Source organism: Proteus hauseri ATCC 700826, from assembly GCF_001654965.1.
GTDB classification, from domain to species: Bacteria; Pseudomonadota; Gammaproteobacteria; order Enterobacterales; family Enterobacteriaceae; genus Proteus; species Proteus hauseri.
Window position 1 is genome coordinate 1 of the sequence record NZ_LXEV01000036.1, and the last position, 57671, is coordinate 57671.

A 57671-nucleotide genomic window follows, 5' to 3' on the forward strand; every position below is an offset into this window, starting at 1 on the left:
CTTTTTCTTTTTCTTTTTCTTTTTCTTTTTCTTTCAACATTTGAATACTTTTTTATTTCACTACTTAAGTTTTTTGTACTTTCTTTTATACCTCCTATATCTCTTTTCCTAATTTGGGCATTTTTTATAAATATGATAATGTCATTGTCACTTTTTCAAGTTCATTCTTTTTTATCATCGCTTGAGTATTATAATATCTTTTTGTTGCCTGAATATGAGTTCCATACATATTAATAATCTTGTTTATTCCATATACTGTACCCACTAGTTTCCGTGAAAAAGTGTTGCCATGATATACTTTCATATTTAAAAAATATAATTTTTTGCGGTTGGCATTCATTGTGAGTTAACGGATTTTGAAAAATCATATCAATATGGCTTATCGTTGCTTTGGCTATTTTAATTTGAAAATAAAGAGTAAAACAACCATTACATCTGTCTTATATAAATTAAAAATACAATCTAATTCCTCATTGTCAGAAATAGCTATTCCTAATAATGGGGTAGATTTATCTCATATTTTTTTATCGTTATAGGGAAATCACTGACATTTGGTTCTCTTGAAAGCGAATGACTTAGTTTATAAATATATTTTTCTATAGGAGTATATTTATATTTCATCTTAATCAATCAAAGTAATAAGGACGCTTTACTCTTTAATTTCTTCAAATAATCTAATGATTTAACAATTTAAACACGCTATCCTATTAAGCTAAAACTAGCGGATATTATTTATTATAACAGGACAAATACAAATGGAATTTCCTAAAGACCGAGTTTTTCACTCCCTTATCTGTGTATTTGCTTTTATAATCTATTATTTTTCACCTTTTATTATTCTATTTATTCCTAACGTAAAAGATTTTTTACAATCAAATTATTCAATTACATTAGTAACTTTTCTTATCTACCTTCCCTTTAGCCTTATCATTTGGTTTGCTTATCAGAAAAATATCAAATTAATGCCACTAGGTAGCGTTCATTGGCGAAAATTAATAGCACCATTATTAGCACTTATCGCCTTAATCTTTATTAATGGTTTTTTAGGCACAGAAGAAAAAGAATGGATAGAGTTAACTAATAATATTACTGGGTTTGCTTTTTTTCTCTTTGTTCTCTCCATTATATTTATTGCACCAATTACGGAAGAGATAATCTTCAGAGGCTTTCTACTCAATGCCGGTATGTGGTATGGCAATACAGGAAAGTGGATTGCCATAATCACTTCGTCTCTACTATTTTCTACCATACATACGCAATACCACTCTCTTAGCACATTTACACTTATTTTTATTATGGGTATTATCTTCTGTCAGGTAAGAATAAGTACTCACTCTCTTATTGCTCCAATAGTACTGCACAGTCTGTACAATACACTGGTAATTACCTTTTCTATAATTTAGCGTTTTATACATAATAAAAAGATTAATATTTATATAAAATACTTATCAGCACGCAATTTATGGATAAATAATAGTTAAATATTTTGTCTTTAACCTTTAGGGAATGATCCGATATTATAAAAGATAATAAGTAATATTATTCAACCACAACGAAATAACTTATATTAAAGTTTATCGACCATAAAAATAGGCTAATAAACATAGAATATAGAGATAACCACATGCTTTATAAGTGATTTAAAGTATGATAAATATTATTAATGTGATAGTGAAATCGCCACTTTTTAATTAAGGGAACTGCTTATATGAATTTATTTTTCCAAAACAGCCTAACCTTTCCGTGCATTATTTTTAGTGCACTACTTATTATTATTCTTTTCTACTGGCTATGCGCTGCATTTGGATTATTAGATATCGACTTATTCAATATTGATAGTGAATTTGATATAAACGCAGATGCTACCGGATTTGCAGGTTGGCTAACTAAATTAGGCTTAGCCGGTATCCCTATTACCATTATATTAACCTTCTTTACGCTTTTTGGTTGGTTTATCAGTTATTTTAGCGTTCATTGGTTTATTCGCTATATTGATACCGCTTTACTGCATTATTTTGTTGGTTTTATTCTATTTATTGTTATTGCCTTTATTTCACTTCAACTTACGGCATTATGTTTAAAACCAATCCGTAAAAAATTAATAATGAAAAATAAGCCAAAATCAGTACACCAACTGGCAGGAAAATTAGCGACCGTTCGCTCGGATAAAGTGACTGAAATTAAAGGTGAAGCCATTTTAGAAGACGGTGGCGCAGGTTTAATCTTACAAATCAGAGCACCTGCAACAGAAAATATTAAACGAGGTGATAGCGTTATTATTATCAGTTATGACGCAGCAACTCATAGTTATCAAGTCGTTACGGAAGATGAATTTCGTCGCTAACCCTTTATATCGATGAAAATACATTTAGCTAACAGACAATATTTAACACGACGACATCGTTGAACTTATGGAGAAAGAATATGGACTTGGCTTTTATAATGCCTTTTTTGACCATTATTGGCTGTGTGATCCTAATAATTTTAGGATTATTTGGACTGTTTAAGGCATTTTATATCAAGGTTCCACAGGGTACTGCATTAATCGTCAATGATATGACCTCGCAGCCAAAAGTACATTTTACGGGCGCATTGGTCTATCCCGTCATCTATAAAAAAGAATTTATGCGTATCTCTCTTCTGACATTAGAGGTAGATCGTCGCGGTAAAGATGGCCTTATCTGTCAGGATAATTTACGTGCTGATATCACCGTAGCATTCTATTTACGGGTTAATGAAACGACTGAAGACGTATTAAAAGTTGCCAAAGCCATTGGGGTTGAGCGCGCTTCAGATCACCAAGCTGTAAGCACCCTCTTTAGCGCAAAATTTTCTGAAGCATTAAAAACTGTAGGTAAACAGTTTGATTTAGCCAAGCTTTTTGAAGACAGACAAAACTTTCGTGATCGCATTGTTGATGTTATTGGTAAAGATCTCAACGGCTACGCATTAGAAGACGTTGCTATCGACTACTTAGAACAAACACCAAAATCAGCTCTTGATCCGAATAATATTTTTGACTCTGAAGGTATTCGTAAAATAACTGAAATCACAGCTATTCATAATATTGAAACTAACCAAAAAGAGCGTGATCAAGAATTAGCTATTCAGAAAAAAAATGTTGAAACACGTGAAGCGAGCCTAGCATTAGAACGCCAACAGGCTGACGCAGAAGCGCGCCAAAAACGTGAAATCGATAATATTCGTGCTCGTGAAACCTCAGAAACATTGCGGGTGCAAGAAGAAGAACGTTTAAAATCAGAACAAGCGAGAATTCAAACTCAGCAAGAAATTGAAATTCGTGAAGAAAATCGTATGCGTGAAGTTGAAGTTGCACAACAAAATCGCACACGAGCTGTTGCTATTGAAGAAGAACGAGTCAGTCGTGCGCGTGAATTAGAGATAGTTGCTCGCGAGCGTGAAGTAGAGCTACAACGCATTGAAAAAGAAAAAGCCTTAGAAGAAGAGCGTAAAAATATTTCAAGCGTGATCCGTGAACGTGTTGCGGTTGAAAAAACGGTTGCTCAAGAAGAAGAACGCATTAAAGAAGTACGTGAAATATCAGAAGCTGAACGTATGAAGCAAGTCACAGTGATTAATGCGCAAGCTGAAGCAGAAGAATCGTTAGTGCGCCAGGTAAAAAAAGCCGAAGCCGATGAAGTCAGCGCCAAACATAAAGCCGAAGAAATAAGCACAATGGCAAAAGCTGAACTAGAAGCTTCTGCCAAACAAGCCGAAGCGAAAAAACGCCTTGCTGAAGGTATAGAAGCTGAACATGCTGCATTAGGTTTAGCCGAAGCACGCGTTCGTCAAGCCACCGCTGAGGCCGAAGAAAAAGAAGGTTTAGTCTTAGCCAATATCACAGCAGAAAAACTGTTAGCAGAAGCCCGTGGCTTAAAAGAAAAAGGCTTAACAGAAGCACAAGTGATGGAAGCTAAAGCACAAGCTGAGCAACAACAAGGTTTTGCTGAAGCCAAAATTTTAGAAGAAAAATTGATGGCTCAAGCACGTGGTGAAGAACAACAAGCCAATGCTAAAGAGAAATTAGGTTTAGCGGATGCGAAAATTCTTGAAGAAAAACTAGCAGCGCAAGCACGAGGTGAAGGACAACTAGGTGCCGCACAAGCTGAAGTCATTCGCCAACGCTTGAAAGCAGAAGCTGATGGTTTAACGGATAAATTCAAATCAATGGATCACCTCAGTGATACTGCGCGTTCTCATGAAGAGTTCCGTATGCGTCTTGAGAAAGAATTTGAACAAGCTATGGCATCAATTGACGCCAATAAAGAAATTGCTCGCGAACAAGCTGATGTATTGGCCGCAGCGCTGAGCAAAACCAATATTGAAATTGTTGGTGGTGATGGCAGCTTCTTTAATACCTTCTCTAAAGCACTGAGCTTAGGTAAAGCCGTTGATGGTTTTATGGATAAGAGCAGCTTTGCCAAAGAGAACGTTGAAAAACTAATTAATCGCACCAAACAAGATAAAAAAATGGATATTGCTTCCTTATTAAATAACCCAGAAGTCCAAGATTTAATTAATGGATTTATGGCAACCAAAGGATCAAGTCAACTTGCTAAAAATGTGACGGAAAAACCAGAACCATCAGCAGATGACTCATTTTAAATAAAGGAATACAAAAGGCATATAACTTAGTTATATGCCTTTTAATAATATTTATCGATTAAGCCAAGGAAATCCGTTATACCATGTCTGATATTCAGGATACGAACCGCGAACAGGAAATACTCGACAGCGCTGTTGCACAAGGTGGCGCGTATGAAATATTACGCAAACGTCTAACAGAACAAGGTCAGCAACTTCATCAACAGGCAGCGTTATTAAACCAACATCGCTTAGATGAATTTGGTCAAAGCCAAATGGATATCATTGGGCGCATTCGTATTCGTACTGAAAATAATTGCCAAGCAAGAGATATTGTTCGCGTTGGTGATTGGCTTCTTTTTGGCTATAACGTATTTCTTGGGCTCAAACGAGAAACGCATATTGAAGATGTCTTTTCGCTCTATCGGTTAACAGAAACTGAAGGTGAATTTGATGTTGAAGCTGTCGCTTATGAAGACACATTTTTAAGTGACTATCGCTTTGTTCAGGATTTCACTGAACTTTATACCTACTATAAAGATACGCAATTACTCCAATTAGTTGAACGTGATGGTAAATTACTTGCCAGCTTTCAAATAGGTGCACGTATTACTGATGTTCGTGTTTTTCGTTGGGCCATTTCCAGTGATAAGCAACGAATTGAATATATTGATAATCGCGGCGAGCGCGATATCGCCCTTCCCCCTGCTTACGATTTTACTTGGGTAAGAACACAAAGAGAAAACACCGTTAATGGTCGTTTTCCTCATATTAATATTCTCGATACTGTTTTTGTTGAAACTACAGGTGGCGATCTCACCATTAAATGTGAAAATAACACCGAAGATGGCTTAGGTATTTATCGCGAAGCGGTACTAGATAAAAACCAATCTCTTGATGATGCACTTATTGAATATGCACAAACAGGCAGCTTAATTTTATTAAAAATCCTGCCTTATCGCGAAGAGAACTGGCGTTATCTGGTCTATAACACCTTAACTCAAAGCGTGCAGCGCATAGATGCTATCGGGCAAGCTTGTGTGCAACTACCAGAAGATCATGGAATTATTTTCCCTGGTGGCTATTACCTACAAAATGGTGAATATAAAACCTTCGATCAACCTATGGAAGGCATGTATTTTCGCCGTTTGCGCCGCTCACCTAATGGCGAAGATGTACTATATGTTTTCTATTCACCAACACAAGGCCGCCTAGCTCTATTTAATTACAATATGATTGAACGTAAGTTAGCTGTGCCTTTAGTTGGGCATGGTTACGCGATGTTTGAAGATGGAAAAATGGTGTTATTTGAAGGTGAAAGCGAAGAAGCAACTCGCGTTCACCCAATGCAAGTTTGGCAAACACCGTTTTATTCTGAAGAATTTGCTGATAAACAGCCTCCTCGTAATGGCTTTTATGGTCGTATAGGTAATGCGGATTTAGTGCGAGGTATTTCTGAAATATTGCATGTGGCAAAAGAAATAGAGGGTAATCAAGTCTCTATTAGTCGCTATGAGCAACTTAGCCAACAAGCTAAAAATCTACTCGATCTTTATTACTGGTTTAACGACGAACATTGTTTAGGTATTGGAAAATTACTAAAAGAAATCACCCAAACCAGCGAATTAGTGCTTGATGAATATGAAAAAGTTGAAAGTATTCGCCAACAATCTGCTAAAGCAATAAATGAAGCCATTAGTCGGCAAAAATCGCTAATTTCTTTAACTCATCCAGATAGTTGGAACGATATTCAGCAATTTGTTGATGGATTAAATCAATTAAATGCACATCGTGGCCATTTGATTTCGTTACGTGAATTCCGTTATATGGATTTAACGAAGCTCAGTGAGATGGAACAAGAAATCACCGATGCACAGCAACGTGTTTCACAAGCTACAGCCGTTTTTCTTGCTAGCGAAAAAGCCTTACAACCTTTTAAAACACAGCTTATCGCTTTTGAAGAGTTAATAGAGAAAGCACAAAACAGCGCCCAGTTAGATATTCCAATGAATGACATGGAACAAATGTCCTCAGATTTGGATATGTTATCTAACTTAATGGCCTCGCTAACATTTAGTGATATTACTCAGCAAACTCAAATTATCGATGCGATTTCACAAATTTATGCGCAATTAAACCAGTCACGAGCGCGCTTACAACAAAAAAGAAAATCACAAAGCAGCGTTGAAACGGTCGCACAATTTGGTGCGCAATTTCGCCTATTTAGCCAAGGGATCACCAATGCGCTCTCTCTTGCGACTGATCCTGAGCGTTGTGACGATCAACTCTCTCGCTTACTGGTTCAATTAGAAGAACTTGAGAGCCAGTTTAGTAGCTACGATGAATTTTTAGATGATATTCTGACTAAACGTGAAGAACTTGTAGAAACCTTTGAATCACATAAACAAACGTTGATCGACGAACGTCAGCGCAGAGCACAAAATCTATTAACAGCGGCTGATCGCCTATTAGAAAACTTACAGCGCAGAACCGCAAGGCTTCAATCTCAAGATGAATTAAATGCCTTTTTTGCTTCAGATCCTTTAGCATCAAAGACAAGAGAGATCATTGAAAAACTAAGAGAAATCAATGATAACGTAAAAGCAGATGATATTGATGCGCGACTAAAATCCTCTCGTGATCAAGCTATTCGCATATTACGTGATAAAACCGATATTTTTGAAGATAACGGTAACATTATTAAATTGGGACCTCGTCATCGTTTTAGTGTTAATACACAAGAGCTTGATCTGACGATTTTACCTAAAGACGAAAAACTGTGGTTATATCTCACAGGAACAGACTTCCAAGAACCGATAGAAAATGCGGAACTTGAACAGCTTAAACCCTATTGGGATGCATCACTTGAATCGGAATCCGATACCGTTTACCGAGCAGAATATCTCGCTTATTCAATTATTTATGCCGCAGCAAAGCGTCAAGATAATCTGACTTATGATATTTTAAAAAATGCGCTGACTGTACCAGATAAACTTGAAAAGCTAGTACGTGATTTTGCAACGCCACGCTATAAAGAAGGGTATGAAAAAGGGATCCACGATCACGATGCTATCGCTATCTTAAAACAATTGATCCCGACAGGAGAAAGTGCCGATCTTCTGCGTTATAACCCAACAGCTCGCGCAATTGCCGCTATTTTCTGGGAAAATACACAACATAATGAATATCCTGCACTTTGGCCTGAACGTGCGAGAACAGCGCTAAATATTCAACAGCTTTTTCATAATGACGATGCATTAATTGACCTACAAGCAGAAATTGAGGCAGATATTCGCTTATTCTTAATTGATAATCCGATTTCATGCCAAAGTTATACGCCAATACAAGCAGCTGAATATCTTAGTTTTATTTTGGCAAGAACCCCTATTGAGCTTGTTTATAGTAAATATGCCAAACAGCTAGTTGTTGCACTACAAAGTCGATTAGAAGAAGCACATATGTGGATCGATTTTAATCGTTCACAACAAAATTTAGGTACTCGTTATGCTCAGCGCTGGGCATTAATCCAAAATTGGTTACAAGGACTATGTTCTATTGAGCAATATGCCTCTCTCACTCCTTACATTCCGGGTGCTATTGCTATTATTATTCTGGATAAAGTCGCTTCAGCACGTTATAGCGAAGCTTGCCTCTACTTTACGGTAAATGGATTATTGGGCGAACACCCAACAATTAAAAACCAATCACTATCATTAAGTTTAGATGACTACTTTAGCCGTATGCGAGGGCAGCGAAAAACCTTTATTCCTGCATTTCGTCAATATCAAACCTTACGCCAAAAAATCGTGATCGACCAACGCGCGCGTTTAAAACTTCATGAATTTAAAGCTAAACCGTTAAGCTCTTTTGTGCGTAACAAACTGATTAATGATGTTTATTTGCCTATTATTGGTGACAATATGGCAAAACAAATTGGGGCATTAGGCGAAGGTAAACGCACCGATTTAATGGGATTATTGCTGATGATATCCCCGCCGGGTTACGGTAAAACCACATTAATGGAATATGCGGCGGCACGTTTAGGGCTAATTTTTATGAAGATAAACGGCCCTGCATTAGGACACAACGTACTATCACTAGATCCTGAACAAGCCCCCAATGCAACCGCCAGACAAGAGCTAGAAAAACTCAATCTCGCTCTTGAAATGGGAAATAACGTGATGCTGTATGTAGATGATATTCAGCACACTCACCCTGAATTTTTGCAAAAATTTATCTCATTGTGTGATGGAACAAGACGTATTGAAGGTGTTTGGCGCGGAAAAACCAAAACCTATGATATGCGTGGAAAAAAATTCTGTGTGGTCATGGCAGGCAACCCCTATACCGAATCAGGAGAAATATTCCGCATCCCTGACATGCTAGCAAACCGTGCTGATATCTATAATTTAGGTGAAGTATTAGGTGGAATGGATGACGCATTTGCGTTGAGTTATATCGAAAATAGCCTAACGTCTAATCCCGTTTTGGCGCCATTAGCGCTACGTGATTTAAACGACCTCTATCTTTTTGTTGATAAAGCGATGGGAAAATCCGTCTCTACTAACGCACTAAGTTACCCCTATTCAGATGCAGAAATTAGTGAAATCGTTTTAGTACTTAAACACTTAATCACATTACGCAATGTTATCTTAAAAGTGAATCAACAATATATTGCCAGTGCAGCGCAATCCGATAAATATCGCACAGAGCCGGCATTTCGCTTACAGGGTAGTTACCGTAATATGAATAAGCTTAGTGAAAAAGTCTCTTCAGTGATGAATGAAGACGAACTAGAAAGACTACTTGATGATCATTATCTTGGTGAAGCACAATTACTAACAACAGGTGCCGAAGAAAACCTATTAAAACTCGCTGAACTGCGCGGAAAATTGTCAGAAAAAGAGTCGATACGCTGGCAACAAATTAAAAAAGACTTTATGCGTAATAAAGCGTTGGGTGGTGATAATGCGGATATTGGCGACCGCGTTGTTAGCCAATTAGCCAATTTAGTTGAGAGCGTACAAGAACTTGGAAAGTTAGCTTAACTAAATGAAGTAAAGTTATTGAGTAAACCTACTATTAATTTATTTTAGTAGGTTTACTCAGAAAAATAGTGTTTATTAAAATATTTCACTTTACTTTACCCTATTAACAATCATTATTTTAATAATGAATTAACTATTTAATAATCATCCTATTATTATTTTAAAGCATATTAGTTATATAGTATAATAAAAGAATACATCTACTGCATTAACGATAAAAAACCATTTAGTTAACAAACCACAATCTTAATTACATAATTTATATATTTAATCATTCAATGAAAAGAATAAAATAAAAGAATTTTTAATAAGAATAAATATAAATAGTTTTATGAGATCTCTCTCTAAAGATAAGAAATTAACTTAGGATTAATCATCATAGAAATGATAGCATCAAAAGTGCTATAAACTAACTTTATAATTTATAATAATTTTATTTTAATAGTTGAAGTTCAAGAAAATATATTAGCTTCAATTTATTAACAATCCAGACAATATAAATAAACGTTAATACTAATATCAACGTATTATTTCAAATAAGATTATTATGAAAAATTATTCTATTTTTATCTGGATTAATCCAGGTTTTATGCCAGATAAGTAGCAACACAACAAAAATACTTTCAATAAAAGTGGGCGTACTATGAAAAGCATGTTTACGACTAGGGAAGTCCCTGACGTAGATCGGTTTTCCGTATTCAGGGATACTATAAAAGACCGCTTTTTATCTTCTTATGAATGCAATGAGGTCGAATTACCGCCTAACTCTCGATTCTATGCCAATATCGTCGAGCAGCAGGTGACAAATATTCGTTTTATTCAGCTAGAATCCAACGGGCACTGGGCGAGTAGCCGTCCTTTATCTCATAAACTCAGCCTTGAGGAGCATTTCCAAATAGAGCTACAGCGTTCAGGTACTAGCCATCTTACTCAAGATGGTAGAACTGCATTTTTACGCCAAGGTGACTTTTGTATTTTTGATATGGCAAGACCGGTTTCTTGGTCTTTTGATAACGACTATTCGCTATTTAAAATTTTAATTCCAAGAGAAAAACTGGCTTCACGTTTAGGAAATACGCAAAACCTAACCGCGAGGGCTATCCGAGGCAACAGCATTACCGGCTCTTTAGTATATAGCTTTGTTATGCGCTATATCCCTTTTTTAGATTCAATGCCGCCACAACATGCGCAACAACTTGCTGATATTTTGCTGAATTTAATTACCTCGGCATTTAGTGAATACAGTATCGCAACACCACCACAAAGCCTTGGGCGCTCTACCTTATTTTATTTTGCTCAGCATTATCTTGAGCAGCGGCTTTCTGATCCTGAATTAAGCGTCAATGAATGTGCTAATGCATGTGGGATCTCTGTGCGCTATTTGCAAATGCTCTTTAAAGAACAAAATACTTCTGTTCATCGTTGGATACACCAAAAACGTCTTGATAATTATAAAGCCGCATTAGTTAATCCATTATTAGCAGAAAAAAATATTACCCAACTTGCTTATGAATGTGGATTTAGTGATATTTCAAATTTAAGTCGTAAATTTAAATCTGAATTTTTCATGACACCATCGGAATATCGTAAAATACATTCTTTAAGATAACTAATTATATTATTTGTTCTTTACTCTTGTTTTATCGCACCCTTTATATTATTTCTGGCAGGTTATATTAAAGGGTGCAATACTATGTCATTATTAGCCGTAACGAAATTCAATACCTAATGTGCCACAAGGATATTCCCATTTAGCTAATACAGTATCGCCACATAATACCCGGCAAGTGCCGCATTCTAAACAGCCAGCATAATCAAAAAGATACTGCCCTTTTTCATCTCGTTTATATAATCCAGCGGGGCATGCCTTCATTAGTATTTCAAATTGAACTGGGTCGATATTTTCATTTAATACAATATGTGGATTTTCTTCATCTACATTAAATTTATTAACCCCTAATTTAACATCTACGTTTACCTTACTCATAAAGATCGTACTCCCTTAAATCCGTCTTTAATTAAATTCATTACTCCGACTTTTTTAACTTGAGACAGTATTTTCTTACGAACAGGTTTTTCAGGCCCATTAATCACAAATAAGTCATGCATGACATTCGCAGCCATTTGTGGGTAATCAGTAAAGAATCTTGTATTATCCAAGAAAGAAGGTAAGTCTTTATACAGCTTCATATCTTTCATCACAAAGCTGTCATTTAATAAAGATTGATAACAACTTAGCTCTTTTTGGCTATAGCTGTTTTGCTCTTTCGCCAGTAATACCGCTTTTGCTGCTGCTTCTCCCGATGCTATCGCTAAATCCATCCCTCTTACGGTATAGCCAACATTCAGACAAAATCCAGCGGCATCACCCGCAACTAGCACACCATCTTTGACTAATTCAGAAACCATATTCATGCCGCCTTCTGGCACCATATGTGCTGAATATTCTAATAGTTTTCCATCTTTAATTAATGGCGCAACAATGGGGTGTTGTTTAAAATCTTCCAACATTTGAGGTACTGTTTTTTCGAATTTATCGACATTATGTAGCCCCAGAACCAGTCCTAATGAAACCGTATTTTTATTGGTATATAAAAAACCACCACCTAAATATCCACCTGATGGAGCACCCGCAAAGAGCCATGCTAAACCATCATCATTAGTACAACCAAATCGGTCTTCCATTTGTTGTGGCGTGAATTCTAATAATTCTTTTACACCAACAGCTACGGTGTGAGGATTAACTTTTTGTGTCATGCCTAGCTGTTTTGCCAATAATGAGTTCACACCATCAGCCAAAATAACCACATTGGCTTCAATCTCATCATCACCGGCTTTAACACCACAGACTTTTCCCTCTTTTACTAAAACTTCATCAACACGAACCCCGGTTATCACCTGAGCACCAGCATCTTCAGCCTTTTCCATTAACCATTGGTCAAATGAAGAGCGTAATACCGTGTAAGAGCGTGCAGAAGCCTCTTCTTCTTGGGTATGTTGATAATCGAGTGTCACGCCATCTGTCGGCGTTAACATAGAAATTTTTTCGCGGGTAACCACGCGTTCTACTGGGGCTTCTTTTGCAAAATCGGGGATAATTTTTTCTAAGCTATGTGCATATAATCGTCCACCCGTCATATTTTTGCTGCCAGCAAAATTACCACGTTCTACGACTAAAACATCACAACCAGCTTGCGCCAGTACATAAGCCGCCGTACCACCTGCAAGGCCACCACCCACAATAATGGCGTCAAAAATATCGTCTGACATACTTTTATATCCTTTTATTATGTTTGGTCACTTGGCAACAAAATACCAAGTGACCGATGGCAATTAACCACCAAGCTTCGCGGTTAATGCAGGTAATACTTTGTAGAGATCGCCAACAATACCGTAGTCTACGACATTAAAAATTGGTGCATTTTTATCTTTGTTGATCGCAATAATGGTCTTAGTACGATCAACACCCACCATATGCTGGATTTGCCCTGAAATACCGACAGCAATATAAACATCAGCCCCTAATGTCACACCCGATACGCCAATGTAACGATCATGTTCCATCCAACCTTCGCCTTCAGCGATAGGACGCGAACAACCAACTTCACCTTGTAATGCTTTTGCTAAAGCCGTTGCTAAGGCGATATCATCAGCCTTAGCAAAACCACGCCCCACACCAACAACACAATGCGATTTACCTAAGTCAACACTACTACCTTGTTTTGGTTTACGTGCTAATACTTTTAATGCATGGGCTGGTGCAACAAAGGCACTTTGCACAACTTGTGCATTGGGTGCGCCAGTTATTGCTTCAACATCCAACGCACTCCCAACAGTCACCACCGCATAAGAAGAACGAATTTCAGCCGTTGCATGTGCTAAACCACCGTAAACCTGATGTGTTGCCAGTAGAGTATTGTTTTCAACACGTAAACTTAATGCATCACTAACAACACCCGCCTTCAGTGCAACACCAAGACGCGCCGCAATTGCTTTAGCGCGTTTTGATGCTGACAATAACACCAATGAATTAGCCCCTGCTTCTTGAATAATTTGAGCAAAAGAAGCGGCATAATCTTCAGTAGCCACATTGTCTTGTGGTGCAAAACAATAAACGCAATCAGCACCTAAACTCACACATTCACGCGTGTTTTCATCATTACCAATAAATAAAACATTAACCTTTTCACCAAATCCACGAGCAAACGCAATCAACTTTGCTAAATCATCCGCTTTTTCGGCATAAACAAAGGTAGTTGGTAGTAAACTAGCCATTTTAGGATCTCCTTATTGATTAAGCGCTTGGCGTAAATGTTCAGCAAAAGCAGCGATATTCTCGTCAGAATCACCTTCTAAAATAACACCGAGACGATCTGCCTGCTCTGGTGCACAAATCGCTGTTTGCACAACAGTTGGCACAGAAATATCAACGCCAATATCCGCTAGGCTCCACTTTTCTACTGGTTTTTTATTTGCCGCTAAAATCGCTTTCATTGAGGGTAATTTTGGTGTGTTAATACTGGATGTCACAGAAATAACTGCCGGTAATGTCAGTTCAACTTCTTCAGTGATATTTTCTAAATCGCGCTCAACAATGATTTTGTCGCCTGCAACGGTGACTTTGCTGACCGCATTAACGCAAGGTAAACCTAAAAATTCACCAACGGCTAAACCTGTTTGTTGAGCATATAAATCGCCAGAACCTTCACCGAAAACTAATAAATCAAAGCCCGTTTTTTTTGCGGCTTCTGCGATAATTTTAGCGGTATCCGTTGAATAGAGTGCGTTACATACATCATCAGAAATAACCGCTAATGAGTCAGGGCCACGAGATAAAATATCTTTTTTGATTTTCGCGTTTTCGACCATCGCCGTTGGCCCAACACTCAATGCAACAACACTGCTATCGCCTTGTGCGGTTGCAATTTCAACCGCAGTTTCTATCGCGTTTAAGTCATATAAACTAATTTTTAAACCCGCATTATCAGTTGCGAGTGTACGATCAGGCCGTGTTGTGATGTCTTGTTCGTCATGAACAACCTTACAGCAGGCAATAAGTTTCATAATTCAAATTCTCCATTCAGATGAATGAAACGGGTTAATAGATTTGTATGTAATTAAGCCAAAATATGTTTTGCGATGACCATGCGTTGCACCTCACTGGTGCCTTCAAAAATTTCGGTCAATTTGGCTTCTCGCATCAGGCGTTCAACTGGGTAAGATTTGGTGTAACCCATACCGCCATGTAATTGCACCGCTTTTTGAGTAACATAAGTCGCGGTTTCAGCAGCATAAAGTTTTGCTTGTGCTGATTCGCGGGTATAGGGAAGTCCGGCCATTTTTGCCGCAGCTGCGCGATAAACCAGCATACGCGCACAATCCACACGGGTTGCCATATCGACTAACACCCACTGAATACCTTGGTTAGCAGCGATAGGTTTACCAAATTGAATACGTTCTTTGGTGTAAGTAATGGTGGCATCTAATGCACTTTGTGCGATACCTAATGCAAGCGCTGAACAACTCAAGCGTCCACCGTCTAAGGTTTCCATTGCGATATTAAATCCTTTACCTTCTTCACCTAACATCGCACTTGCTGAAACCACACAATCACTAAAGCTAACAGAGCATGTCTCAGAACCATTCATGCCCATTTTGTCTTCTGGTAAACCAATGCTCATACCGGGGTTATCACGCTCTACTAAAAATGCCGTGATACCTTTTACGCCTTTGCTTTTATCTGTCATTGCAAAAACAATAAAGAAAGCACCTTGAGGTGCGGCTGTGATCCACAATTTAGAGCCGTTAATCACATAGTTATCGCCTTGGCGTACTGCAACTGTTTGTTGTGCTGCCGCATCACAGCCTGCGCTTGGTTCTGATAAACAGAAACAACCCAGTTTTTCACCAGAAACCACCCCCGGTAGAATGCGAGCTTTAGTTTCTTCATCTGCGTATTTTTGAATAACAGGCCCTGTTAATGAACATTGTGAGCCCATAATCATGGCGTGAGATGCACTGACTTTAGCCATCTCTTCTGTCGCTAACACATAGCTCAGCGCATCGGCTTCTGTACCGCCGTAAGCTTCATCAATATTGAAACCAAAAAGCCCCAACTCAGCCATTGGCGACACACTTTCACTAGGAAAACGGTGTTCTTTATCAATTTCACCTGCAATAGGTTTGATGTCGTTTTCAACGAACTCTCTGACCATATCGCGGATCAGAATTTGTTCTTCGGTTAGCTGAAAATCCATGTTTATTTCCTCTGAGAATATTTATGGTTATCTCTATGGCGTGCGATTTCGCGTTTGTCGTCTTATCACACGCATTAATGGGTCAACGTTCTTACATCGTCGCTATAGATGCGGGTAAAAAGGTGTACAGCAGCAACATAAACATCATGGCTAACAGTGGGATAGCTAAGGTTAATGTCCCCACAGGACCATAGCCTTCTTTATGGCTGACACCACAGACACTAAAGACCGTAATAATCAGGCCGTTAAATGGCGGTGTGGTACTCATGGATGCCATAGTGGCAACACGGTGTAATGAACCTTGGTCGACAACAGTGGCTGGGAACATAGTGGCTATCATTGGCATCGCGATACTTAGCGCTCCAGAACCAGAACCACTAATAAACACCAGCGCACCGACTGAAATTGCGGTCACCACCAGCGGATTTAAGCCAGATTGGGCGATAGCTTGGAAAGACTCTTTAAATGCAGGTAAGGTCATAACTAACGCACCAAACCCAACAATCACAGCGGTATTAAAAAGAGATGTCACCCCTTCCATTGTGCCGGCGGCTAAATTTGGAACGAGTTTTTTCCAATCGAGATAACGTAAGTAAACAACTAAGGCGGCAATAATGGCGCAGAACAGCGCAATAGCCGGATCCCATTTCAGAATATTCAATACAACTAACAAGATAAGCATCGGTAACAAAGCAACAAGCACGTTAGGTAATTTACGATTTTTATTACCTTCATCGGCTTTGGCGGTTTTTTCGTCTTCAACCCAACCTTCACCTTTTGCTTTTACGCGCTTAAATAACCAAGTGAGGTAAATAATCACTAAAGTGATTTGGAACAGCGCAGTTAACATTCCTGGCACTAAGCCTGCGGTTGCTGATGTTCCTAAGAATTTCATTGGGATAAGATTTTGGATCTGAGGTGATCCTGGCATTATCATCACAAATGTACCGGCACCGGCAAAATACACCGCAGGGATCAAGCGACGAGGAAGATTTGCTTTACGAAATAGACTGACCATCATTGAATAGACAGTAAACAGTGCAACGAAAACAGAAACACCGCCATACGCTAAAATGGCACAAGCTGCGACTAATGAAGGAATAACTGCTCTTTCACCAAATTTACCAATGATAAAAGAGGCTACACTGTCGGCAGCGCCACTAATAGCGGTTAACTTACCGAAAATAGCACCCAATACGAAGATGAAGAAGAAACTACCAAAATAGCCACCTAATCCACCGGTATACACTTGTAAAATTGCATCAACGGGATTAAGCATATTCGGAGATACCAGCCATGCTGTCACCGCAAGAAAAAGGCTGGTGGTAAAAACAGAAATAAAGATGTGTATACCTTTCATACACATAATCATCAATATCGCTAGCCCAATGACTAAACAAAGAATACCCATAATTGCCCCACTTATATGTGTTAGGGTTCAATTGGCCTGAGCAATAACCACAGGCCTTTTGTTAATATTGATTAACATCGTTAAGCCGACAGCACATCAGCAAAAGTTTGCAGTGCTGTTCTTGCCTGCTCGTAAGTCTTAGTTTGCTGATCAATTTCAATGATGATGGAAGGAATGCCTTCTCTATCAAGAAGCTTCTTCACGATAGGGGCATCAAATTCTTCAGGATCACAAAATTTAGTCAGTAAATAGACCACGCCATCCGCGCCTGTGTTTTTCACCATATCGGCAATTAAACGGCCGCGTTTTTTCTCGGGGTCATATAATAAAGAGCACCCTTCTAACTTGGCGATTTGTTGTGCCATCGCTTCATAAGGAGAGCCGCTTTCTGGGATATCTTGGCGAAATTGGCGTGACTCATGCGCAACTTCGTCAGCCACTACCGCCATGTTGTTATCAGCAAGAATTTGTAAAATAGAAGGGCTATCTGCAATGATGCCGGTTACAACAACTTTGTGCCCTTTCCATGCCTGTGGCGATAAAGCTTTGCACTGTGCTGTAATGGCTTTAACCGCGTGGGTATGCTCAACTACATCCATAAAATAACCGCTTTTAATCACGGTATTACGCCGTTGTGGTGTCACAACATGTGGATGTTGTGCCGCAATCTCACAAAACTCACGCAATGCCGCGCGACGTTGATTAAATAGATGAATTGCATTTTTTAGTGCTTCTTCTGTTACTGGCTGTCCTGAAATTTCCCCAAGTTGTGCAGCAATTTTTTTATACTGCTCCGTTAAAAAAATAACACCTGCTGGGGTATTGCGATTTTGAGGATGTACCAATTGAATAAATGGCACTTGTGGTACACCCGCTTTCCAGTTTTGTCCTAAGCATTTTAAGGTATCGCAAAGTGATGGAATTAATGCCGCTGATAACTTATTCAGTGCACCATCTAATCCCATTTCCAGAGAAGAAAGTGCTAGTGCACAATAAAATGGCGGAAAATATTTTTTCGCTTCTGAAATTTCCCGCCCTTCAGCACCCCAAATACCAAAAGGCACCATGCCTGCGGCATAGACAATCTCATTTGGTGTATATTCAGGAAAACAACCGATAACTTTTTTACCACTACGAATAAAACCATCGAGTTGAGCAACAGGGTTATCCACAACCGCTTGCAATTTTTCAAACATCTCAGTTAATGCGTTCATTAGATGTTCTCCTTTTTCATTGCCGCTTTGTTGGCTGCCATAATTTCAGTCAGCGCTTCAACTCGAGTCACATACTGTGCTTCAGAAAAAACACGTGGATCAGCTTGGTCACCATCAAAGGTAACAGTTGGGATTTTTAATTCATGACGAATGCGTCGCTCAATTTCGGGCATAATGCCACTCCAGAGCTTGCAACTGCGGTTAACGTGAATAATGGCACCATCCACTTTATTTTGACGGCTGACATCAATACGCATATCAGCAGCACGTTCAACTGAGACACAGTTAGGCACATAAGAATAAGCACGCATCATCTCTTCACTGTTTTGGTAAATCACACCAAATGCGGTGGCGTATACCGTTGCAGTCACGTTGATGCCTTGCTCTTTCAGTGGCGTTGAAGTGGCGCGTAAGTAAGGCCAGCAAGCAATACCTTCAAACAGCACGCGATATTTCTCTTCGCCACGATAAGTCGATTTTTTCTCTTTGATATTTTGTTCCATTTCTTCACACAGTTGCTCAAAAGCAAGAGCTGCTTCGAGTTTTCCACGTGCACAAACAGCCACGGCCATGTGATTAAAGAGATCAAAACCGTTCATTGGTGAGGGTTCATATTGGCAATATTCCGCCGCTTTTAACCATGCACGTCCTGTACGTTGAGAGATTTCACAGACTTCCTTGAATTTCTCCTCTGAGAATACTTTACCTGTCACTTTTTCAAGCTGTTGAATCGCATCGTTAAACTGTGCTTGAACATAATTTACCGTTACATCGTCGGTGTCATAGTCATTTTTATAAGGAATATCGATAAGGATCATCGGGATATTCAGCTCATAAGCGATGTTTTCATACCATTTGATCATGCAGTTACAGATGTTGTTACAACACAGCAAGAAATCAGGCTGTGGCATGTCCATCTCTTCGCACTGTTTGATATCCATGTAAGAGAGACTAATGCGCGCATAAGCACAAATATCGTTGGAATAACCCATACTTTCTGCGTGTTCACACATTCTTAAACCTGCACCTTTTGCAGCAATGGCGGCGGCTTGGTTTTCAGGATAAACAACACATAAACCCAGTGTTTCAGCAATTTCTTGAGGGAAGTTAGAAGCACACCACCCAATTTTTTCACCACTGTTTTTAGCATCCCAAGCACGTTGATAAGCATCAGCGGCTATTTTTTGCAGGCGTTTTTTCGCTGGAATATAATCCGGCGAATTCATATCTACATTGCTCATTGTGATATTCCTATTGTTAGCGAGCCATCTTCGATTTGCTGGCTATACGCTTCAAAGGCATAAATGGCAGCACCTATCGCGCCGTTATATTGTGATAATGGCGAGGTCGCGATAGCGGCATTTAGTTCTTCACTAACATAACGAACAACTTCAAAATTACTGGCAACACCGCCGGTCATAACCACTGGTGCCTCAACGCCAACACGTTTTGCAAGTCCTGCAATTCGGCTGGCAACAGAGCGGTGAATACCATTAATAACGTCGGGTATTGTTTCGTTATTAGCGAGATGAGAAATAACTTCGGATTCGGAGAACACAGTACAGGTTGAGCTAATTGTCACTTTTTTGGTGGATTTCGCCCCTTCTTGTGCTAGATCTGAAATACGTGTTTCTAATACACGCGACATCACATCTAAAAAACGCCCTGTTCCTGCTGCACATTTATCATTCATGACAAAATTTAATAAACGACCAGCACCATCCATATGCAGCGCCTTCACATCTTGGCCGCCGATATCAATCACCGTTTTTACACCGGGAAACAGGAAGTGCGCACCTTTAGCGTGGCAACTTAATTCACTCACCTCTTTGTTGGCTTGTTTAAGGGAGTTTCGGCCATAGCCTGTTGCACAGATCCAGTTGATCTGACTGAGATCACCACCAAACTGGGCTAATACCTCATTGATCGCTTTTTCAGGCCCCGAAGTTCCAGCCCCTACTGACGCCAATGATTTGGCAACTATCGTATTGCCATTTTGCATGATGATGCATTTTGACGCCGATGATCCGATATCAACGCCCATTGTGAAGATGTCCTGTTGCATGCCTTTGCTCTCCTGAAAGTTAGAAAAATAAACGGCTTACTCTTTCCACGTTACGATGTCTTTGCTTGCTTCAAGGCGTGCAATGTCTTCCGCGCTATAACCTAATTCAGCGAGAACAGAAGGTGTGTCTTCCCCTAATAGAGGTCCACGGCGGTATTCAGGTAATCCACTTTCTAAGAAATCAATTGGTGGGCGAACTAACGCTTTTTCACTGCCATTTTTATATTTCATGTTGTAGAAGGTGTTGATAGCCCAGGCTTGTTTATCTTCCAACACTTCTTCCCAAGTTTGAGCAATACTGAATGGGATATCATTCTTAGTGAAAATATCAGCCCACTCTGGCGCTGTTTTTTGCTCAATTTGTTGCCAAATAAGGTCATATAACTCTGGTGAACGATTATTTTTCGCCACTTCTTGAAGGCGGGTATAACGCGCGTCTTCAGCAAGATCTGCGCGACCAATACAAGAAATAAAGGTGGCGTAATAAGCGTCATAAACTGGCATACAGACTTGAATAAAGCGGTCGTCTTTTGTTTTATAAGCAAGAATAAATGGGCTGGTGGTAGTGCGGCGGTCTATCGGATAAGCCTGTCCATAATCAGGATATTGTGCAGCTTGGATCATAATCGCTTGAGTATAAATAGAGGTGTGTAGCAAGTTAGTTGAAACATACTCACCTTTTCCAATATTTTTAGCGCGAATATAAGCGGCTAATACACCAGAAACTAAGCCTAAAGCACATTGGTGATCACCAAGACCTGGGATCACATTCATTGGCACAGTACCTTTTTGATACAGCGAACCTAAAATACCACCACGCGCAAAGAAAGCGGTGTAGTCAAAACCGGGTAAATCTTTATCTGGCCCTTCATCGCCATAACCGGTCACACTGGCATAAACCAGTTTAGGAAAACGTTGTTTTAATGTTTCATAATCAAGGCCTGCACGTTCTCTTGCACCCGGGCGCCAGTTAGTTAAGAAAATGTCTGCTTTTTCTAATAATTCAAATAGGATTTTCTTTCCTGCTTCAGTTTTTGTATTTAATACAATGCCGCGTTTGTTCGCATTTTCTAAATCAAAACTGGTGTTTTCATGCTGATCTAATGGACGGCCTTCAGTTGGTGCGGTATAGCGCAGATTATCACCACTTGGCGATTCAATTTTAATTACATTTGCACCCATATCAGCCAAAATACGCCCTGCTGCTGGAACTGCAATAAAGGTCGCCAGTTCAACTACAGTGACGCCTTCCAGTGCTTTATGACTTGTCATTTTTTCTCCTAATTTTTTAGACTTCGTACTGCTGTTGTCGAAATATTGAAAAAACATTTATCATTTAACTCGCAATTTTTGCTTGCTGACCCTTGGTGGGTGAGCCATAACCCAATTGCTGCTTTAGTGCTTGCACATCAATTTTTCCGCAAGGGGTATGAGGAAATTGCGTAAAGAAATGGAGTTCTTTGGGAATTTTGTAACGAGCTAATCGTTCTTGTAGAAATGCGCGTAATTCAGTTTCTGATACGGTATTACATTGATGGATACAGATTGCCGCTAAGACCTCTTCACCTAAATCAACCGAAGGAATACCAAATGCTTTTGTTGCTTCAACGCCGGGATATTCCGTAATAGCTTCTTCGACTTCACACAAACTAATATTTTCCCCACCACGCACCACAATCTCTTTCATTCGATAGGCGTAATGGTAATAACCTTCAGCATCGACATAACCGATATCACCGGTGTGTAACCAACCTGCGTCATCTAAGGCTTCTTTGGTTTTTTCAGGTGCATTGTCATATCCCATCATGACGTGAAAACCACGAGTGCAAATTTCACCTAATGTGCCAATCGGGCAAATTTCACCATTTTTAGGATTGATAATTTTCATTTCGACAAAAGGCAATGGCTGCCCAATCGAGCCGCGTTTTATCGCTAAAGGATCGTTAGGTAATGTTTGTGTACAACAAGGAGAGGCTTCCGTTTGACCATAAGAGACACTAATGCCCTTCATGCCGAGAATATTTTCAATGTCGTCAATTAATGCAGGTGGAAAACTCGCACCCGCGACAATGCCTTTGTTTAAGCTTGATAAATCGTATTGAGAGAACTGCTCATGATGCATTAAGCGTCTGAAAATAGTAGGAACGCCATGCATAACAGTACAACGATAGTTTTGTACGGCTTTTAATACATCTTCTGCGCAATAGTTATCTAATAAAACCAGCTTGCAGCCTGTTGTTAAGGCAAAAAATAGACATGAAGAGAGCCCAAAGCAGTGAAATAGCGGAACCGCAAGACAAATCACATCGTCATGCATAACACCTAAGCGCTGTGCTGACAGCATGGCATTATTAATGACATTATATTGGCTTAACATAACGCCTTTAGGCATTGCGGTACTGCCAGAAGTCATTTGAATGGTCAGTAAATCGTTTACGCTAACTTGTTTAATTGCATTTTGATAAATAACATCGGATATACTCTCAGCAGCCCGTTTTAATTGCGACAAAGATATACTTTTTTCAGCACTTTTATTTTCCATGCTAATAAATAGGCTTGGTAATACTGCTTTATTCTTGTCTGACTTATTAGAAAGACAATTAATCACATCAATAAAGTTATTGTCTTTAAAACCATCAGCAAAACACAGTGCTTTAATTTCGGTTAATCGACATAAATCAAATAACTCTCTTTTCTTAAAATGAAAGTTAATACAAACAACCGCAACACCAATTTGAGCCGCAGCAAGAAAACAGATAATCCACTCAGCACTATTGGCAGACCAAATACCTAAACGATCACCTTTTTTTAAACCAATTGCTAAGAACCCACGAGCAACGCAATTAACTTCAACCTGCAATTCTTGCCAAGTTAAGGCTCTTTTACTTTGGTTTTCAATCAGTGCTGTTTGTGAAGAATATCGTATTGCTGCATTGTTTAGACATTCTTCAACTGTCATCTTTAATAAGGTCATAAATACCTACTCAACCGCTGTTTTTATGGTGTTTGCCTCTGTAATGGTCTTATTCTGGGTAGTGGAAATTATTCATTCTTGGTAAATAACGAACTGTTTTTCGTCATTTGAATAGCACGGGTGAGATTTGTGATTGGCGTCTAGATTTAGCGGGTTAAATATATTTACTAATTAAAGATTAATTAATTGGAATGAAATAGATTTGAAACTGATGCGTTATAAATGTGTTATTTATAATAATAAATAAAAGGAGATAAAATAAATAATAAAAATGATAACTCATTTACTACTGAATTATTTTTCAATGTTGATTTCTTTTAAACATAAAAAACACTTATCAATTAAAATTAAAAACAACGTCAATAAGATAAAAGAAAAGAAAATAAAAACACTTACAATTAAATTAAGTAACATATTTATAAAGACCTTATAAAATATTTAATAACTCACTCTATTTAATTTTGTTTTTATTTTCTTTAAGTTAGATAATAATAAATTAATTTCTTTTTTATTAATGCGTTACATTTAAATAATGAATGATTATTTGTTGTAGTCTTCCGTTTTAAATAACTTACAGAAAAATAACAACTAAAAAGAATATTTATATAATAGACACATTATATAATTCAGCATCATAGAGTTAAACTATTTCTTACCCCGACGCATTGGCATGGTTGAGGTTTGATTTAACGTCAGCCCCTTAGTTTCTGGCGCAAATAATACTGAAACAATCATTCCAAATAAAGAAATTGCAGCCCCCACTAACATGGTGGTGTTGATACCATAATTAGCGATAAATGCAGGTAATGCGCAGGTTGAAACCACGGTTCCTATTCGGCTAATAGACATTATCACACCTACCGCAGAGGCTCGAATATCAGTAGGAAAGAGTTCATTAGGATAAAGCCATTGTAATATACCAGGCCCACCAGAAAAGAATGCATAAGTCGCAAAAGCAAGTATCACAAAGATAATATTTAAACTAGGGAAAATACCTAAAATGAAGAGTGCCAATGTCATCATGGCAAAACTACCAATTAGCAACGGTCGTCGTCCCGTGCTGTTAAGCCAAAACATCGCCGGTACACAGCCAAGCATAAAGAATAAACTAATTAAAACATTTCCTAATGCTGCACTTCTTCCTGCATCCCAGCCTAATAATCCCACTATTTGCGGACCAAAAGTATAAATAGCGAACATTGGTATCACTTGGCAAGTCCAAATAACCGCAACAAATAGAACAAAAGAGAAATGACGTTTATTAAATAACTCAATAAATCGCGTAGTTTTTTCTTCTTCAGCGTCAAAAACAACGGGTTCACCAAAGAGTTTAATCATCATTTCATTGCATTCTTTAATTCGCCCTTGGCGTATTAACCATAGTGGAGATTCCGGCAAATCAAAGCGACCAATTAAAATAATGACACAAGGAATAAATGCACTGCCTAGCATCCAACGCCAGCCATCTTCAACATCATATAAAAGATAGCCCACTAAATTGGCGCAAGTCGCTCCGATATACCACATTGCAGCAATAAAACCGACAGCAAAGGCGCGTTGCTTTTTATTAGAAAACTCGGTGATCATTGAGGTAGCAATAGGATAATCTGCACCAATAACAATCCCGATTAATACCCGCATCACTAAAAGGCCAACCGGCGTAGAAACAAACATCGTCGCAATAGAAATTAAACCAATAGCAACAATATCCACAAGGAACATCTTACGACGGCCTACTTTGTCACAAATATAACCGAATAATGATGTACCAATAAAAAGTCCGGCTAATGTCGCAGCGCCTAATAAGCCTATCCATTGAGCATCAAGCTGTAATATCGGTGTGAGTTGCTCTAGTGCAACACCAATAATCACCAACACATAACCGTCAAGAAAAGGCCCGCCACTTCCCCATAACATCACTCGACGATGCACTGAGGAAAAACGAATATCATCAAAGTTTCTGGGTTGCATGACTGCATCCTGGTCTATTTTTTAAAAAGTAAAAAGAAAAGCTCCCAGGTCGGAGACAACACTGGGAGAAAAGTAGCGAGCCGTCATCCGTAACGATATTCCACGCCAAATGTACCACGTGGGTATTCCCATTTTTCAAGCGCACTATCTAAACCGAGAATTCGACAAGTTCCACATTCTAAACAACCAGCATAATCAAAGCTGATGGTGCCATCTTCTTGTTTTTTATAAAGTCCGGCAGGACATGCTTTAACTAAGGTTTCTAATACTTGCATATCAGGTTGTTCTTTGACGACAATATGTGGATTTTCTTCATCGACATTAAATTTATTGATGCCCAATTTGACATCGACATTCACTGGAGAACTCATATTGCTTTTACTCCTTTGATCCCGTCTTTAATTAGGTTCATCCATCCTACTTTTTTGGTATGACGCATTAGGGTCTTGCGCATCGGTACTGGTGCGTCCCCGGTGACAGTAAAGAGATCTTTCGATATACCAACCACCATTTCTGGATAAGCGGTGAACATACGAGGGTTATCAAGTAAATCAGGCATACGCTGATACGCTTTCATATCACGCAACGGACCATCTTCTAAATAGTTGAGATAGTCATTAAGCGTTGATTTACTAAAATCATTTTTTGCCATTGCGCTCAGTACGGTTTTTGCTGCTGCTTCACCAGAAGCAATAGCTAAATCCATACCGCGAATAGTAAAGCCTAAATTCATACACATGCCCGCAGCATCACCCGCGATTAAGACACCGTCACGCACTAACTCTGTTTGCATACGCAGACCTGCTTCAGGCACAACATGCGCGGCGTACTCCACCATTTTTCCGCCTTCAATAAGCGGTGCCACGACAGGGTGATGCTTAAAGTCTTCCAACATTTGTGGAACTGATTTTTTTGCATCTTTTAGATGATGTAAGCCACAAACCAACCCCAAAGAAAGCGAAGATTTGTTGGTGTAAAGAAAACCCCCCCCCATTAATCCATCAGTGGGAGAACCGGCAAATAACCACGCCGTACCTTCGTTATCTTTAAGATTAAAGCGATCTTTAATCACACTTTCTGGCAATTCGATAATCTCTTTAACGCCCACAGCGACATTTTCAGCCGCAACACGTTTGGTCATTCCTAACTGCTCTGCAAGTATCGAATTAACACCGTCAGCTAAAATTACCGCTTTGGCCTCTAACACATCACCATCGGCTTCAACACCAACAATTTTGCCATCACGCTCTACGAGTTTATCGACACGGATCCCAGTAATACACTGTGCACCTGCATTCTCAGCTTGCTCCATTAACCATTGGTCAAATTCACCTCGTAGCACAGACCAAGAAACCGTTTTAGGGTTTAATTCTTCTCCATTTTGGTAGTCGATAGTCATTGCACCGCTTTCAGTCATAAAAGAAAGTTTTTCATGCGTGATAACACGTTCTACAGGCGCTTGTTGAGCAAACCCGGGAATGATGCGTTCTAGGGTATGTGCATACATACGACCACCCGTTACATTTTTCCCGCCAGCATAGTTACCTCTTTCTATTAGCAATACCTGTGCGCCTTCTCTTGCTAAAACAAGAGCCGCCACAGAACCCGCTAATCCTGCGCCAACAATAATGGCATCGAAAATATCTTCGGAATCGGACATAACATCTCCAGAACTTGCGATAAATGGCAGAGAAGTTATCTCCTCCGCCCAATAAGTCAGTTTGATAATTGGCGAGTTAACGCAGGTAAGATTTTCATTAAATCTCCAACAATGCCGTAATCTGCAAATTGGAAGATGGGTGCGTTTTTATCTTTATTGATAGCGACAATAGTTTGTGCACCATTAGCCCCCACCATGTGCTGGATTTGGCCCGAAATACCCGCTGCCAAATAAAGCTCTGGTTTAAGCATTAGATTAGAGATCCCAACATAGCGCTCGTGCGCCATCCATTTCTCGTTTTCAGCCACAGGACGAGAACAAGCAATTTCAGCACCAATGACTTTTGCTAATTCTTCTGCAATAGCGATATTCTCTTTGCTGCCAATACCACGCCCAACACTGACAACAAAACGCGCTTTGTCTAAATCAACAGCGTTAATTTCTCTTGGTTGAACGCTATCGCGCACAATAGTTTGAGCAGGTGCAATCCATGCCACCGCTTGTGCAGTACCTGTTGCTGAAGCATTCTCTTGAGCGGGTTCAAAAGCACCCACACTCGCGGTGATAACACAATAAGGCGTTTTCAGGGTTTCATCACCAAAGGCTAAACCACCATAAACCATGTGTTTTGTTACTAATGCATCTCCATCTGCATTTAAAGATTGTGCGTCGTTAGACACAACCGCCTCTAAACGATGACCTAAACGTGCGGCGACTAATTTTCCGCGACGTGTATTAGGCAATAGCACTAAACCTGCATCACCTTTTTGTCTGATGGTTTCAACCATGCTTTGTGCATAATCTTCAATAATGCAATCATCAGGTTTACCTTCTAATTGAAAAACGGCTGTTGCACCTAATTTAAAAGCAGCAACGCTTTGCTCATCATTAAGCGTAAATACATTGATAGATTGACCTAATGAACAAGCGCCCCCCATTAATTCCGGTAAACGGGAAAGTGCATCACTAAATACCCAAATAGTTGAAAACTGGCTCATAACTCCCCCTATTACTTAAGAATTTTTCGTAAATGTTCTGCCAACTCAGCAATCTGATCGTCGCCATCACCTTCAATAATGATGCGCTGACGGACTTTTTGTTTTGGTGCAGCCACTTTTTGCTCTGAGCGAGGTGTAATGCTGTCTAAACCAAGATCGGCAACACTCCATTGCTGAACGGGTTTTTTAGCCGCACCCAAAATAGCTTTCATGGATGGAATTTGAGGAGAGTTAATATCAGTAGAAACGGCAATAACCGCAGGGAGAGGCAGCGTTAATGTTTCAATTTCATTTTCCAGCTCACGTTCAACGGTAATGAAATCATTAGAGAGAGAAACAATTTTGTTAATACCATTAATTGCAGGAATATTTAGCAGTTCACCCACCAGCAAACTCACTTGTTGTGAACTAATATCCGCAGAACCGTCACCACAAAGGATCAGGTCATAGCCTACTTTTTTAGCAGCAGCGGCTAATGCAATCGCTGTTTGATAAGGAAGAGAGGCTTCAAATTGATCATCCACCACCACCACTAAATCATCCGCGCCACGAGAGAGCACATCTTTACGCCCTTTTGCATTCGTTAATGCTTTACCTCCCACGCTTAATGCGGTGATTTGAATACCATCAAGTTGAGATTTAAGCTGATTCGCCGCTTCAATGGCATTTAAATCATATTGGCTAATTTTGGTGTTAGCACGAGAAAAATCCAATGAACCATCTGCGCTATTTACTGTAATATCCTGCTCATCGGGGACACTCTTGTAACATGTAATAATCTTCATTACATCTCCTGAAATTAATAAATAATGTCATTTACTCTGGCAATGTAATATAGAATTAACACAATTAAGAGATTAAAAAATTAAACCTAGGTCACCAATATTGAACATTATTAAATAAAGAATGGAGTTAGCTTTAATATTGCCAACTCCATCACCAATATTGAAATTAAAGTTAATTAAATGAATTAACGTTCAATATTGTTACCTTGATCAACAATATTGAACCTAATAAGCATAAAGCTATTTAGCATTCAATATTGCCACCGAGATCAACAATATTGAAAGTCGTTATATAACAAGCCTATTACATAAGGGATTTTTTAAAGAATTTACAACAAGTTACAATGAAAATAAAACGTTATAAAACGTAACATAAAATCGACAAAAAGAATAGTGTGAAGTGAATAACAGAATAGATTTCTTATAATATCCATTATTCCTCATCATTAATTGATTTAAGAATTAGCTAATCACTTTAATTTTCTATTATGATGTTTTTCGAATAGACGAAATATTTATTAATAAACAAAACTGCTTTATTAGATATTAGGAATTAACAACACTTAACTTCTGCGCTAAATACATTTGGAAAATTTACCTATGAGCAAAGATAATAAAAAGGCTGGAATAGAACCGAAGGTTTTTTTTCCGCCATTAATCATTGTTGGTATTTTATGTTGGTTAACGGTACGTGATCTTGATGCTTCAAATGAAGTGATTAATGCCGTTTTCAGCTATGTTACCAATGTCTGGGGTTGGGCCTTTGAATGGTATATGGTCATCATGTTCGGAGGTTGGTTCTGGTTAGTGTTTGGTCGCTACGCGAACAAACGTCTTGGTGAAGACAAACCAGAGTTTAGTACAGCAGGCTGGATCTTTATGATGTTTGCTTCTTGTACTTCTGCTGCCGTCCTTTTTTGGGGTTCAATTGAAATATACTACTACATTTCAAGCCCACCTTTTGGTATGGAAGCTTATTCCACACAAGCAAAAGAAATTGGCCTAGCTTATAGCTTGTTCCACTGGGGGCCATTACCTTGGGCAACTTATAGCTTCTTATCTGTCGCTTTCGCTTACTTCTTCTTTGTTCGCAAAATGGAAGTTATTCGTCCTAGTAGTACCTTAACGCCACTAATTGGTGAAAAACACGTTAATGGTATTGTTGGTACTATTATCGATAACTTTTATCTTGTGGCATTAATCCTCGCAATGGGAACCAGCCTTGGATTAGCAACACCATTAGTAACTGAATGTATTCAGTATTTATTTGGTATTCCTCATACACTGCTATTAGATGCCATTATTATCTCTTGTTGGATCCTGCTTAATGCTATTTGCGTCGCTTTTGGATTACAAAAAGGGGTGAAGATCGCCAGTGATATTCGTACTTACCTTAGCTTTTTAATGTTGGGTTGGGTATTTATCGTGGGTGGTGCAAGCTTTATCGTTAACTACTTTACCGATTCTGTCGGTACGTTAATGATGTATATGCCTCGTATGCTGTTCTATACAGATCCTATCGGTAAAGGTGGATTCCCTCAAGGTTGGACTGTTTTCTATTGGGCATGGTGGGTTATTTACGCCATCCAAATGAGTATCTTCTTAGCGCGTATTTCTAAAGGTCGTACTGTTCGTGAACTCTGCTTAGGAATGGTGTCAGGTTTAACCGCAGGAACTTGGTTAATTTGGACAATTCTCGGTGGTAATACCTTACAACTGATCGACCAAAATATTCTTAATATTCCACAGCTGATTGAACAATACGGTGTACCTCGCGCCATTATCGAAACATGGGCGGCATTACCGTTGAGCACAGCGACAATGTGGGGCTTCTTTATCCTCTGTTTTATTGCCACTGTCACCTTAATTAACGCCTGTTCTTACACACTGGCTATGTCCACTTGTCGCTCAATGAAAGAAGGCTCTGAGCCACCTTTATTAGTGCGTATCGGCTGGTCTGTACTGGTCGGTGTTATCGGCATCATTCTATTAGCGCTTGGTGGTTTAAAACCGATTCAAACCGCCATTATCGCCGGAGGATGTCCACTATTTTTCGTCAATATCATGGTCACCTTGTCCTTTATTAAAGACGCCAAAGTGCATTGGAAAGACTGATCCCCTATAAGCAAGACACATTAAGAGGTTATTAACATGGATTTTAGATTAAATGATGAGCAGGAACTGTTTGTAGACGGTATACGCGAACTAATGGCAAGCGAGAATTGGGAAGCTTATTTCGCACAATGTGATCGCGAAAGTAAATACCCAGAGCGTTTTGTCAAAGCGTTAGCCGATATGGAAATCGACAACCTGCTTATTCCTGAAGAGCACGGCGGATTAAATGCGGGCTTTGTGACTGTTGCCGCAATTTGGATGGAATTAGGCCGTTTAGGCGCACCAACTTATGTGCTTTATCAATTGCCGGGTGGATTTAACACCGTATTGCGTGAAGGAACACAAGAGCAAATCGACAAAATTATGGCTTTTCGTGGTACGGGTAAACAGATGTGGAATTCGGCAATCACAGAACCGGGTGCTGGCTCTGACGTAGGTAGCTTACAAACCACTTATACCCGCAAAGATGGCAAAGTTTACCTCAATGGTAGCAAATGCTTTATCACCAGTAGTGCTTATACCCCTTATGTGGTGGTAATGAGCCGCGATGCTGCATCTCCTGACAAACCTATTTTCACAGAGTGGTTTGTGGATATGAGCAAGCCAGGTATCAAAGTAAATAAATTAGAAAAACTGGGTTTACGTATGGATAGCTGTTGCGAAATCACATTCGATAACGTGGAACTTGAAGAAAAAGACATGTTCGGTCGTGAAGGCAATGGCTTTAATCGCGTAAAAGAAGAGTTTGATCACGAACGTTTCCTCGTGGCGTTAACTAACTACGGCACAGCAATGTGTGCTTTTGAAGATGCGGCTCGTTATGCCAACCAACGAGTGCAATTTGGTGAAGCAATTGGTCGTTTTCAATTAATTCAAGAAAAATTCGCCCATATGGCGATCAAACTCAATTCAATGCGCAACATGTTATATGAAACTGCATGGAAAAGTGACAACGGCTTAATTACCTCTGGTGATGCCGCGATGTGTAAATATTTCTGTGCTAACGCAGCTTTTGAAGTGGTTGATAGTGCAATGCAAGTATTAGGTGGTGTAGGTATTGCGGGTGAACATCGTATTTCTCGCTTCTGGCGTGATTTGCGTGTTGACCGCGTATCTGGTGGTTCTGATGAAATGCAGATCCTGACATTAGGACGTTCAGTACTTAAACAGTACCGCTAATTAATCACGAAACACACTCTCATCATTAAATGAGAGTGTGTTCACTCAGACCACTTACGAGGTGACGCTATGACAGAACACTTACCAATGCCACAATTCGGCCCGCTTTCCGGGGTACGTGTTGTGTTTTCAGGAATTGAAATTGCAGGGCCATTTGCAGGACAAATGTTTGCAGAATGGGGTGCAGAAGTTATTTGGATTGAAAACGTGGCATGGGCTGACACTATTCGTGTTCAACCTCATTATCCTCAGCTTTCGCGCCGTAATCTTCATGCACTTTCTCTCAATATTTTTAAAGATGAAGGGCGTGATGCATTTCTTAAATTAATGGAAACAACCGATATCTTTATTGAAGCCAGTAAAGGCCCAGCTTTTGCGCGCCGCGGTATTACTGATGAAGTGCTGTGGGAACATAATCCTAAATTGGTTATCGCGCATTTATCTGGTTTTGGTCAATATGGTGATCCGCAATATACCAATTTACCGGCTTATAACACTATCGCACAGGCATTTAGTGGCTATTTGATTCAAAACGGTGATAAAGATCAGCCCATGCCCGCATTCCCTTATACCGCTGACTATTTCTCAGGTATGACAGCAACCACTTCGGCGCTTGCTGCACTGTATAAAGTACAGCAAACAGGTAAAGGGGAAAGTATTGATATCGCCATGTATGAAGTGATGCTGCGTATGGGGCAATACTTCATGATGGACTATTTTAATGGTGGTGAAATTTGTCCTCGTATGACCAAAGGGAAAGATCCTTATTACGCAGGTTGTGGCTTATATCGTTGCCAAGATGGTTTTATCGTGATGGAAGTTGTCGGTATCACACAAATTAAAGAAATCTTCCAAGATATCGGACTTGCTCATCTTCTTGGTACACCAGAAGTGCCTGAAGGTACTCAACTTATTCATCGTATTAATTGCCCTCATGGTCAATTATTTGAAGATAAATTAGATGAATGGTTGGCTAAAAAACCTATTACTGATGTTTTAAAACGCCTTTCAGAGCTCAATATTGCTAGCGCTAAAGTACTGACAATTCCTGAGCTTGAAGATAATCCGCAATATGTGGCTCGTGAATCTATCACCCAATGGCAAACCATGAATGGCGAAACCTGCAAAGGGCCAAACGTCATGCCGAAATTTAAAAATAACCCAGGAAAAATATGGCGTGGAATGCCATCTCACGGCATGGATACTTCTGCCATTTTGAAAAACATCGGTTATGACGAAGAACAAATTAGGGGGCTGGTCGATAAGGGGCTGGCTAAAATTAAAGAGTAATACCGTTAAATGCAGGCCCAGCTAAAACACCAATAACTGAGCCTATATTGACGACAAAAGAATGGGATAACAGTTTAATGGATGTAATTGGCAGACAAAACTTACGTCAAATGTGGGATGATTTGGCTGATGTTTATGGTAAAAAAACAGCGCTAATTTTTGAATCTGCACAAGGAGCAGTCAGACAATTTAGCTATGCTGAATTAAATGAAGAGATCAACAAAACAGCGAATCTCTTTCATGCCTATGGCATAAAAAAAGGCGACCACGTTGCCTTACATCTAGATAACTGCCCAGAATTTTTCTTTTGTTGGTTTGGGCTCGCCAAAATTGGCGCTGTTATGATCCCGATTAATGCGCGTTTTATGCACGAAGAGAGCGCATGGATAATCAATCATTGCCAAGCCCGCGTTGTTGTTACTCGTGATAATTTTTATCCTATTTATCAACCTATGCTACAAGATGAGCAATCTCCTTTAACGCAACTATTTTTAATTTCTGACAACGAAATTCCTGCTGAAAAAGGTGTTATTGATTTCTTAAAACAGAAAGCCGTTCATCCTGTTACCCTTAATCATCACACGCCTTTAAGCGTTGATGACACTGCTGAAATTCTTTTCACCTCAGGCACAACATCTCAACCTAAGGGTGTTGTTATTACTCACTATAATCTGCGTTTTGCAGGTTATTACTCATCATGGCAAAACGCATTACGCGAAGAGGATATTTATCTCACTGTAATGCCGGCTTTTCATATTGACTGCCAGTGCACAGCCTCTTTAGCTGCATTTTCTGTTGGTGCCACTTTTGTATTGCTTGAAAAATACAGTGCAAGAGCCTTTTGGAAACAAATTCTTAAGTATCAAGCCACGGTAACAGAATGCATTCCCATGATGATGAGAACCTTGATGGCACAACCTGTTTCTTCTCAAGAAAAACAGCATCAGTTACGTGAGGTGATGTTTTACCTTAATCTTGCCGATGAAGAAAAAGACGCCTTTCTTGAACGCTTTAATGTTCGACTTCTTACCTCTTATGGCATGACCGAAACTATTGTTGGCTTAATCGGCGATAGACCCGGTGATAAACGCCGTTGGCCTTCTATTGGTAGACCCGGTTTTTGTTATCAAGCACAAATTAGAGATAAGCAAAATAACCAAGTCGCAGATGGCAAGGTGGGTGAGATTTGTGTAAAAGGCGAACCCGGAAAAACCTTATTTAAAGAGTATTACAACCGCCCTGATGCAACGGCAAAAGCCTTTGATTCTGAAGGTTGGTTACATACTGGAGATTATGGTTATCGGGATGATGAAGGCTTCTTTTACTTTGTTGACCGCAGTTGCAATATGATCAAACGCGGTGGCGAAAATGTCTCTTGTGTTGAAATCGAAAATATCATTATTGCGCACGCTAAAATCCAAGATGTTGCGGTAATTGGTGTGCCTGATGATATTCGCGATGAAGCCATTAAGGCATTTGTAGTGCTTGTCGAGGGTGAAACGCTGAGTGAAGAAGAATTTTTCCTTTTCTGTGAACAAAACATGGCGAAATTTAAAGTGCCATCGTGGGTGGAATTTCGAGACGGTTTGCCGCGTAACTGTTCAGGAAAAGTGATTAAAAAGCATTTGAAATAAGGTGTATTACATCGACGTATTACATAGGTTGATTACATAGGTTGGTTTCAGAAATAGCAAAAATAACCTCAATCATAAATTTTTATTTTTGATGACTAAAAGGAACAGAATATGAGCCAATCACTTCATCTTACAACCCGAGGTCCAGTACTTGAAATTGTATTAGACCGACCAAAAGCCAATGCGATTGATGCAAAAACAAGCCATGAAATGGGTGACGTTTTTCTGCGTTTTCGTGATGACCCGAGCTTACGTGTCGCGATTATCACTGGTGCTGGCGAACGCTTCTTTTCCGCCGGTTGGGATTTAAAAGCAGCAGCAGAAGGTGAAGCGCCAGATGCCGACTTTGGTGCGGGTGGCTTTGCCGGTTTAACCGAGCTTTTTGATCTCAATAAACCCGTCATTGCGGCAGTTAATGGCTATGCTTTTGGTGGTGGTTTTGAATTAGCCTTAGCCGCTGACATGATGGTATGTGCTGAAAATGCCTCTTTTGCGCTACCAGAAGCACAACTCGGCATCGTGCCTGATAGCGGTGGCGTATTGCGTTTACCAAAACGTCTACCTCCTGCGATAGTCAATGAGATGCTGATGACAGGACGCCGCATGACAGCTGAAGAAGCACTGCGCTGGGGTATTGCCAATCGCGTTGTCAGTAGTGAAAATTTAATGGAAAGTGCACGTGAACTTGCTGACCAAATTGCTAATAGTGCGCCATTAGCTGTTGCTGCACTAAAAGAGATTTATCGCGCCACCAGCGAACTTTCTATTGAGGATGGCTATAAATTAATGCGCAGCGGCGTATTGAAAAATTACCCAAGTGTCTTACATTCAGAAGATGCAACCGAAGGCCCGCTCGCTTTTGCTGAAAAACGCGTACCTGAATGGAAAGGCCGGTAATTATCATCAGCATCGATAATACAATAAAAAGGAAAACTGATGAGTATCTATGCTTTTGAAGGTCTTATTCCTGTAGTTCATCCTACAGCCTATGTGCACCCCTCAGCCGTATTAATTGGTGATGTGATTATTGGCGCAGGTGTTTATATCGGTCCTCTTGCTTCACTAAGAGGCGATTATGGGCGCTTGATTGTTGAAGCTGGCGCTAACCTTCAAGATGGCTGCATTATGCATGGTTATACCGATCTGGATACCATTGTGAGAGAAAATGGACATATTGGGCATGGTGCAATTTTGCATAGTTGTATTATCGGGCGTGATAGTTTAGTCGGCATGAACAGTGTAATTATGGATGGCGCGGTGATTGGCGAAGAAAGCATTGTTGCGGCAATGAGTTTTATAAAAGCAGGTTTTCAAGGGCAACCTCGCCAAATGTTGATAGGCAGTCCTGCAAAACACGTGCGTGATATTACCGACGAAGATATCCAATGGAAGCGTATGAACACGCGTGAATATCAAGACCTAGCTGTTCGTTGCCGACAAAGTTTAGTAGAAACCACGCCTCTAACAGAGCCAGAACTTAATCGTCCTCGGTTAAAAAGTACCACTGAAGTTAAGCCCAAAGGCCTGTAACAAACAGCGACAGGCGTGATAAGCGCCTGTCGTATTTTTAAGCGGAACCATAATCAAACAATACAGTTACCGACGTTGCGATTTAGACAGCATCCATTGCCATTTTTGCTCATGATTTAATCCATGAGGGATCATATCTGCCATTTTTTCAGGTGAGCTTGGGCTATTTTTGGTTTGAAGATGGCCTTTCAAACGAGAATAAAGCTGAGGATCGATATGACTGACTTTAATCATACGCTGGCATTGGCATCCTCTCCCCTCAAGCTGATTAGGAACACTCTTGGTTTCACATTCAATTTCTCGTACATCAGAAAGAATGTAAGAAACAATATTAATGGCATTACACTGAGGAATATCGAAATTCTTAGCAATCTCTTTTGCGCTAACCCAACGCTCTTGTTCTTGCACCCAGTCTGCGATTAACAAATATAGAGGTTTATTCATGTATTCTTCACACATATTTACTCCAGTATTACCAATAAAAGGTTATTTATCTCAAAATAAAGATAATAACTGCATATGTTAATTTTTATTGCACTGCGGAGTATCAGTTTTCCCTGTTAATTTTGGTAATAAAAACTATATTTAAATATAATATTTAGTTTTACATTAACAACCAAACTCTTTAATTAACACGTTTTTTACAACTAGATATTTTACTATTAATTTTATAAACAATAAAAAATAAATTGAATAAAAAAGGATTAAAAATCCATTATAAAATAATAACGGAATTAAAGCTTAATATAGTAAGCTAATAACCAATTGATAAATAACATTAATTTATAATGGTAAAATAAAAATTTCAGATTGTATTATTAATCCATTTCTAGACTAAGATTATAGTAATAGATTTAAATTTAGATTACCAGAAAGGTGACTTATAATTAGATATAAATCAATAATTAGATTTCCCTTCATCTGCTAGCCATAAGTGAATATCACAATAACACATTAGAAAAACTAAAGAATGTTGCTATCAAAATGATTCAATATTCTATTATCATTTATTTGTTAACCCATTAAACTTAATCAACCAATTATATTACTAAAACAAACTTAGGTAGTATAAATAAGTTATTAAAATAAATAACAATAGATAATATTACTATATATCTCGTCTTATAATAGCGATATATACTGTTATTATTTTTAATAGTGAATTTATCTTTTAAAATAGCCGATTAATTAAACACGTTGTTTTATCATTCTTTCAAAGATTATCACCAAACTAACAATAGAAAAGCGCTATTATTTTTCAATAGCGCGGAATAGCTCTTTATTATAAATAAAATTTATAATAATCGACGTTCAAAAGTGCTTTGCCAATCATCTGCAAACTTATTCACTGCATCATCCACAACTGGCGAATGAATAATTGAATAAGCAAGTTCAACTGGCAGTGTTACCGCAGAAGCACCTGCTAATAAACAATCGACAACTTGGCGTGGCGTTTTAAAACTTGCCGCTAGGATTTTTGTCGGTAAATTATGCATGGTGATTAAAGTTTGTAATTCTTTGACTACCCTTACACCATCAGAACCTTGTCTATCCATGCGATGCACATAAGGGGCAATATAATCTGCGCCCGCTAATGCCGCCATTAAACCTTGTGAAACACTGTAAATCGCAGTACCTAATACCAGCATATTTTTTTGTTTCAATTGTTTAATAGCAATTAACCCCGCTTCGGTTACAGGGATTTTAATCACCGTATTATCAGCAATATTTCCAATGCGCAGCGCTTCTTCAATCATAGTATCAACATCACTGGCAATCACTTGTGCGAATATACGCCCTTTACCGCCCATTGCGGCTTTTAATTCGGGCAATAGCATTTCAATATCTTGCGCAGATTTCGCGATAATGGAAGGATTGGTGGTGACACCTGCAATAGGAAGAACTTGAGAGAGTTTTCTGACTTCTTCGATATCCGCTGTATCTAAATAGATTTCCATAATCGCGCCTCAATGATATTGGTTTTAAACTAAATAATTATAGGTATAACGTAGAAAGTAGCATTGTGCACGATGGATTTCTAGTCGATTTAATGAAAATAGCGCCATGTAAAGGCGCTATTGAATAAATTGCGATAATAAATAGCTATTATTTTTGTTTAATCAATAAACAAGCACTAATCTTAACTTAATTTATATCTCAAATTTAAAGTTAAAATTTAAACTTGTTTATATTTTAAATATAATAAGATAAGACCAATACTAGTATTGATAGTAAATAACCATTTCAATTAAATTGATTATTTTTTAAATTCGGCATCAATGACTTGATAAAATGCATTCCCTGTATCTGCAATATCCCAAACGCCTAAAATAACTTGATACCCCGTTCTTTTTGGTATATTGCAGTTTAATTCTACTGTTTTCATTGGTACTTTTCCATTATCAAATCGCTGACAAAAAGGGGTTAAATCAAAATCATCTCGAGTAAGAGGTTTATTGAAATCCCACTCCGGTTTAGTAATAAAAAACCGCCATGAAGCGGTACTATGTGGGGCTGTTAATGTCCATTTAAAGGTATATTCTCCGCTTTCTATATCAACTTTATGCCAACGGTCGACACCTTGTTGATTTAATTGAGAAAATTTAGCATCTCCTCCGCTCGCAATTTCGCCATCTTTAGGCCCCGTCTCAGGAAATCCCTTAGGGCCTTCAACAGATTGTGGCTCATATTGTATATCGCCACAGTTTTTATTTAAGCTGTTGCCTTTGGATGAACAAAGAAAAACTCTGCTAGGTGGCTTATCTATATAGCCATGTTTTAACGTCACATCCGCTGACGCTGTTGAAATAAAACTAGCTGATGATAATAATAATGTTGCAGTAAATACCATAAGTTTATTTTTCTTCATAATAAAGCCTCAATAATTATTAAAATTTTTTAAAATATAATGATTATGTCAATCACATTAGATATTAGTCAAAAATAGACAATTAAAAATACGCTTATGAATATTTGTGAGCAATATCGCGATTTAATTTAATATTAAAATGGGACTAACACTGCTATTTAATATTTATTAGATGATAATTTATTATAGAAACAATAAATAAAATAACCTCTTAATACAATATATAAAAACACCAAACCTTAAATAACCCTTGATTAATACCACTGTTATTTTTTATTATCTAAATAAATTCTAACAACCTTTTTTCAATAATTATTTATCTTAAGTTAGATATTGTAAGTATAAATAAAAAAGTCGCATTGTGAGAGAGGGATTTCTAGTGGGGAAAAATATCATCATTAGAATAGCTTTAGAAAATTACCAGAGCGATAAATTAATATCGCTCTGGTATACTTAAAAAGACTTCTGTGTATTATTATTTTGATAGCATATTAGCGTTAATAATATAGCGATGAGACGTACCAAACCTTTCTGGATTATTCATATAGGAGCTTCCTTTTGGTAAATATTGCAATGAAGTAATTTTCATCTTGTTATAAATAGGGAATGTTACTTCACCTTCAGACGCATATAAACCTTCAGAAACGCCAGCATGCCCTTCATCAAGATTGAAGTGCCACATAATGCTTTTACCTGACACATAGCCCATTTTAGGATCTTTTGCTGTTGACATTATCAATGAAGATTTAATATCTAAATTCATCTCTTTTGATATTGCTTCTGCTTTTCCTTCTGACTCTTTTATAAAACCTGAAAGCCATGAATAACTATTTGATACTACGGGCGTATCTCCCCTAAATGTTTCACTTACCGTTGCTTTTTTATATCCTGACCATTCAGTATCAATCTTCCCTAATATTTTTTGCACTTCAATCGCTTTATCATGATCGATATCTCTGGCCGCAGGCTTCATATTTTGACCTATTTCAGTCCATTTTTTGACAAATGTATCCATATCACTAATATTGCTAAAGTGCTCAATACCTAGCTTCTGTAATGTAATCGTAAATGACGAATAATAAGGATATTCTCCCCCTTGCTGTTTCCATAAAGCTGGATCTGCTTTAATTTCCCATTTCTTTTTACCTACAGCTTGAGGTTGTGCTGATGGAAATGGTGGTGGCATATTACCAGGTGCGGATGGAGCTAATGGAGCACCTCCCATTATTGGTGGCGGTGCGGGTGGTGCCATAGGTGGTGCGGGTGGTGCCATAGGTGGCGCTGGTGGTGCCATAGGTGGCGCTGGTGGAATTGGTGCCCGCCCATCAGGATCATGCAAAGTCACCGTGTTATTGCGCACCATGCGGTATAAATTCAGCCCATCAATCGTACCTGCGGGATCGGCACTTAACCAACGACCAATCCATGGCTGATAATAACGATAACCGTAGTAATACATACCCGTAGAGTCTTTTTCTTTACCTGAATAACGAATCGTTTTGTAATTGGCTTCTACCGCATTTTCGCTCGACCAAATGGCGGTGCCACCATAAGGATAATATTCTTCATAACTGACTAATTGCCCTTGACCATCGGTTTCTAATCCACTGTTACCCACACCATCATCATAGCTATAACGTAGTGCGTTATTTTCAATCCCTTTCGGCGTGCCGATTTCCCAACACAGTGCGCGCACTTTGGCACTGGTGCCCGCGTTGATTTGAACAACGGCATATTTTTCCGTCACAGGGTCTTCATTCACTTCCCATATTTCAATATTCGGTAAATAGTGAGTAGTAACTTTTTCTAAATTACCGTAAGAAATCTTGCGCCCTCGTAATTTTGTAATACGTTGCCCTGCACTATTATATTGGTAAGTTTCACCCTCATATAAATAACCACCCTCTATTACATCGTTTGTGGCTTTTAAATGATTACGGCTATCCCAAATAATATTTTCGCCATTCAGAAGCTTAGTTAAATTACCACTCTCATCAAAATAATTATCGATTTGATGAGGATCAGAACATTGAGATTTTAATAATGCGCGATTGGTTTTAGATGAAACAATAATATCTTGAGTAAAACTTTGTTGTGCCGTCGGAGAGTTATGACGAATTTGTGTTAAATTACCACCACGATCATAAGTATATAAGCGAGTGTAATTGGTGTAACTTTGCACATCTTTCACTAAGGTCGTTACAGGCTGAGATTGCATTGAAGCCGGTGTTTGCTGATTGGCTGTTTCTCGACCTGAGGCACTCACTAATTGATACAGTGAATCGTAAATATAGCGATTTTCAGGCACGATTTTTTGATTACGCCAGTAACGTGTGGCTTCGGCATCGTTTTTCACACAAACAATATTACCAACAGGATCATACTCATAACGTAAATCTTGCATAAGCTTCGCACCTAATACATGACCTTGAGGGCGCTCTGTTTTTACATGTAATAAACGCTGTGTTTCAGGTTCATATTCATAAGTGGTCACTAATCCATTACCGTGCTCTTCACGCAGTTTTTGCCCCGCAGCGGAATAAGAAAGTGAACGTAAAATAGTTTGTTCAGATTGTCCTTTTAGCGTCAGCCAACTCTGTTTAATAAAACCTGCAATATCATAATGAATACGGCGTTGATGTCCTTCACAATCAGTTTCAGTTAATACCATGCCAGTTGCATCATAAATATATTGGGTCGTACGCTTTTCTTTTTCCTCAATACTATTTATTTCATTATTTAAATCCCAGTTAATATAACTACCATAATGTAATTGTTGCGCTTCGGATAACACGGCGCCTAATAATGAAAAGCTGTCAACCGTTTTTCTTCCCGCTGTATCAAGGTGTTCAATACATTTTCCAATTTGGTTATTAGCAATATATTTTTCATCATTTGCTCCCCACATTAATTTTTGAATAACGACTGTATCTGAATTAATTAAAGTACCTTCTTCAACTTGTTTTAAATAACGGACAAATCGTTTATCACTGTATTTATACGTTGTGACTGTTTCTTTTTCATTAATCTGTTGTGAGATTGTCCCTTCAATATCATTAAGATTAAAGCTAATACCATTATCAACACCTTGTGAAAGTGACAATGCTCCACCTAAACTGATCGTTTGTTGAATATTGGATTGAATAGTGGCGTCTGATTGCTGAATTTCATGCAATCTTGCATCAATACTTTGCTGTAAATAACCGCGAGCATGATATTGATGACGCGTAATACGCTCATCAGTTTGGTTAATTGCATCGGGATGACGACAATAGTTAATTTCACGGATTGTTGATCCGCGATTATCAAGAACCACTACCGTTGGGGTTCTTGTGTGTAATTGTTGATTTGACATATTTCTATAATTCCTTAATTTATTTTTTATTTATAACTCTATATTTTTACGTTGTTTCTTTTACGACTAATAAGTTAGCGACGGCTTTTTTATCGGTATTACATTTTTCTAATACCAATAATAAGCGTGCCACATAATCGGGATAATCTCCCCACACTTGCACATTAAAAAATGGCGCAGAACACGGTTGTAATAAATGTGTTGGTACAAACTTATTGGGCACTTCCACGATGGTTGATGGTGCTTTGTTGCAGCTGGATAACAGCACTAGGCACAGACTCATTAGCACAAGGCGTATGTGCCATAAGCTGGCGTAGCTCTTGGCGTATAACATGATTTTCTTCCTCTAAATAACGTTGTTCCTCTTGTTGGTGCGTGAGTGTTTCAGAGACTTTTTCTGCTTGTTTATGCCACTGCAATAATTGTGATTGCAGTGTTCGTTGTTGATATTCAAGCTGACTATTTTGTTCCGATAACTGATTAATTCGATTGTGTTGATAACGGATCACCAACAATGTGACGACAATAATCAGCAACACCCCGCCTTTCACGCCTAGGCGTAAAAAAGCGGCAATATTCATGGGTATACCTCTCGACAAAGCTCGTAATGAGGCCCATCACGAAACGACACCCAATCACCTCCCCAATTAATTGAAATACCTAATTGTTCAGCAGCTTTCTTCATCGCTTTTGCTACTGATCCAAACGCTGACCAATCTTGCCAAGGAATAACACCATTCACTAACGGAACAATATCCACTGCATGCCCAGTTAAATGACGACTATTGAGCGTTTTGCTTTTACCTTCTTTCATTAACTCTTTTTGTCGAATCAATGAACGCACACCTTCAATAACGACAAAATCATACTCACTGAATGTCAGAGCCAGATAAACAACGCGGACTAAATCTTGATGTACGTCGTTTAGGTTATTTTGGCTACGTTGACTTAATGTATGGGTATTCATTTAGGCTCCTTAAGGTTATTCATGCCAAAAATACGATTCCATAGCCAGATCAACGTCGTGCTCCCCATTGATCCAAAAAGTCCTGCGATCATGTAAGACATATAGCGACTTGCGCCACTTTCGAAGCTTAATAAGCCCCCTAATAACCCTGTAAATACTGAAATCACGATCTGGCTACCAATGCCACACCAAGACCACTGAATTTGCTTTTGTCTAATTTCCATTAGATACCTCACGATACCTCCCCAGGCTGAAAATCCACCGATAATCATCCAAGCCAGCGCATCGCTTTCAGATGGGATTGCTACCAGCATAATAAAATTCCTAAATAAAGCGGATTAAGCGATATCACCAATTAATCCGCGTAATAAATAACCTACACTAAGGTGTCATTTTCATCTTCCTGAGCGACAAACCACGGTGTCACTATCGTATTACGTTGATAGCTCTTTGCGGTATTCACTCGATATAAGCGACCTAATGCATCGTAATAATGGGTATCCGCAAAACGATTTGGCTGAGATGAACTATCCGAAATATAACGCCAGTCATTAAGAAAATAAGGCTGATAAACGCACTTTACATTTCCTTTATTGTCATATTCTGTTTCACCTGAAATTGCCCAACGTGTTGTGGTACTTTTTTGTTGTGCCTGTTGTGTACGATCAACCACCAGCTCACCTTTTTCACTACGCAAAAAGGCCCCACCCGCTTCAACTCTGACGGAAGTTTGCAATAAGCGGCCAAAACCATCGCTAAAAGTGATTTGTTGGCGAATTTGCTGTTGTGGATCGCTGTCATAACGGTCTGTCATGATTTGCAGTGCATGAGGCGGTAATTTTGAGGATGCAGACATCCAACTGTCGGTGACATAAACAAAACCTGTGGCAATAGGTAGGCCTGATGTCAACGCCAAAGCATCCTCTACGGTTGTCGGCATAGTGAAGGTTTTGTCGCTATAACCGCTTTGTTGACCATTTTCGGTACCTGAAAAACGCATTGTGATAACACGACCAAAGCCATCAAATGTCACTTGATGAAGATTATGGTTTTCATCTGTTATCGTATTAGGGGATAAAAAACGCCAATCGTAAGTGAGATGAAAATCTTGTACATTTAAGGGCGACTCTTTCCCCATTAATACGCAAAATTGCTTATCCCATAACAAATTATAATCACAAGAGAGCAGCGTTTTTTTGTACACCAGTGGCTTATAAAACTGCGCTAATGAACCATAGGTTTTGATCCCTAATAACGGTTTTACCCATAGTTTTTTGCTTTTTTCTGAATCATCAGCCAATAAATAATCTTTTTGCTGATAACCCGCGTTTTTCATCACTTCATCCAATTTTAAATCAGGATAAGGCTGTGAAATGATTTTGGCAGTTTCTTCGTCTAACTCTGCTGTTTCGCTATACGCTAAACGGATTGGAAAATCAGGCTCAGTTAATGTCACTTTGCCTTCAGCATCCAAATAAGCCAGCTGTTGTTGCCCAACAAAGACAGACTCCGCCTTTTGTGCCAGCAAATTGTTAGTTGCTAGTAATGCTTCTACATTCAAGCCATCTTTAGGCTGCTTTTCTGCTCCATATGTCCAAATATCTTGACGACTTGTTGCTATAACACTTAGCTGATAAACCTGTCTTTCAGGGTGATTAATATGATGACATGTTTGACGCGATAAGCTTAACCGTAAGTTTTGTTGCTGTTCGTCATAACTTGATGCCCATAACGTTTCAGGCAAGCTTTCATAATGCTGATAAGGATTTTTAGCGCCTTTAGCACGTCTTGGATAATCAATAGAAACGGATTTAGTCACAAAACCATAGCTATCTTGTTCTAAGGTAATTTGTTGATGACACGCGGGGTCTGCCGCAATACGTTCATAATGATATTCACGACTTTCAACGACAGAAGGCATCACCACGGGTGAGCGCCCTTGTGCTTCAATTAAACGCACTTGTGGCCGCTGCTCTGTTACTGCATAAGGAACATTTGATACAGCAGTATTATCTAACCCATACACTTCTTTTCTTAGTAACTGACCTTGTAGCCCGCGCTCAAGCCAATACGTATGTTGTTGACGCAGTGAGTCGTCACAGACCTTTTCTGCGTCGCCTTCACCTTGGGTAAAACGTGGTAAAAACAACGGAAATGCCACACTGTCGCCTTGCCAAAATTCATCAGAAAATTGAGCATCAACTGAAGATTTTCCGGTTGAAAACCACTGACGGGTTAACGCACTTGGCGTTTTATCCGTTGTATTTTCTTCACTTTTAAATGACTCAGCATTAGTGACTTCAACACAACCAAACCCACGAAACTCTTTCTCTTTGCCATCCCATACACCATGACGATAGTGATAAGTTTGAGTTAAACGACTTTGTGTAATTTCATCGACAGTTTCAGTTTTCCAAAGTGTATGCAGCGCGAAAGGCAGGTGACTGACTGTTTTAACTTTACCTTGCTGATTTTGCGTTAATTTTTCATCTAACCAATATTGCGCTGAACTGCGGTAATGCAGATTTTGGATCAGCCCCATGTTGTTATTAATCGATGTTAATAACCACGGTTTTTGATTTTGCAAAGAAAGCACCCAATGCTGCGGTGCAGGATAAGATTTTGTCAGTAAAATACTGGCCACACCCAAACCTTGCACATCGGCAACTTGCAGCTGGCAATGGTTATCAAAACGCATATCTTTAGGTAGTGCGATATCATCACCACGCACAAATTGATTTCCACTGTGGTTAAAATAAACCTCTAAATGGGTCGATTGGGCGTAAATAATATCGGTTGTACCACTACCATCTAAATCCGCTAAATAGAGCTGATTAGGATTAAATTTAAGGCGATCAGCAGAGAAGCCTGGAATAGTAATAGGCGCGCTAAATTTGCCATCACCAAGATGAACCCAACAACTTACGCCTTGGTAATCAATTTTAATCAGGTGTTGCTGACCCGAACCTAAGACATCACTAAATGCCACTAAGGCACGACGATTAATATTCTTAATCGGCAAAATCACACCATCGGTTTGCATCACTTCTTTACTTTTTTTCCACCCTTGGGCTGAACCGGCATAAAGGCGAATACTACGAGGGCCAATTAAGGCTAAGTCGGCAAAACCACTACCTGTTAATGAGGTGATTTCAGCTTTAGGATGAAAATATTCCATCGGTAGCGCATCAAGTGGTACAAAGTTGAGCCAATTTTCTGCTTTTGTTTCATCTTGTGTGTAATAGCCATTCACCTCACCTTGTGTGACTAACCATTCCAGCTTTCCATCACCCGTTACATCAGTCAGCATCGCTGAATTTCGTAACGATGGGATAATAGGAAGTTTTTTAGCTTTATCCCATGACATCGCATTAGGGTTTTGCTTATCCATTTTTCTCATTGGCGCGCGATACCACCAAGCGCCGCTATCTTGATAAAGCACCCCCGCAAGCCCTTCGCCAAATAGATCGACATATTGATAAGGCTGTTGTGGCGTAAATGAAGCAAGTTCATCGAGTGATTGCCACTGTGCTTGTTTAGTCGCGCCTACCCTGTGCCAATCAAATTTTACTGGCGGTAATGTCACTAACGATTGAGTGTCTTTATTGTCGTTAAACGCCGATTGTTGTGCTGAAACTAAAACAGTACCTGATGCTGACTCATCGTAAGTGAGCGTTAATCGGGCGACTAATTCGGGTGTCTCTGCTAATGCAGTTTGTTTTTCTAAACTTTCAATACGGTGATACATCAGCACTTGGCGACATAAACGACGAGTACGAATTTCAAAGACATAATGGAAAAGCGAAAAACAGTCTTTACGCAATGCCCATGTTGAATTGCTCTGCCACTGAGGATAAGCGGACAACGCACTACTACGCTCACCGTAATCAAATACCAGTGTAAATAACGCATTGTTAGGTAATGTGTTATCGGTTTTTACACAAGAAAAAGCACGTTCACCGATAGAATTACCGTAATAGACCTTATCTAAATAACGTTGTGTATTAGCATTTGTATGTGATTGAATTTCTTGTTTATCACACCCTTGTTCATCTTCAGAGCGATAGTGATATTCAATTTGCTCGCCGGTTGCTGAAACCGAAGCATTTAGGTTCCATTGGGCGATATGTGCACTGTTTTGGCTATCTACAATCTGTGCTGTGGTTTCATAACCAAATAAATGTGCATCCCCATTTGCGCTATACATTACCCAAAATTGTGTTGGTGTATTCGCTGATACTTTGCTGTCATTGAGTGACCAATATTCGAAACGACTAAAGCTTTTTTCAATACGAGAACGATAAGCGGTCACTTGATATTGATGGGCTAATTTTACGCCTAATAATTCATTGTGTTGTGCCGCTTCAATTTCACCGTTTTTATTCATAATCGGCACAATAACTTCGCCATCCGCACCAATAAACTCATCTAATTGAGTATAAGTTGGCACACCTTTTGTCGTACGACGACGAATAGACATCACACCAACAGACCAACCAAAACCAAACGCGCCATTACCGGCCTGATTTTGATAAGTTAAGCCTAAAGAAGGGGCATAACCACGGCCTTGGCTAATCGGTAATGGCAAGCTAAAAGTAGCTGCGCCATCAGGGCCAACGGCGCCCATATTGCCGGTTAATCCTGTGACTGCACCACCCCCTTTGGGTAAATTTGGCGCATCAAAGGTCAATTTCTCTGAATTTTGCATGTAGAGCTCCTGACAGGCTCCCTAAGGAGCCTGTAATTAATTAAGATTTGGATAATTAACGAATGGTGTAATTAATGTGGAGAATGATATCGCTCAGTGTCAGTAACATCTCTTTTTGCTTATCTGTCGCATCAGGGAAGCTTAAAGTCAGTGTACTGGTGTCATTCACTGGTAAACCTTCAAATGGCAGATAACTCGCATCATTGAAATTCAGTTGGAATTGACCACTGTCATTCATGCCATGAGAAATCGCAATTGCATTACAACCTCGTGGTTTCACTGCACTACCGCCGTAACTCAGCACTGCTCGGATATTCTGATAAGCACCTGTTAATGCCGGTAATGTCACACTAATTTGTTTAACACGGCGTAATTTACCTAACCCCGCAGGATAATCTTTCTCTATCGCCAAATCAGAGAGCTTAATGGAGGCTTGTAATTGACCCTCTTTCAGCCTAATACCATTTTCTGCTGTACCAAGCTGTGTTTTCGACTGATTAATCACATCTGCCACTTGCTCAAAACCAAACTTATCGCTGCTTAAGCCTTGGTACACATCATCTAACGAAACAATTTTGGTGATTTCCAGCGCACGTTTATCTTTCTCAAGATAGCTGTTTTCCATTTGAGTCAGGTTATGCATTAAGCCTTCACCTGCCATCAAACCAGAATAATTACCTTGCCATGCACCAGGACGAATAAAGGTTTGTGTTTCACCTAAATCATACTGATAAGCCAATTCTGCCATACGACAACGAGAGATGGTTAAATCATAGAAAGGCTTATAAATCGCCATTAATTTACCGCGTAACCAGTTATACAGGGCTGTATTGGTAAATTTATTTTGTAAGAAGGTTAAATGCTCTTGCGCTTGCTGCTGTTGTAACTTCATGCTGTCTAACTGCAAATTCGCGGCTTCTTTTCGTACTTTCAGGGCGGCAAGTTGAGCATTAAACTGCTCTAATTCGGATTTTGCGGTATCACGTAATGAGCCCCACTCGTCATGACGACGACGATAACACTCTGATTGGCTTAATCTATCTGCCGCAATACGAGTTGCAGAGCCAGATAATTGCAGACCAATGGATGTGGCATTAAAGAGAGCACCTAAACGCGAGCTCCCAACTGCAAAACCGTAAATATTCGGCACTAAATCGGCAGCTGCCCCAGCAATATTTAGCCCTTGACTGGCAGTATTGAGCACCGAAGAGGCTAAATAGAGATCCATTGCTTGCTGTTCTGGTGTACTGATATTCTCATCATACAGTTTGCTATAGTGATCAACGCGGAGTTTTGCACCAGCCCGTAACGCTTTTAACGCTTGCTCGTTATAAGTAAACTCTTCAATGCTCTTCACTTGATACTTCATGTTTTGCAGAATAATTTCACTACCTTGTGTTGTGAGTAATTCTGACAATGCTTGGGCATCTTGACGTTCGGTAATGCTAGACAGCGAACTACCAAACTGCATCAGCTGATTAACCACAGATTTTGCGCTATTTAAGATCACAGGGAAGCGCTGTGTTGGCATCACCGCATTTGGTAATGCACTACCACCTTGTGATTGATTGATGGCGGCATTTTGCAGTGCTTTTGGATCAGCCGGTGTCGCATAAATTGGCAGTGACAGTGGTTGCCCATCAATCGATAAATTGTGGCGTAAATTAAATAAACGTACTTTTAACGTGTCATGGTACTGCGCTAATTTCTCATTAATTTGTGGCAAAAACAGCGACGTTAATGAGTTGGCAGTACGCGGTGATGCGGTTTCTTCATTGATAACGCGTGTTGGTTGTTTTGTTTTTGAGGCGGCTTCCATTAATTTAGGGGCAGACCAAACGTTGTCACCTCGTAGTTCCGTTTCATCACCCAGTAATTTCAGCGCCTGCATATACCACATTTTGGCTTCATTTAAGGTGTCGCGCTCTAAAACACGGTAAGCACTGTCACCACGCTCCATAAGAATATCGAGGCACTTCATAAAGGTGGCTAACTTATAATGCATCGGGTCAGTTTGTGCCACGGCATCCGGGTCGGTTGAATCCAGTTGTTCTTTATCCCAAGCGGTATCGATTAAGAGCGGTTGTGAATTCCAAACGATATCAGTATTTTGACCGCCGGTAATATACCCATTTGGACTAAACACATAACGTAACCAGCGACTTGCTTCATCGTAGTTATGTCCTTGCAGCATTACATTAGCAACCATCATTGGGGTGTAATAGAACAATTCCCAGAAATAGAGCGCATTAGCCCCATTAAAGTCCATAGTGCTATCACCTTCCCCCTCTAATGCAGGTTCAGGTAAACGTTGGCTACTCAACGTTAAAATATCATCAATGCCTACATTCGCACGTTTGACTAATTGACGTGCAAATAATGTATTTAAACGGATTAACGTAGATGTATTTTTAAATTTCATAGAAAGATATTGAGCACCTTTCGTATTTGTCTTTATATAAATTACATCGCCATGATCAACTATTAATATTTTCTTAATATCAAAACTAAATTCTTTTTCAAATAAAATGCTGACTTTTTTACCTGTAATGGCAATTTTAGCATCTAAAAAAGAGGTGTTATCTGTCAAAAACTCACTGGTTGGGATATTTAAACTAAGAATATTATCCTTGCTATTATAGCTATTATCCCCAACATTAATTGTAGATGAGCTAGAAGACCATGCTGATAATGCAAATTCTCTTTTACCACTTTCTGTTCTAGAGTTTAAGGTAATTAAAATATCATCAATCTCATTTAAGTAATTAATATAGAGTTGCTCTATATCTATTTTCATAGATTCGCCAAGTTTTTTATCTTTTAATCCAAGATCTGCTGATAAATAGGTATTTTCCAACCTCAGTAATGAACAACAAATCATAAAATTTTTATTAGAAGGATTAAAATCACCGTTATAAGTATTTGGTATTAATTTATCAGTAGTTGAAAATTTTATTTTTTTATCTACACCTTTTAAAAAGATACCTCCTCCAGAAATATAAAAGAAATTTTGGTTATAATTATCAGATTTTTCGGTATAATAATCATCAACCTTTCCTGATTTAGTATCATAAATAAATAAGCTTCTTTTTTTCTGGTATTAATAGCAAAAATTAAAATAAGATCATTATAATTATTGAAAGTATCACCATTAGCTCTCTGTGCTAAAGGTGTTGTGAAATAATATATATCTGAAGGATCGACAGAATTAGACTCAAAAATTTTCTTTACCATCTCATTTCTATCAATAATATTATTTACATGGCAATTAACAAATGCTGACACAGCACAACTGACACTATTATCATTAAATTCAACAATCTTTGCTTTATTAATTTGACTACCATCAAGAGAAACAATATCACTTGTCGTTATATTGTTACCATTTGGTTTGGAAGGCTCTTTACTTATTACATATGATAAGGTTGTTTTAATAAAAAATTTATTATTTATTTTTTTAGTTACAAGATCACTTTCCGAATAAACATCAAAATAATCTTTAGAACTGGCATAAATAGCACCAGCAATATCTTCAGGAACAGATATTTTATTCATTTCCTCTTCAATTTTAAATACAAAGCATTTAGTTTTATCAAGTTTATCTGGATAACCTTTGTCCATTTGATAAAATGATAATATCAACTCTTCTTTGACTGCATCACTAGATAAGTAAAAATTAATACTTTCAATATCAAAAACATTATTACTTAATTCAAAATTAACCGCTGAACTCCAACTTCCATCATAACGAATATGAGAGAGTTTTAAGCTATATTTAATTTCTTTTTCAATTTTTCCCGCAGTTTCATTTTTTGCAGTTTCAATTCGTTCAACCCAAGCAACATATAAACGGCTATTAAAAATTACTGGTCGAATTAATCCATTATACGGATTCAACCCATTTTCAATTTTAGTCCACTCAGTCCAGGCATTGGCAGCCATTTTACCGTCTTTGATTTTACTATGATCAGCACTGCGCCAATAATAACTCATTTGATCAGCAGGATTACGACCAATAAAATAAGTAACTCCATCATCCAATGTGACACTATCATGATAACCACTTAATACTTCTAAATTCGCAATTTGTTCAAATGAAGTTAAATAAGTTTTAAAGGCATCATCTACCGTATCGCGGTTCACACTATTTTGGCTAATGGATTGCAATAAGGTATCCATCATTTTGGTTTGCCCAATACGCATGGTTGGATCAATATAGTTTTCAGGGTAATAAACTAATTTAGAAATCCCAGCCCATGTGCTATAGCGTTTATTAAACTCATTCCATTGCGCAAAGAAAGTGCGACCCTTCACATTCTTATCAACATCCTTTTCATCACCTGATAAGCAGTTATTAATATAAAACTGAAGATTGGCAATTGCCTGCGCAATTGGTGTTGTCATAATCTCAGCAGAAACTTGATTATCAATTAATAAGTGGTGATAAACATCATCACGACCCGTTAACGATGGGCTGTTACTTTGATTGGCATAATAATGGGTTAAAACGGCTGCTTTTTTCTCATCCATTAATTGAATAAGTTGCATAGTTTTATCACTATTTAAACCCGCCTGCATAATTTGGCTAAGTTTATTCCAGCTATCATACGTGCCAGAGACATTATTATTTTCGGTGTATTTTAACTCAATGAATAATTTAAAATCTTTCGGGGAAATACCCAGCATCTTAGATAATTCAAGATATTGAATAAGAACAGTAATATTTTGAAAATCTTTTAAATTTTTTGTTGGTGTCAGTGACAAAGCTTGATTAAGAGTTTCTTCATCAATATTTAAAATAGAAGCCATTTTTTCAGCTGTTAATGACTGATTTTTAATTCCAGTTAAAAACTCATGCGCCATATTGCCACATTGTGAAATAAAATGATGAAAATCAGTGAGATGTTTTATTCTTTCAATCGTTAATGTGCGACTTTCTTTAGGATAAAAAATTTCAGAATTAAAACTAACAAACTCCAATTCACATTTATTGAATCCAATTTTATTGGATACCAAAGTGACTTTTTTAAGTACATTAAAAAATAGTGCAATATTTTTCTTATCTTGTTCAGTTAAAGCATCTTTTATAATTAATGGTAGAATATCTTTTAAATGAACATTTTCTTTTTCAATATCAACCCACGTTAATATTGAATTTGCTTTTTCGATAGAATCAACACCCATTTCAGATGCAATAAATGAGGCAACGACTGAGAATTGTTCCGTATAGTCATTTGACGTATTTTTTAATATCGTTTTTAAATTATTAATTAACACGTCTAATTCAGAACTATATTCAGAATCGTATTTTTTTGAGCAAATTAAAAATAATTCACTAATGCTCCATTTTTCTTTTTTAGAAAACTTTATATATTCATTAATAGTATGAATTAAATTACCTAGTTCATCTGAAGTAGAATTAGATTTTATTGCGCCATTAAATGGTGCAGGTAAAATATCTATAAGCAATACTAATTCATTAACAGATAAACCGTGAATTTTTGCTATTAAGTGGAGACGATAAAGTAAAGAAAGATCTTGTAAATTACAATTAAACGTACTCATGACTTTATATGTCAATTGCCATAACATCTTCAATTCAATATAATTCACATTAAAAGCACGTTTTAAAATATTTACACGAATTGACTGCTCTGGAGTTAACGGATCATAAAAACTGATCGCTTTATCATCGTCAATCAAAAGCGTATCATTAAGTGGTGGATTATTAAATAATTGATCAAATTGAGAAGGTGATTTATCTAATGATGTTTTAGAAATTAAACCTCCATTAAGCACAATCGCTTGTTCTACTGTAATGGGGTAAGTATTCATCATCATTTGCAAATGAAAAATACTGCTTAACGTTTCTTTATCAATATTTAATTGAGTATTTTTAGATTGAATGGCTGTGATCACAGATAACAATGGCATTTCTGTGGCTTTATGTAATCTAATAATTTTATTTAATTTTAAAATATCTTTATTCGTCAGAGTTTCTTTTTTATTAAATACTTTGATAACAAATTGAGCATCTTTAATATCAATATTATAATATTCAGCGATAAAACGAGGGCTATTTAATAATTCGCTTTTAACATTACCAAAATTTTTCTTAAACAGCGCATCCGTATCTGTATCAACATTCTCGGTTAAAAGATTATAAAGTTCAGGGGAAATATCAGCTTGAATAGAGGCTAATAACGCAGAATCTAATATTTTAGTAACATCAGTAGCTGACATTAAACCTTCAAGATTTTTATCTTGAAGCATAATTGCTTGACGAATGGTTTCATAAGGGTGGTGATAAGGTGTCCCACCGGTTAAACGGTTGGTGGCTAATTCACGAAATAGATCTTTACCACTGCCTAATTTACTCTGCAATGCTGTAGTTAAAATTTGATTTGATAAAGAGAGGGTAGAAACTTCTTTATCCATATTATCTTGAGATAACACTAATTGCGCTAAATCAGGGCGACGTTTATCCAAGTGATAAATTGAATTTTCGGCATGTAAGGCTTTTGCTTCACGATAAAGTTCAGTTAAATAACCTGCGGGTGAAAACATCGATGCCACTGATTTAGAATCGACATAATGGTTGTCTCTATTTGGGATCCAATCACCTAATGCACGGCTTCGTGCTGATTGTTGTTGAATACCTAAAGCCACGGCATTTTGTACTTGTGGATTATTACGAGCTAAATGATGAGCTTCATTAAGCTTATTAACTTTTACCGCTTTTTGTGCGTGTGTGTATAATTTTTTTGCTTCATGCCAGCTTAGTTTTTCTTCGCTTAATGCACGAATTTCATGAAGTGATAATGGAGCTAAGTCTTTAAGTGAAATAGATTCTGAAGTGTTAGAATTCATTTTCATTAAAAGTGTATTAATGGTTTTCATTAAGTTTTTCCTAATATTATTTATTTAAATTTAATTTAAAAATAGAAATTAAAAATAGAAATTAAAAATATCTATCTTTGCGTCGAAAATAAAAATAACAGAAAAAACAAAATAGAAAATTGAACTATTTTATTCACTGAGTTGAGTTTTTTTATGCTTCTTAGGTTTCACTCGGAATTTCACTAAAAAATAGAAAACAAATAATACTAAAATTTAAAGATTATAAAAAACAAACAATCGATTGATTTTATTACTAGCCATTAAATTTATTACTCGCTATTAAATTTATTTCCAATACTTTTATATTTTTATCACATTTTATATATTATCCATTTTTCTATCATTTTTAGTCGGGCTGATAGAGAGATTGACAAATATCAATAAAACGAATGCAAATAGGCAGAGTATACGTATATCGATATCAATTATTAGCGCCTCGGAGTACTTAGGGAACAACACCATGTTTTTCTCAAAAAAAATCAATCAGTTCTTTGCTGTTGCGAACTGTCAGAGCCTTGTAAAAGCAGCCGATTTAATTAATGTTACTCCATCTGCATTACGCCATGGGCTTAATGAGCTTGAAAGTCAAGTAGGTAGATCACTCGTTAAACGTTCTAAAACAGGCGTAACACTAACCCCTACAGGGAAAGCATTATATGAAAAACTTTTCCCGTATTATGAAAAGATAAAAAGTATAGAAAACCAAATTTCAAGTACTAAAGAAGATAAGCAAAACCTAGCAATTAAACTTGATGGCCTTTATTACCCAGATTTAAAAACAAAATTATTGTCAATTAAACAAAATAGTCACTGTTATAATCTGTCTTTAACCGATGGCTATATCGATAATATTGAAAATGAACTGTTTAAAGATGGGTTTGATTTAGTTATCTCTTCTCTCGATTTTGAATATTCAAATAAAAATATTCAATCTGTGGATTTATGTACCCAAAAAGTCGGTATGCTGACCCACAAAATATTATTAGATAAGCATAAAAATCAGAGTATGAAGCAGTTTTTTAAGGAAGAAACACTGATACAAAGAAGTAGCACATTGCAAAATCCTATTTTTATATCAACGATTAATCGGCTTAAAGAAAAAGGTTATCAGTGTCATACCTTAGGTTTAACAGAGATGTCAGATGTTTTGCACTTTATTAATGAAGGCGCAGGTTACTGTTTTATTCCAGAAAATGCGCACTTCATTTCAAGTATTACTAATGAACAAGTGCAATTTATACGATCACCTTTTCCGTTTGATGTGTTACTGCATCAAAAAGTCTATTTTAAAAAAGATAACCAGAAAGACTTGGCCGATATTGCCATGACATTACGATAATCATGACATTACGATAACGCTGTTGAGTGCCTTAATTTTTTGACATTTTAGTCTATTAAAATAAGGCGCTCATATATTCAGAAGTAAATCCTCGATACTGCAGATACCTAATTTGTTTACTTTTTTCTTTAAAATCTTTTGGTTTATTCGTACCAAATTTGCGCTCTTTAAGTTCTTTGCACAGTTCGTACCAATCTGTGTCGGTCTCTTCTAATACACGCTCTATAATTTCAGAGGGAAAACCTTTTACTCTTAATTCTTGGCGAATACGTAAAGGACCATAAGATTTATTAAGGTAACTACGAAAAAAAGTGTACACAGTGCGGCTATCATCAAGATATTGGCTTTCTAATAAGCGTTCCATAACTTGTGGCAAGCACTCTTCATCGGTAACTGTTTCTTTTGCTCTATCTGTTTCTCTTATTTTTCGTTCTAAGCGCCGTTTAAGTTCAGTTGCGCCATAATCACGACGAGACAACATAAAAACAGCGTATTGGTATAACTCTTCATAGGTCATATAAGTTCCTTAATAAGGTAGCTCCATGCTAGGTGATTATTATTATCAATAATCACTAGGGGGTTATAACAGCTCCCTACTTTTGATGCCAATTTAATCAGGTAAATAAGTAAATAAAATATAATTAGTTCTATTTCTGACTAGAATTTATTTTTCTCTTTTTAACATTCACTAGTTTTATTAAGAATAGATTAGGAGATATAAGGATTTTTATTAAAAAATTACTGATCTGTCCCGCTATAACAGCAAATATAAGTGTATTTATCTCTACTTCGCACAT

At 38.2% G+C, this 57671-nt stretch carries 40 protein-coding genes; 12 read left to right on the plus strand and 28 right to left on the minus strand.

Translation table 11 applies throughout. From position 1 onward, the window contains the following. Positions 1-755 precede the first annotated feature (755 nt). The 5 genes from M997_RS16240 (at position 756) to M997_RS16260 (ending at position 11262) form a co-directional block, all read left to right on the plus strand. Positions 756-1403 (plus strand): CPBP family intramembrane glutamic endopeptidase, encoded by a 648-nt coding sequence (locus M997_RS16240; protein ID WP_064721162.1) that lies wholly within the window; start codon positions 756-758, stop codon positions 1401-1403. Between the two features lie 305 nt (positions 1404-1708). Beyond that, the gene (locus M997_RS16245; protein WP_064721163.1) at positions 1709-2344 is read left to right on the plus strand and encodes an OB-fold-containig protein; all 636 of its coding nucleotides are present in this window, start codon (positions 1709-1711) and stop codon (positions 2342-2344) included. A gap of 80 nt (positions 2345-2424) precedes the next feature. Continuing rightward, positions 2425-4626: a flotillin family protein gene (locus M997_RS16250; RefSeq protein WP_064721164.1), complete on the plus strand. Its 2202-nt coding sequence runs from the start codon at positions 2425-2427 to the stop codon at positions 4624-4626. Positions 4627-4709: 83 nt separating this feature from the next. Continuing rightward, positions 4710-9653 carry a DNA repair ATPase gene (locus M997_RS16255; RefSeq protein WP_064721165.1) on the plus strand — a complete coding sequence of 1648 codons (4944 nt, stop codon included), beginning with the start codon at positions 4710-4712 and terminating at the stop codon, positions 9651-9653. Between the two features lie 643 nt (positions 9654-10296). After that, positions 10297-11262: a helix-turn-helix domain-containing protein gene (locus M997_RS16260; protein WP_064721166.1), complete on the plus strand. Its 966-nt coding sequence runs from the start codon at positions 10297-10299 to the stop codon at positions 11260-11262. A gap of 93 nt (positions 11263-11355) precedes the next feature. On the opposite strand, the gene M997_RS16265 is transcribed toward M997_RS16260, so the two are convergent. The 16 genes from M997_RS16265 to fixA (M997_RS16340) all read right to left on the minus strand — a co-directional run bounded on the left by M997_RS16265 (position 11356) and on the right by fixA (M997_RS16340) (position 28988). Beyond that, the gene (locus tag M997_RS16265) at positions 11356-11640 is read right to left on the minus strand and encodes a ferredoxin family protein (RefSeq protein WP_064721167.1); all 285 of its coding nucleotides are present in this window, start codon (positions 11638-11640) and stop codon (positions 11356-11358) included. Next, positions 11637-12923 carry an FAD-dependent oxidoreductase gene (locus M997_RS16270; protein ID WP_064721168.1) on the minus strand — a complete coding sequence of 429 codons (1287 nt, stop codon included), beginning with the start codon at positions 12921-12923 and terminating at the stop codon, positions 11637-11639. The genes M997_RS16265 and M997_RS16270 overlap by 4 nt, the downstream gene beginning before the upstream one ends. Positions 12924-12986: 63 nt before the next feature. Beyond that, on the minus strand, positions 12987-13928 hold the full coding sequence (locus tag M997_RS16275; RefSeq protein ID WP_064721169.1) for an FAD-binding protein: 942 nt from the start codon (positions 13926-13928) through the stop codon (positions 12987-12989). A gap of 12 nt (positions 13929-13940) precedes the next feature. Further along, positions 13941-14717, minus strand: a complete 777-nt coding sequence (gene fixA / locus M997_RS16280) for a putative electron transfer flavoprotein FixA (RefSeq protein ID WP_064721170.1) — start codon at positions 14715-14717, stop codon at positions 13941-13943. A gap of 53 nt (positions 14718-14770) precedes the next feature. Then, positions 14771-15910 (minus strand): acyl-CoA dehydrogenase family protein, encoded by a 1140-nt coding sequence (locus tag M997_RS16285; protein ID WP_064721171.1) that lies wholly within the window; start codon positions 15908-15910, stop codon positions 14771-14773. Between the two features lie 91 nt (positions 15911-16001). After that, positions 16002-17321, minus strand: a complete 1320-nt coding sequence (locus tag M997_RS16290; RefSeq protein ID WP_064721172.1) for a GntP family permease — start codon at positions 17319-17321, stop codon at positions 16002-16004. Between the two features lie 80 nt (positions 17322-17401). After that, on the minus strand, positions 17402-18535 hold the full coding sequence (locus M997_RS16295; protein WP_064721173.1) for a 2-hydroxyacyl-CoA dehydratase subunit D: 1134 nt from the start codon (positions 18533-18535) through the stop codon (positions 17402-17404). Then, on the minus strand, positions 18535-19776 hold the full coding sequence (locus M997_RS16300) for a 2-hydroxyacyl-CoA dehydratase subunit D (RefSeq protein ID WP_064721174.1): 1242 nt from the start codon (positions 19774-19776) through the stop codon (positions 18535-18537). The genes M997_RS16295 and M997_RS16300 overlap by 1 nt, the downstream gene beginning before the upstream one ends. Next, positions 19773-20600 carry an acyl-CoA dehydratase activase gene (locus M997_RS16305; protein ID WP_064721175.1) on the minus strand — a complete coding sequence of 276 codons (828 nt, stop codon included), beginning with the start codon at positions 20598-20600 and terminating at the stop codon, positions 19773-19775. The genes M997_RS16300 and M997_RS16305 overlap by 4 nt, the downstream gene beginning before the upstream one ends. Positions 20601-20636: 36 nt before the next feature. Then, positions 20637-21872, minus strand: coding sequence for a CaiB/BaiF CoA transferase family protein (locus M997_RS16310; protein ID WP_064721176.1), 1236 nt, complete (start codon positions 21870-21872; stop codon positions 20637-20639). A gap of 64 nt (positions 21873-21936) precedes the next feature. Continuing rightward, the gene (locus tag M997_RS16315; RefSeq protein WP_064721177.1) at positions 21937-23574 is read right to left on the minus strand and encodes an AMP-binding protein; all 1638 of its coding nucleotides are present in this window, start codon (positions 23572-23574) and stop codon (positions 21937-21939) included. A 645-nt stretch (positions 23575-24219) separates the two neighbouring features. After that, positions 24220-25545 carry an MFS transporter gene (locus M997_RS16320; protein WP_064721178.1) on the minus strand — a complete coding sequence of 442 codons (1326 nt, stop codon included), beginning with the start codon at positions 25543-25545 and terminating at the stop codon, positions 24220-24222. An 83-nt stretch (positions 25546-25628) separates the two neighbouring features. Next, the gene (gene fixX, locus M997_RS16325; RefSeq protein WP_023582978.1) at positions 25629-25916 is read right to left on the minus strand and encodes a ferredoxin-like protein FixX; all 288 of its coding nucleotides are present in this window, start codon (positions 25914-25916) and stop codon (positions 25629-25631) included. After that, on the minus strand, positions 25913-27205 hold the full coding sequence (gene fixC, locus M997_RS16330; RefSeq protein WP_064721179.1) for an FAD-dependent oxidoreductase FixC: 1293 nt from the start codon (positions 27203-27205) through the stop codon (positions 25913-25915). Before fixC ends, fixX begins: the two co-directional genes overlap by 4 nt. Positions 27206-27261: 56 nt before the next feature. Beyond that, positions 27262-28203 carry an FAD-binding protein gene (locus tag M997_RS16335; protein WP_064721180.1) on the minus strand — a complete coding sequence of 314 codons (942 nt, stop codon included), beginning with the start codon at positions 28201-28203 and terminating at the stop codon, positions 27262-27264. Positions 28204-28214: 11 nt separating this feature from the next. Beyond that, positions 28215-28988, minus strand: coding sequence for a putative electron transfer flavoprotein FixA (gene fixA, locus M997_RS16340; RefSeq protein WP_064721181.1), 774 nt, complete (start codon positions 28986-28988; stop codon positions 28215-28217). Between the two features lie 600 nt (positions 28989-29588). Here fixA (M997_RS16340) and caiT point away from each other — a divergent pair. The 6 genes from caiT (at position 29589) to caiE (ending at position 36736) form a co-directional block, all read left to right on the plus strand. Then, positions 29589-31103 (plus strand): L-carnitine/gamma-butyrobetaine antiporter, encoded by a 1515-nt coding sequence (gene caiT / locus M997_RS16345; RefSeq protein WP_064721182.1) that lies wholly within the window; start codon positions 29589-29591, stop codon positions 31101-31103. A gap of 36 nt (positions 31104-31139) precedes the next feature. Beyond that, positions 31140-32282 carry a crotonobetainyl-CoA dehydrogenase gene (gene caiA / locus M997_RS16350; protein ID WP_064721183.1) on the plus strand — a complete coding sequence of 381 codons (1143 nt, stop codon included), beginning with the start codon at positions 31140-31142 and terminating at the stop codon, positions 32280-32282. A gap of 69 nt (positions 32283-32351) precedes the next feature. Continuing rightward, positions 32352-33572: an L-carnitine CoA-transferase gene (caiB, locus tag M997_RS16355; protein WP_064721184.1), complete on the plus strand. Its 1221-nt coding sequence runs from the start codon at positions 32352-32354 to the stop codon at positions 33570-33572. Positions 33573-33649: 77 nt separating this feature from the next. Next, the gene (gene caiC / locus M997_RS16360; protein WP_064721185.1) at positions 33650-35206 is read left to right on the plus strand and encodes a crotonobetaine/carnitine-CoA ligase; all 1557 of its coding nucleotides are present in this window, start codon (positions 33650-33652) and stop codon (positions 35204-35206) included. Positions 35207-35317: 111 nt separating this feature from the next. Then, positions 35318-36103 (plus strand): crotonobetainyl-CoA hydratase, encoded by a 786-nt coding sequence (gene caiD / locus M997_RS16365; protein WP_064721186.1) that lies wholly within the window; start codon positions 35318-35320, stop codon positions 36101-36103. A gap of 39 nt (positions 36104-36142) precedes the next feature. Then, positions 36143-36736: a carnitine operon protein CaiE gene (caiE, locus tag M997_RS16370; RefSeq protein ID WP_064721187.1), complete on the plus strand. Its 594-nt coding sequence runs from the start codon at positions 36143-36145 to the stop codon at positions 36734-36736. Positions 36737-36802: 66 nt separating this feature from the next. Here the strand turns inward: caiE and caiF are convergent, their stop codons facing one another. From caiF to M997_RS17880, 11 genes are all read right to left on the minus strand, one after another. Then, a complete protein-coding gene (gene caiF, locus M997_RS16375; RefSeq protein WP_064721188.1) occupies positions 36803-37195 on the minus strand; it encodes a carnitine metabolism transcriptional regulator CaiF in 393 nt (130 codons plus the stop codon). Between the two features lie 836 nt (positions 37196-38031). Beyond that, positions 38032-38694, minus strand: a complete 663-nt coding sequence (gene fsa, locus M997_RS16380) for a fructose-6-phosphate aldolase (protein WP_064721189.1) — start codon at positions 38692-38694, stop codon at positions 38032-38034. Positions 38695-38993: 299 nt separating this feature from the next. After that, on the minus strand, positions 38994-39605 hold the full coding sequence (locus tag M997_RS16385) for a lytic polysaccharide monooxygenase (protein ID WP_064721190.1): 612 nt from the start codon (positions 39603-39605) through the stop codon (positions 38994-38996). A 475-nt stretch (positions 39606-40080) separates the two neighbouring features. Next, positions 40081-42960, minus strand: coding sequence for an RHS repeat-associated core domain-containing protein (locus M997_RS16390; RefSeq protein ID WP_064721191.1), 2880 nt, complete (start codon positions 42958-42960; stop codon positions 40081-40083). A gap of 46 nt (positions 42961-43006) precedes the next feature. After that, complete coding sequence (gene lysC, locus M997_RS16395) at positions 43007-43189, minus strand: Rz1-like lysis system protein LysC (protein ID WP_064721192.1); 183 nt, start codon at positions 43187-43189, stop codon at positions 43007-43009. After that, positions 43173-43541, minus strand: coding sequence for a DUF2570 domain-containing protein (locus tag M997_RS16400; protein WP_064721193.1), 369 nt, complete (start codon positions 43539-43541; stop codon positions 43173-43175). The genes lysC and M997_RS16400 overlap by 17 nt, the downstream gene beginning before the upstream one ends. Continuing rightward, entirely contained in the window at positions 43538-43927 is a 390-nt protein-coding gene (locus M997_RS16405; RefSeq protein WP_064721194.1) for a M15 family metallopeptidase, read from the minus strand. Before M997_RS16405 ends, M997_RS16400 begins: the two co-directional genes overlap by 4 nt. Then, the gene (locus M997_RS16410; RefSeq protein WP_064721195.1) at positions 43924-44241 is read right to left on the minus strand and encodes a phage holin family protein; all 318 of its coding nucleotides are present in this window, start codon (positions 44239-44241) and stop codon (positions 43924-43926) included. Before M997_RS16410 ends, M997_RS16405 begins: the two co-directional genes overlap by 4 nt. A gap of 62 nt (positions 44242-44303) precedes the next feature. Beyond that, positions 44304-48635: a SpvB/TcaC N-terminal domain-containing protein gene (locus M997_RS16415; RefSeq protein WP_064721196.1), complete on the minus strand. Its 4332-nt coding sequence runs from the start codon at positions 48633-48635 to the stop codon at positions 44304-44306. A gap of 55 nt (positions 48636-48690) precedes the next feature. Beyond that, positions 48691-51432 carry a Tc toxin subunit A-related protein gene (locus tag M997_RS16420; protein ID WP_156510831.1) on the minus strand — a complete coding sequence of 914 codons (2742 nt, stop codon included), beginning with the start codon at positions 51430-51432 and terminating at the stop codon, positions 48691-48693. Between the two features lie 176 nt (positions 51433-51608). Further along, a complete protein-coding gene (locus tag M997_RS17880; protein WP_346238641.1) occupies positions 51609-55304 on the minus strand; it encodes a neuraminidase-like domain-containing protein in 3696 nt (1231 codons plus the stop codon). A 691-nt stretch (positions 55305-55995) separates the two neighbouring features. On the opposite strand from M997_RS17880, the gene M997_RS16430 reads away from it, so the two are divergent. Further along, positions 55996-56874 (plus strand): LysR family transcriptional regulator, encoded by an 879-nt coding sequence (locus M997_RS16430; RefSeq protein WP_064721199.1) that lies wholly within the window; start codon positions 55996-55998, stop codon positions 56872-56874. A gap of 55 nt (positions 56875-56929) precedes the next feature. Here M997_RS16430 and M997_RS16435 read toward each other — a convergent pair whose 3' ends face one another. Further along, a complete protein-coding gene (locus M997_RS16435; RefSeq protein WP_064721200.1) occupies positions 56930-57391 on the minus strand; it encodes a regulatory protein RecX in 462 nt (153 codons plus the stop codon). Between the last annotated feature and the right edge of the window lie 280 nt (positions 57392-57671).

Bases quoted from the DNA above. Each gene is read 5' to 3' on its own strand.
- M997_RS16240 (WP_064721162.1), top strand. From the start codon at position 756: ATGGAATTTCCTAAAGACCGAGTTTTTCACTCCCTTATCTGTGTATTT.
- M997_RS16245 (WP_064721163.1), top strand. From the start codon at position 1,709: ATGAATTTATTTTTCCAAAACAGCCTAACCTTTCCGTGCATTATTTTT.
- M997_RS16250 (WP_064721164.1), top strand. From the start codon at position 2,425: ATGGACTTGGCTTTTATAATGCCTTTTTTGACCATTATTGGCTGTGTG.
- M997_RS16255 (WP_064721165.1), top strand. From the start codon at position 4,710: ATGTCTGATATTCAGGATACGAACCGCGAACAGGAAATACTCGACAGC.
- M997_RS16260 (WP_064721166.1), top strand. From the start codon at position 10,297: ATGAAAAGCATGTTTACGACTAGGGAAGTCCCTGACGTAGATCGGTTT.
- M997_RS16265 (WP_064721167.1), bottom strand. From the start codon at position 11,640: ATGAGTAAGGTAAACGTAGATGTTAAATTAGGGGTTAATAAATTTAAT.
- M997_RS16270 (WP_064721168.1), bottom strand. From the start codon at position 12,923: ATGTCAGACGATATTTTTGACGCCATTATTGTGGGTGGTGGCCTTGCA.
- M997_RS16275 (WP_064721169.1), bottom strand. From the start codon at position 13,928: ATGGCTAGTTTACTACCAACTACCTTTGTTTATGCCGAAAAAGCGGAT.
- fixA (WP_064721170.1), bottom strand. From the start codon at position 14,717: ATGAAACTTATTGCCTGCTGTAAGGTTGTTCATGACGAACAAGACATC.
- M997_RS16285 (WP_064721171.1), bottom strand. From the start codon at position 15,910: ATGGATTTTCAGCTAACCGAAGAACAAATTCTGATCCGCGATATGGTC.
- M997_RS16290 (WP_064721172.1), bottom strand. From the start codon at position 17,321: ATGGGTATTCTTTGTTTAGTCATTGGGCTAGCGATATTGATGATTATG.
- M997_RS16295 (WP_064721173.1), bottom strand. From the start codon at position 18,535: ATGAACGCATTAACTGAGATGTTTGAAAAATTGCAAGCGGTTGTGGAT.
- M997_RS16300 (WP_064721174.1), bottom strand. From the start codon at position 19,776: ATGAGCAATGTAGATATGAATTCGCCGGATTATATTCCAGCGAAAAAA.
- M997_RS16305 (WP_064721175.1), bottom strand. From the start codon at position 20,600: ATGCAACAGGACATCTTCACAATGGGCGTTGATATCGGATCATCGGCG.
- M997_RS16310 (WP_064721176.1), bottom strand. From the start codon at position 21,872: ATGACAAGTCATAAAGCACTGGAAGGCGTCACTGTAGTTGAACTGGCG.
- M997_RS16315 (WP_064721177.1), bottom strand. From the start codon at position 23,574: ATGACCTTATTAAAGATGACAGTTGAAGAATGTCTAAACAATGCAGCA.
- M997_RS16320 (WP_064721178.1), bottom strand. From the start codon at position 25,545: ATGCAACCCAGAAACTTTGATGATATTCGTTTTTCCTCAGTGCATCGT.
- fixX (WP_023582978.1), bottom strand. From the start codon at position 25,916: ATGAGTTCTCCAGTGAATGTCGATGTCAAATTGGGCATCAATAAATTT.
- fixC (WP_064721179.1), bottom strand. From the start codon at position 27,205: ATGTCCGATTCCGAAGATATTTTCGATGCCATTATTGTTGGCGCAGGA.
- M997_RS16335 (WP_064721180.1), bottom strand. From the start codon at position 28,203: ATGAGCCAGTTTTCAACTATTTGGGTATTTAGTGATGCACTTTCCCGT.
- fixA (WP_064721181.1), bottom strand. From the start codon at position 28,988: ATGAAGATTATTACATGTTACAAGAGTGTCCCCGATGAGCAGGATATT.
- caiT (WP_064721182.1), top strand. From the start codon at position 29,589: ATGAGCAAAGATAATAAAAAGGCTGGAATAGAACCGAAGGTTTTTTTT.
- caiA (WP_064721183.1), top strand. From the start codon at position 31,140: ATGGATTTTAGATTAAATGATGAGCAGGAACTGTTTGTAGACGGTATA.
- caiB (WP_064721184.1), top strand. From the start codon at position 32,352: ATGACAGAACACTTACCAATGCCACAATTCGGCCCGCTTTCCGGGGTA.
- caiC (WP_064721185.1), top strand. From the start codon at position 33,650: ATGGATGTAATTGGCAGACAAAACTTACGTCAAATGTGGGATGATTTG.
- caiD (WP_064721186.1), top strand. From the start codon at position 35,318: ATGAGCCAATCACTTCATCTTACAACCCGAGGTCCAGTACTTGAAATT.
- caiE (WP_064721187.1), top strand. From the start codon at position 36,143: ATGAGTATCTATGCTTTTGAAGGTCTTATTCCTGTAGTTCATCCTACA.
- caiF (WP_064721188.1), bottom strand. From the start codon at position 37,195: ATGTGTGAAGAATACATGAATAAACCTCTATATTTGTTAATCGCAGAC.
- fsa (WP_064721189.1), bottom strand. From the start codon at position 38,694: ATGGAAATCTATTTAGATACAGCGGATATCGAAGAAGTCAGAAAACTC.
- M997_RS16385 (WP_064721190.1), bottom strand. From the start codon at position 39,605: ATGAAGAAAAATAAACTTATGGTATTTACTGCAACATTATTATTATCA.
- M997_RS16390 (WP_064721191.1), bottom strand. From the start codon at position 42,960: ATGTCAAATCAACAATTACACACAAGAACCCCAACGGTAGTGGTTCTT.
- M997_RS16400 (WP_064721193.1), bottom strand. From the start codon at position 43,541: ATGAATATTGCCGCTTTTTTACGCCTAGGCGTGAAAGGCGGGGTGTTG.
- M997_RS16405 (WP_064721194.1), bottom strand. From the start codon at position 43,927: ATGAATACCCATACATTAAGTCAACGTAGCCAAAATAACCTAAACGAC.
- M997_RS16410 (WP_064721195.1), bottom strand. From the start codon at position 44,241: ATGCTGGTAGCAATCCCATCTGAAAGCGATGCGCTGGCTTGGATGATT.
- M997_RS16415 (WP_064721196.1), bottom strand. From the start codon at position 48,635: ATGCAAAATTCAGAGAAATTGACCTTTGATGCGCCAAATTTACCCAAA.
- M997_RS16420 (WP_156510831.1), bottom strand. From the start codon at position 51,432: ATGAAAATAGATATAGAGCAACTCTATATTAATTACTTAAATGAGATT.
- M997_RS16430 (WP_064721199.1), top strand. From the start codon at position 55,996: ATGTTTTTCTCAAAAAAAATCAATCAGTTCTTTGCTGTTGCGAACTGT.
- M997_RS16435 (WP_064721200.1), bottom strand. From the start codon at position 57,391: ATGACCTATGAAGAGTTATACCAATACGCTGTTTTTATGTTGTCTCGT.